The 57,671-nt window shown below is 50.6% G+C and carries 47 protein-coding genes and 1 pseudogene (1 of these 48 running past the window's edge); 10 read left to right on the top strand and 38 right to left on the bottom strand.

Annotated elements, in window-relative coordinates; genetic code table 11:
* The first annotated feature begins 229 nt into the window (after nucleotides 1-229).
* Nucleotides 230-1,627, top strand: coding sequence for an amino acid permease (locus M2277_RS21735; protein WP_231888095.1), 1,398 nt, complete (start codon nucleotides 230-232; stop codon nucleotides 1,625-1,627).
* Nucleotides 1,628-1,693: 66 nt separating this feature from the next.
* Here M2277_RS21735 and M2277_RS21740 read toward each other — a convergent pair whose 3' ends face one another.
* The 5 genes from M2277_RS21740 to xylA form a co-directional block, all read right to left on the bottom strand.
* On the bottom strand, nucleotides 1,694-2,836 hold the full coding sequence (locus tag M2277_RS21740) for a transglutaminase domain-containing protein (protein WP_280755501.1): 1,143 nt from the start codon (nucleotides 2,834-2,836) through the stop codon (nucleotides 1,694-1,696).
* Nucleotides 2,837-2,943: 107 nt separating this feature from the next.
* Nucleotides 2,944-5,298: a YcdB/YcdC domain-containing protein gene (locus M2277_RS21745; protein ID WP_280755502.1), complete on the bottom strand. Its 2,355-nt coding sequence runs from the start codon at nucleotides 5,296-5,298 to the stop codon at nucleotides 2,944-2,946.
* A 246-nt stretch (nucleotides 5,299-5,544) separates the two neighbouring features.
* Entirely contained in the window at nucleotides 5,545-6,174 is a 630-nt protein-coding gene (locus M2277_RS21750; RefSeq protein WP_481857783.1) for a bifunctional 4-hydroxy-2-oxoglutarate aldolase/2-dehydro-3-deoxy-phosphogluconate aldolase, read from the bottom strand.
* Nucleotides 6,175-6,456: 282 nt separating this feature from the next.
* A complete protein-coding gene (gene xylB, locus M2277_RS21755) occupies nucleotides 6,457-7,953 on the bottom strand; it encodes a xylulokinase (RefSeq protein ID WP_280755504.1) in 1,497 nt (498 codons plus the stop codon).
* A 138-nt stretch (nucleotides 7,954-8,091) separates the two neighbouring features.
* Nucleotides 8,092-9,408 (bottom strand): xylose isomerase, encoded by a 1,317-nt coding sequence (gene xylA, locus M2277_RS21760; protein ID WP_280755505.1) that lies wholly within the window; start codon nucleotides 9,406-9,408, stop codon nucleotides 8,092-8,094.
* 378 nt (nucleotides 9,409-9,786) lie between these two features.
* Between xylA and M2277_RS21765 the strand changes: the two genes are divergently transcribed.
* Both M2277_RS21765 and M2277_RS21770 read left to right on the top strand, forming a co-directional pair.
* Nucleotides 9,787-10,959 (top strand): ROK family protein, encoded by a 1,173-nt coding sequence (locus M2277_RS21765; RefSeq protein WP_280755506.1) that lies wholly within the window; start codon nucleotides 9,787-9,789, stop codon nucleotides 10,957-10,959.
* Nucleotides 10,960-11,112: 153 nt separating this feature from the next.
* Nucleotides 11,113-11,316, top strand: a complete 204-nt coding sequence (locus M2277_RS21770; protein WP_280755507.1) for a hypothetical protein — start codon at nucleotides 11,113-11,115, stop codon at nucleotides 11,314-11,316.
* Between the two features lie 116 nt (nucleotides 11,317-11,432).
* On the opposite strand, the gene M2277_RS21775 is transcribed toward M2277_RS21770, so the two are convergent.
* The 4 genes from M2277_RS21775 to M2277_RS21790 form a co-directional block, all read right to left on the bottom strand.
* Nucleotides 11,433-11,669, bottom strand: a complete 237-nt coding sequence (locus M2277_RS21775; RefSeq protein ID WP_006212730.1) for a glutaredoxin family protein — start codon at nucleotides 11,667-11,669, stop codon at nucleotides 11,433-11,435.
* A gap of 67 nt (nucleotides 11,670-11,736) precedes the next feature.
* Entirely contained in the window at nucleotides 11,737-12,678 is a 942-nt protein-coding gene (trxB, locus tag M2277_RS21780; RefSeq protein WP_280755508.1) for a thioredoxin-disulfide reductase, read from the bottom strand.
* A gap of 448 nt (nucleotides 12,679-13,126) precedes the next feature.
* Nucleotides 13,127-15,151 (bottom strand): heavy metal translocating P-type ATPase, encoded by a 2,025-nt coding sequence (locus M2277_RS21785; RefSeq protein ID WP_280755509.1) that lies wholly within the window; start codon nucleotides 15,149-15,151, stop codon nucleotides 13,127-13,129.
* Nucleotides 15,152-15,496: 345 nt separating this feature from the next.
* The gene (locus M2277_RS21790) at nucleotides 15,497-16,606 is read right to left on the bottom strand and encodes a hypothetical protein (RefSeq protein ID WP_063477786.1); all 1,110 of its coding nucleotides are present in this window, start codon (nucleotides 16,604-16,606) and stop codon (nucleotides 15,497-15,499) included.
* Between the two features lie 282 nt (nucleotides 16,607-16,888).
* Between M2277_RS21790 and M2277_RS21795 the strand changes: the two genes are divergently transcribed.
* Entirely contained in the window at nucleotides 16,889-17,503 is a 615-nt protein-coding gene (locus tag M2277_RS21795) for a nucleotidyltransferase domain-containing protein (RefSeq protein ID WP_006212734.1), read from the top strand.
* Nucleotides 17,504-17,619: 116 nt separating this feature from the next.
* Here M2277_RS21795 and M2277_RS21800 read toward each other — a convergent pair whose 3' ends face one another.
* From M2277_RS21800 to M2277_RS21845, 11 genes are all read right to left on the bottom strand, one after another.
* Nucleotides 17,620-18,084: a GNAT family N-acetyltransferase gene (locus M2277_RS21800; RefSeq protein ID WP_006212735.1), complete on the bottom strand. Its 465-nt coding sequence runs from the start codon at nucleotides 18,082-18,084 to the stop codon at nucleotides 17,620-17,622.
* A 7-nt stretch (nucleotides 18,085-18,091) separates the two neighbouring features.
* Nucleotides 18,092-19,339, bottom strand: a complete 1,248-nt coding sequence (locus M2277_RS21805) for a clostripain-related cysteine peptidase (RefSeq protein WP_280755510.1) — start codon at nucleotides 19,337-19,339, stop codon at nucleotides 18,092-18,094.
* Nucleotides 19,281-21,122 (bottom strand): ABC transporter ATP-binding protein, encoded by a 1,842-nt coding sequence (locus tag M2277_RS21810; protein ID WP_280755511.1) that lies wholly within the window; start codon nucleotides 21,120-21,122, stop codon nucleotides 19,281-19,283. The genes M2277_RS21805 and M2277_RS21810 overlap by 59 nt, the downstream gene beginning before the upstream one ends.
* A complete protein-coding gene (locus M2277_RS21815) occupies nucleotides 21,058-23,052 on the bottom strand; it encodes an ABC transporter ATP-binding protein (RefSeq protein ID WP_082834249.1) in 1,995 nt (664 codons plus the stop codon). Before M2277_RS21815 ends, M2277_RS21810 begins: the two co-directional genes overlap by 65 nt.
* Nucleotide 23,053: 1 nt before the next feature.
* Nucleotides 23,054-25,078: an asparagine synthase-related protein gene (locus M2277_RS21820; RefSeq protein ID WP_280755512.1), complete on the bottom strand. Its 2,025-nt coding sequence runs from the start codon at nucleotides 25,076-25,078 to the stop codon at nucleotides 23,054-23,056.
* Nucleotides 25,075-25,542 (bottom strand): lasso peptide biosynthesis B2 protein, encoded by a 468-nt coding sequence (locus tag M2277_RS21825; RefSeq protein WP_006212739.1) that lies wholly within the window; start codon nucleotides 25,540-25,542, stop codon nucleotides 25,075-25,077. Before M2277_RS21825 ends, M2277_RS21820 begins: the two co-directional genes overlap by 4 nt.
* Complete coding sequence (locus M2277_RS21830; protein WP_006212740.1) at nucleotides 25,539-25,805, bottom strand: PqqD family protein; 267 nt, start codon at nucleotides 25,803-25,805, stop codon at nucleotides 25,539-25,541. Before M2277_RS21830 ends, M2277_RS21825 begins: the two co-directional genes overlap by 4 nt.
* A 73-nt stretch (nucleotides 25,806-25,878) precedes the next feature.
* A complete protein-coding gene (locus M2277_RS31780) occupies nucleotides 25,879-25,992 on the bottom strand; it encodes a lariocidin family lasso peptide (protein WP_006212741.1) in 114 nt (37 codons plus the stop codon).
* Between the two features lie 150 nt (nucleotides 25,993-26,142).
* Entirely contained in the window at nucleotides 26,143-26,853 is a 711-nt protein-coding gene (locus M2277_RS21835) for a response regulator transcription factor (RefSeq protein ID WP_006212742.1), read from the bottom strand.
* Between the two features lie 298 nt (nucleotides 26,854-27,151).
* The gene (locus M2277_RS21840; RefSeq protein WP_063477790.1) at nucleotides 27,152-28,444 is read right to left on the bottom strand and encodes a homocysteine synthase; all 1,293 of its coding nucleotides are present in this window, start codon (nucleotides 28,442-28,444) and stop codon (nucleotides 27,152-27,154) included.
* 150 nt (nucleotides 28,445-28,594) lie between these two features.
* Nucleotides 28,595-29,422, bottom strand: coding sequence for an SDR family NAD(P)-dependent oxidoreductase (locus tag M2277_RS21845; protein WP_280755513.1), 828 nt, complete (start codon nucleotides 29,420-29,422; stop codon nucleotides 28,595-28,597).
* A gap of 256 nt (nucleotides 29,423-29,678) precedes the next feature.
* Between M2277_RS21845 and M2277_RS21850 the strand changes: the two genes are divergently transcribed.
* Entirely contained in the window at nucleotides 29,679-29,753 is a 75-nt protein-coding gene (locus tag M2277_RS21850) for a DUF3949 domain-containing protein (protein WP_231888096.1), read from the top strand.
* A 116-nt stretch (nucleotides 29,754-29,869) separates the two neighbouring features.
* Here the strand turns inward: M2277_RS21850 and M2277_RS21855 are convergent, their stop codons facing one another.
* The 7 genes and pseudogenes from M2277_RS21855 to M2277_RS21885 form a co-directional block, all read right to left on the bottom strand.
* On the bottom strand, nucleotides 29,870-30,727 hold the full coding sequence (locus M2277_RS21855) for an ABC transporter ATP-binding protein (RefSeq protein ID WP_006212745.1): 858 nt from the start codon (nucleotides 30,725-30,727) through the stop codon (nucleotides 29,870-29,872).
* Entirely contained in the window at nucleotides 30,720-31,562 is an 843-nt protein-coding gene (locus tag M2277_RS21860; protein ID WP_006212746.1) for a hypothetical protein, read from the bottom strand. The genes M2277_RS21855 and M2277_RS21860 overlap by 8 nt, the downstream gene beginning before the upstream one ends.
* The gene (locus M2277_RS21865; RefSeq protein WP_036643512.1) at nucleotides 31,543-32,232 is read right to left on the bottom strand and encodes an RNA polymerase sigma factor; all 690 of its coding nucleotides are present in this window, start codon (nucleotides 32,230-32,232) and stop codon (nucleotides 31,543-31,545) included. Before M2277_RS21865 ends, M2277_RS21860 begins: the two co-directional genes overlap by 20 nt.
* A 90-nt stretch (nucleotides 32,233-32,322) precedes the next feature.
* Entirely contained in the window at nucleotides 32,323-34,527 is a 2,205-nt protein-coding gene (locus tag M2277_RS21870; RefSeq protein WP_063477792.1) for an ABC transporter permease, read from the bottom strand.
* Entirely contained in the window at nucleotides 34,520-35,389 is an 870-nt protein-coding gene (locus M2277_RS21875; RefSeq protein WP_280755514.1) for an ABC transporter ATP-binding protein, read from the bottom strand. Before M2277_RS21875 ends, M2277_RS21870 begins: the two co-directional genes overlap by 8 nt.
* A gap of 332 nt (nucleotides 35,390-35,721) precedes the next feature.
* Nucleotides 35,722-36,582 (bottom strand): annotated as a pseudogene (locus M2277_RS21880) (aldo/keto reductase); the annotation flags it as partial.
* A 49-nt stretch (nucleotides 36,583-36,631) separates the two neighbouring features.
* Nucleotides 36,632-37,426, bottom strand: a complete 795-nt coding sequence (locus M2277_RS21885; RefSeq protein WP_006212751.1) for a sulfite exporter TauE/SafE family protein — start codon at nucleotides 37,424-37,426, stop codon at nucleotides 36,632-36,634.
* 124 nt (nucleotides 37,427-37,550) lie between these two features.
* Between M2277_RS21885 and M2277_RS21890 the strand changes: the two genes are divergently transcribed.
* Entirely contained in the window at nucleotides 37,551-37,730 is a 180-nt protein-coding gene (locus tag M2277_RS21890) for a hypothetical protein (RefSeq protein ID WP_006212752.1), read from the top strand.
* A 59-nt stretch (nucleotides 37,731-37,789) separates the two neighbouring features.
* On the opposite strand, the gene M2277_RS21895 is transcribed toward M2277_RS21890, so the two are convergent.
* Together M2277_RS21895 and M2277_RS21900 are read right to left on the bottom strand one after the other, a co-directional pair.
* Nucleotides 37,790-38,341, bottom strand: coding sequence for a hypothetical protein (locus M2277_RS21895; RefSeq protein ID WP_006212753.1), 552 nt, complete (start codon nucleotides 38,339-38,341; stop codon nucleotides 37,790-37,792).
* The gene (locus tag M2277_RS21900; protein ID WP_280755515.1) at nucleotides 38,338-39,240 is read right to left on the bottom strand and encodes a hypothetical protein; all 903 of its coding nucleotides are present in this window, start codon (nucleotides 39,238-39,240) and stop codon (nucleotides 38,338-38,340) included. The genes M2277_RS21895 and M2277_RS21900 overlap by 4 nt, the downstream gene beginning before the upstream one ends.
* A 191-nt stretch (nucleotides 39,241-39,431) precedes the next feature.
* Here M2277_RS21900 and ymzB point away from each other — a divergent pair, with 191 nt between their 5' ends.
* Complete coding sequence (gene ymzB / locus M2277_RS21905) at nucleotides 39,432-39,773, top strand: protein YmzB (protein WP_036643523.1); 342 nt, start codon at nucleotides 39,432-39,434, stop codon at nucleotides 39,771-39,773.
* A gap of 309 nt (nucleotides 39,774-40,082) precedes the next feature.
* Here the strand turns inward: ymzB and M2277_RS21910 are convergent, their stop codons facing one another.
* The 4 genes from M2277_RS21910 to M2277_RS21925 form a co-directional block, all read right to left on the bottom strand.
* Complete coding sequence (locus M2277_RS21910) at nucleotides 40,083-42,122, bottom strand: beta-galactosidase (protein ID WP_280755516.1); 2,040 nt, start codon at nucleotides 42,120-42,122, stop codon at nucleotides 40,083-40,085.
* A 155-nt stretch (nucleotides 42,123-42,277) separates the two neighbouring features.
* Nucleotides 42,278-43,564 (bottom strand): ABC transporter substrate-binding protein, encoded by a 1,287-nt coding sequence (locus M2277_RS21915; RefSeq protein WP_280755517.1) that lies wholly within the window; start codon nucleotides 43,562-43,564, stop codon nucleotides 42,278-42,280.
* 67 nt (nucleotides 43,565-43,631) lie between these two features.
* The gene (locus M2277_RS21920) at nucleotides 43,632-44,450 is read right to left on the bottom strand and encodes a carbohydrate ABC transporter permease (protein WP_036643633.1); all 819 of its coding nucleotides are present in this window, start codon (nucleotides 44,448-44,450) and stop codon (nucleotides 43,632-43,634) included.
* A gap of 21 nt (nucleotides 44,451-44,471) precedes the next feature.
* Complete coding sequence (locus M2277_RS21925; RefSeq protein ID WP_006212759.1) at nucleotides 44,472-45,353, bottom strand: carbohydrate ABC transporter permease; 882 nt, start codon at nucleotides 45,351-45,353, stop codon at nucleotides 44,472-44,474.
* Nucleotides 45,354-45,477: 124 nt separating this feature from the next.
* Between M2277_RS21925 and M2277_RS21930 the strand changes: the two genes are divergently transcribed.
* The 3 genes from M2277_RS21930 (at nucleotide 45,478) to M2277_RS21940 (ending at nucleotide 49,757) form a co-directional block, all read left to right on the top strand.
* A complete protein-coding gene (locus M2277_RS21930) occupies nucleotides 45,478-47,316 on the top strand; it encodes a cache domain-containing sensor histidine kinase (RefSeq protein ID WP_280755518.1) in 1,839 nt (612 codons plus the stop codon).
* Nucleotides 47,294-48,931 carry a response regulator transcription factor gene (locus M2277_RS21935; RefSeq protein WP_280755519.1) on the top strand — a complete coding sequence of 546 codons (1,638 nt, stop codon included), beginning with the start codon at nucleotides 47,294-47,296 and terminating at the stop codon, nucleotides 48,929-48,931. The genes M2277_RS21930 and M2277_RS21935 overlap by 23 nt, the downstream gene beginning before the upstream one ends.
* 250 nt (nucleotides 48,932-49,181) lie before the next feature.
* The gene (locus M2277_RS21940; protein ID WP_053435337.1) at nucleotides 49,182-49,757 is read left to right on the top strand and encodes a dihydrofolate reductase family protein; all 576 of its coding nucleotides are present in this window, start codon (nucleotides 49,182-49,184) and stop codon (nucleotides 49,755-49,757) included.
* Nucleotides 49,758-49,931: 174 nt separating this feature from the next.
* Here M2277_RS21940 and M2277_RS21945 read toward each other — a convergent pair whose 3' ends face one another.
* From M2277_RS21945 to M2277_RS21965, 5 genes are all read right to left on the bottom strand, one after another.
* A complete protein-coding gene (locus tag M2277_RS21945) occupies nucleotides 49,932-51,965 on the bottom strand; it encodes a beta-galactosidase (RefSeq protein WP_280755520.1) in 2,034 nt (677 codons plus the stop codon).
* An 86-nt stretch (nucleotides 51,966-52,051) separates the two neighbouring features.
* Complete coding sequence (locus M2277_RS21950) at nucleotides 52,052-54,460, bottom strand: glycoside hydrolase family 95 protein (protein ID WP_280755521.1); 2,409 nt, start codon at nucleotides 54,458-54,460, stop codon at nucleotides 52,052-52,054.
* A 172-nt stretch (nucleotides 54,461-54,632) separates the two neighbouring features.
* A complete protein-coding gene (locus tag M2277_RS21955; protein ID WP_006212765.1) occupies nucleotides 54,633-56,345 on the bottom strand; it encodes an ABC transporter substrate-binding protein in 1,713 nt (570 codons plus the stop codon).
* Between the two features lie 98 nt (nucleotides 56,346-56,443).
* Nucleotides 56,444-57,352, bottom strand: a complete 909-nt coding sequence (locus M2277_RS21960; RefSeq protein ID WP_006212766.1) for a carbohydrate ABC transporter permease — start codon at nucleotides 57,350-57,352, stop codon at nucleotides 56,444-56,446.
* A gap of 15 nt (nucleotides 57,353-57,367) precedes the next feature.
* Nucleotides 57,368-57,671, bottom strand: the final stretch of a protein-coding gene (locus M2277_RS21965; RefSeq protein ID WP_006212767.1) for an ABC transporter permease. It continues 659 nt past the right edge of the window; the window shows 304 of its 963 coding nt (coding positions 660-963); its start codon lies beyond the right edge, outside the window — the gene reads right to left on this strand; it ends in the stop codon at nucleotides 57,368-57,370.

The following is a 57,671-nucleotide window of genomic DNA, read 5'->3' on the forward strand; positions in this document are numbered from 1 at the left end:
GCAGCGGAAATTAAACAAACTGACGCCGGTAGAGTACCGACGCCAGTTTGCAGCTTAGGTGTTTTTCCAATGTCCACAAAATGGGGTCTTGACCATTGGACCTGTGGTCTTTTTTCTGGCAGAGTATAGATTTCAAATTTTATTTCTTAGTGTATAGAAGGAGTGTTCGACCTTGAATCGCAAAAAAGCCCCTGCTGCTTCGCTGAAGCCGAGCTTTAAAGCACGCCATATGACCATGATCGCGCTTGGCGGCTCGATCGGAACAGGCCTGTTCCTGGCAAGCGGAACCGCCATTTCCTCTGCCGGCCCGGGCGGAGCGCTTATCGCTTATGCTGCCGTTGGCCTTATGGTCTATTTCCTGATGACCAGCCTGGGCGAGCTGGCCACCTATCTTCCGGATTCCGGCTCATTCAGCACCTATGCCTCCCGGTTTGTCAGCCCTGCCTTCGGATTTGCCGTTGGCTGGAACTTCTGGTACAACTGGGCCGTGACCATTGCCGCCGAGCTCGCGGCCGCAACGGTGATTATTAAATTTTGGTTCCCGGACAGCCCTTCGTTTGTATGGAGTCTGTTGTTCCTCGCAATCATGTTCGGCCTGAACTTTCTGTCCGCCAAAGGGTACGGCGAATCGGAATATTGGTTTGCTATCATTAAAGTGGCAACCGTCATTATCTTCCTTATCATCGGAGTCATGATGATCTTCGGCATACTTGGCGGTGAAGCGGTTGGTTTCACCAACTTCAGCCTGGGCGACGGGCCCGTGCACGGCGGATTCTTTGCACTGGTCGGGGTCTTCATGGCTGCAGGCTTCTCCTTCCAGGGGACCGAGCTGATCGGGGTCGCCGCCGGTGAAAGTGAAAATCCGCGAAAGCATGTGCCCAAGGCCATTCGCCAGGTGTTCTGGCGCATTCTGATTTTCTACATCTTTGCTATTTTTGTCATCGGCATGCTGATCCCTTACACTCATCCAAGCTTGCTTCAATCCGGTGTGGATAATATCGGGGTCAGCCCATTCACTTTGGTGTTTGAGAAGGCCGGTCTGGCCTTTGCCGCATCGGTTATGAACGCGGTCATTCTAAGCTCCGTGCTGTCTGCCGGCAACTCGGGGATGTATGCCTCAACTCGTGTCCTGTATGCGATGGCGAAGCAGGGAATGGCTCCGAAATGGCTCAGCCGCCTGAACAGCCGCGGCGTTCCCGTAGCGGCTCTGATCGTAACCTCCGCAGTTGGCATGCTGGCCTTCCTGGCCTCCTTCTTCGGCGATGGTGTTGTGTATGTGTGGCTGCTGAATGCATCCGGCATGTGCGGGTTTATCAACTGGCTGGCTATCGCGGTAAGCCATTATCGCTTCCGCAAGGCCTACGTTGCCCAAGGAAAAGACCTGAAGGATCTGCCATTCCGTGCGCGTTGGTTCCCCTTCGGTCCCATCTTCGCTTTCCTGCTCTGCCTTGTCGCCATCATTGGCCAAGGTAATTTCAGTGGTGAGATCGACTGGTTAACAATCATTGCTACGTATGTGAGCGTTCCGCTGTTCCTCTCCATCTGGTTCGGCTACCGGTTCGTTAAGAAAAGCCGGGTTGTGCCTTTGAATGAGTGCGATTTAAGCACGAACGTCAATAATAACTAAAGCCAGATATGCACAAAAAGGCTTCCCTCCTTCAATGAGGAGGGAAGCCTTTTTTTAGTGATCGCACTACCATATGATTTGAACTCTCAGATCATCCGTATCTTCAAAAGCATTATGATAGTATTTGATGGAGCCGAGACTGCTCTTCAACTGCAATTGCTGGAGCACATTCACAAGCTCACGCTCACTGCCTTCAAACCGGAATACGAGCTTTTGGCCGCCTTTAGCCTTGGCCGCCTTAACCAGCGGCTCCAGCTGCTTATAGGAACTGACAATGGAACGGGTATCATACAGCTGATACTCCAAATCCCGCTTGATTTCTTCGTATACCCCGGCCTTCGCACGATCCTTTACGGTCAACCCGGCCAGCGTGCTGCGATAGAGCGTATCCGCCTTCGGGTAGGATTTCACCCAGGTATGATCGCGGCTCATCTGTTCATCAGTCCGGAGATAGTACGTATAAGACACCTCATTCTCCCGATCCGGCACCGGATCATTCCACGTTGTGTCCAGATGGTACCATTTGCCGTCCAGCAGAACCAGGTTCCAGGCATGAAGCTGACCCTTGGGATTGTCAGAGGCATAAGCTGTGCCTTCCAGAATTTTGTTCTGAATTCCTGCTTCCCTCAGCAGCTTATGGGTTAACAGGGAATAGCCCTGGCATACCGTGCTGCCGGTATAGAGCCCATCATAGGCCGTATATTTCGTGAGCGTTGTATCATATTTCAAGTTGCGGACGACCCAATCATGGATGGCCTTCACCTTCTCATGATCGTTCATGTCCGGCTTGATGATACGCTTCAATATGCTGTCGGTATGCTGATTAACATAGTCCGTCTGTTCCGCAGTCTCGCGGTAACTCAACCGGACCGTAACATTGGCGGAACTGGATGTTCCACGATAGTCGTAGCTATAGCTTGCGATGGTGTAGTGAATATACGGATCACTGGCCATTGCCTGATCGAGTGCATCTTTAAGCTGTGATTTCAGTGATTTGGTCTCTCCCTGATAAACAAAACGAACCGTTGACTGCCTGTCGCTCATCGCGGTTAACAGCTTCTGCTGAATGGCACTGACCGACTTCACGACCGCTTTGTTGGAAGTAGCATAGACATCACTGAGGTTAGCCGGCTCTGGTACTGCTGCAACGGTTACCGCCAAAGTCCCTATGAACAGTAATTTAACTATCGTTCCTCGGCTTCGTTTCATCGGTACACCCGCCCTTCATCTTCCTCATCCGTATGCACCACCATTGTAACACATAACATCAGGGCTTAAGGGTTCTAGTTTTGTCGACCGGGCACGAATATCAGATATCACCAATAAAATGTGGACAGGAAAGAATCGCTTCGTCCAGCCAGCTTCGACATGCGAACCAGAACCTCTGCAGCTTCCGCACGCGTTACCTCTCGCTCCGGCAGGAACTTTCCATCCACCGCCGGCAGAAGTCCAAGCTTCAAGGCAATCAGCGCTGCTCCTTTGTTAGACACGGCGTCAGCATCCGAGATCCCCTGTACGTCGGTCGGCAGAATAAAGGCTTTGGATAACTTCTCATAATTCAAAATGCGGGTCAGCGAGCTGGCCAGCTCATCTCTTGTGAGCTTGCGGTCGAGCTGCAGCGGACTTTCCGGATCGTACGGAATCCAGTTCTGTCCGAGCAATACCTGAATGGCCTGATAATATGGATGATCCGGCTGCAGACCTGCATAAGGGTCCATCGTGGATCTTCCATACAGCTGTTCGTATGAAGGGCTAACTGCCGCCGCTACCAGCTGATACCATTCGCCAAGGGTAATCTGGCGCTCCGGATATACCTTTCCGTCCTTGTCCGGAACCAATACCCGGTATTTGACCAGCTCCTTAAGGGCTGCTTCTGCCGAATGACCGGCCGCATCCGTGACTGCCGGAATATCCTTGCGGCTGATTTCCGGCGTAATATCACGCCATTCCCCGCTCTTGGCGTCAAGCGGCACCGTAATGCCGCCGTAGGCTGCCTTTTTGTGCGTTGCATAATAGATCAGTTTAATGAACGGCTTCGTGATCTCATTGCCCATCGTTGTATAACCGCCGTAATAACCATATTTCAACTTCAGGTCAATCTCTTTTAAATATTGGGATCTCGCCTGCTCCGCGCTGATTGCAGGTTTCACGTCCGTTGGCAGCTTGGATAGGACGGCGTCCGAATTCACGTTGAAGTTCTGAATCTGGCCGTTGCCATCGATAGCCAAATTCACGGAATCCCCCATCACGCGGATATCGCCGACATAGCGCTGGAATGAAAATTGATAACTCAGGCCGGTATTGTTCTTGCCCAGTTTATCAACCGACGTCAGTTTCCATTCCTGGCTGGCGTTAGGCACCAGTTTCGTTACGGTATCGAAGGCGAGCTTCTGCGCAGCCTGCTGCGAAATCGGGCTCTTCACCTCAGGGGTTCCGCTGCTGTCGTAACGATATCTGCTGTACGAGTAGATCTGACCGGTCTTGGCATCCAATTCCGCAGACACCATCTCCCCTCTCCCCATGGATGAGACGCTGCTGTCAGTCCATCTGATATTCCACGTCTTCGTCTCTTTGTTGCTCCATCGGGTTCCCAGAGTCTTGGACTCTGTTTTCAGGCCAGACGGGAGCTTGATCTGGGACTCCACCCATTGTGCAGCGGCTTCACCGCCGGATAGAGATGCCGTGACAGGCTTGAAGGCCTCCCCGGATGCCGGGATCGTACGGTTCTCTATAGAAATAAGCTCACTCTCTTCCCCTGTGAATCCAATGAACTTCCCTGTATTGGCATCCAGTGAATAACTGGATTGATCGTTAGGTATGTAACCTAAAAAATAATTGCCCTTGGAGTTGTTATATAAGTTCTCAGGCACATAAGCCAAGGAGACTTGGAATTGTTCCTCAAACAATTTGCGAATCGAGGCTTCATCCAACTTCGGTGTTGATGATGGAAACTCTTCTTTGATCTGATTGCGGGAGTAGCTCATGATATTGCCCTGTCCATCCAGCGTGATCGAAATGCTGTTCACATCCGATTCAATCCCGTTGTGTGCCGTCTGAAAATAGAATTCAAACCGGGGCGGACTAAACAATGCAGCTTGCATTCCAAGATAAGCCTCATTCTCCTTAAAGTCGCTGGTCTTCACGTCCGAGGCGTGACTGGCTATCCATTGAAGCGCCTTCGCCTTCGCCTGTTCTCTTGTTATCACCGGTTTGTCACTCTCATTATTCAGTATACGATTAGGAAGATAAATATTAATAAGTTCACCCGTTACCGCATTGACCTGGGCACTAAAGCCGGAGCTTGAGTTCCCTTTGTTTAACACCAGTTGTATGTCCCATGCGAGCGCGTTGGATCTCATGCCGTCGTCCTCCAGGAACTGCACGTTGGTTACCTTGACGTTCTTCAGTTCAGGAAAAGCCTTCTTAACGATCTCTTCCGCCTGCTTGGACGAAATCTTGGCCCCTTTCGGTATTTCGTTATCCGTTACACTCTCCGAAGCCGCACTCCCGCCGTTGTTGACGGTAGTCGTTACCGTATCGGATACAGCGACGCCGCTCCCCGGAACGGAATTATCCCCCCATACCGGCTGCGCCAAACAGAGCATGGCTGTAGCCGTGACCGCACACACGGTCTTTTTTACCCTTACCTTCTTTTTAACCGATGAATTCACTCGATTCGCTCCCTTCCATTAACTTGAACCTAACCATGCCTTACTTACACATGATGATATCCTTAACAAGTGCCTGTACACGGCAGCAATGACATAACCAAGCTACCCTAAATAATACCATAACTTGTCTATATATTCCTTATGTAGTAAGTTTCCAAAAGATAACCTGCATTGTAAAGGATGAACAAAGTGTAACTATTGAATCGACCCTCTTGGCGATGGTTCATACCTCTCAAACTATACATGCTACAGCCCCTTGGCTGCATTCACAAAAGCAGCGGCGCGACTCGTGATTTCATCCCTATTGCCGGCAGCCAGTGCATCCTTGGGAAGCAGCGAACTGCCCAGGCCGACCGCTGCCGCGCCAGCTGCAAAATAGTCCGCAAGGTTATCCAGCGTCACGCCTCCCGTCGCCAGCAGCGGAATATGATGGAGCGGTCCCTGAAGCTCCCGAATGAATTCCAGGCCCAGGCTGGCCGTAGGAAACAGCTTCACGATCTCAGCCCCGGCTGCGTAGGCCGCCACAATCTCCGTCGGCGTCATCGCTCCGGGCCACACGTCAATTCCCTGCTCTAAGGCATACTCAATGACGGATAGATCCGTATTCGGGGAGATCAGAAACTGCGCTCCTGCACAGACTGCTTCCTTCGCCATCTCCACGTCAAGGACGGTCCCCGCCCCTACATATACAGCACCATCATACCGGGTACGCCAGTCCTCCATAATATGCAGAGCACCTTCGGTATTCATGGTCACTTCCATAAACCGGATTCCCCCCTGGGACAATCCTTCTCCTACGAAGCCTGCCTGTTCTCGGGTAATTCCGCGCACAATGGCAACGATTTTCTCGCGCTTGAGTTCAGCTGTCAGTTTCAATCCCATGCCCTCCCCTTCTTTTTACACGTCCCGCTTTATCCTAAATCGATATAACCCCAAATGCTACATAATGATCACATGTTACAGAGCCTCAAGAACCTGCCATCTGCAAAAAAAGATAATAACAGCCGCGCTTCCAGGAGCCTTATCCAAGCCTCTGCCTCACAATGTCTCCGGGCGAGCCTTCAGCCTGATTCAAGTATATGCCGTCATAAGCGCTCACGCAAAAAAAAGCAGGCCAGGAATATCATCCCTGACCTGCGATTCTGTATCCTACATGAATTATCCGCGGAATGCGGACAGCGCTGCGCCGAGCTCGCGCGTTGCTCCGTATACGCTCTGATAGAGTCCGAACAGCTTGTCATATACCTGAACCGCTTCAGGATCGGGAGAATAAGCGTGAGCCGGCCGCAAGAACTCCCTTGCGCAATCCTGAAGGCTTGGAAACCAGCCGCAGCCATAAGCTGCAAGCATCGCTGCGCCCATGGCAGGGCCCTGCTCGCTTTCCAGCTTCACGATTTCGGCGTTGAACACATCCGCCTGCATCTGCAGCCAGATTTCGTTCTTGGCACCGCCACCGATGGAAATGACACGGTCAATTTGCTTGCCCGATGCGCGTAAAATATCGATGGATTCACGCAGGGAGAACGTGATTCCTTCCAGTACCGATCGTGCGAAGTGAGGCAGCTTATGTCCTGCGTCCATTCCTATGAAGCTGCCGCGAATGGCAGCGTCCGGATGCGGTGTGCGCTCACCGACAATGTATGGCGTGAACAGCAGACCACCGCTGCCAGCCGGGATAATCCCGATATCGCTTAACAGCTCATCAAAGGAAACGTCCGGTGCAAAGGTATCCTTGAACCAGGTCAAGCTGTATCCAGCCGCCAAGGTTACGCCCATAATATAGTAGGCGTCCCTCTCGCTGTGATTAAAGAAGTGGACCTTCCCTTCAAAATCCACCTCGCGCCGCTCCTCGTAGGACAGCACCACGCCCGATGTGCCAATGCTGCACATCGTCTGCCCTTCTTCCAGAATACCGGCACCGATCGCGCCGCAGGCGTTGTCCGCGCCGCCGGCAAATACCTTCGTCTCCGGCCGCAGACCGGATTGCCTGGCGATCTCCGGCAGCAGGGTTCCGCACTCGTCGAAGGATTCGACCAGCGGCGGGCAGATGCTGTGGGGCAGATGGAAGGCATCCAGTATATCCGCACTCCATGATTTTCCCGCCACATCCAGCAGCAGCGTCCCGGCAGCATCGGAATAGTCCATCGCATACTGTCCGGTCAAGCGGTATCGTACATAGTCCTTCGGCAGCAGGAACAGGGCTGCCTGATCAAGCAGTTCCGGTTCAAACTCCTGCACCCACAGAATTTTCGGCAGAGTAAAGCCTTCCAGCGCGCGGTTGCGCGCGATGCCGAGCAGCTTCTCCTGCAAGGTATCCTCAATACGGCGGCATTGCGCCGTTGTACGGGTGTCGTTCCACAGAATGGCCGGACGCAGCACGACGCCCTCTCCATCGACTAATACCAAACCGTGCATTTGCCCGGAGAAACTCAATCCCTCAACCTCGGCTGGAGAGATGTCGTTCCCCTCCATCAACAGACGTAACGACAATACCGTTTTGTCTACCCAGTCCTCCGGCCGCTGTTCGCTGTAGCCCGGCTTCGGCTGGCTCAGCGGATACGCCTCCGAATGCTCGGCGACTACCGTGCCGCTGCGGTCCACCAGCACGGTCTTCACCGCACTGGTTCCCAAATCAACTCCGATAACGTAACTCATCTAGATCCTCCTTCGTTTCATCATGAACCGAATATGAAAGGTGTATTGGTTTCCTTGTATGAAATAAGTACACCGGCTTCCCTGAAGGGAGCCGGTGAAGGTTTGAATGTCATAGAACCAACTTGAAGCCAGCATGCATTAGTTTGCAAGAATGTACTGATTCAGAATCCCTTTCAGCATTTCTTGACGACCGGATTCATTCTGACGAGGGGACTCATTGTTCAACGCATATTCTGCAAGGGAAGCCAACGTGGCTTTGCCGGATACAACACTCGCACCGATGCCTTCGTTGAAGCTGCTGTAACGATTCGCAATGAAGTCTTCGAACACACGGTCTTCAATCAGCTTCGCTGCCACCTTCAAGCCTTTGGCATAGGTATCCATGCCTGCAATGTGAGCATGGAACAGATCTTCCGGCTCGAAGGACGGACGGCGAACCTTGGCGTCAAAGTTCACGCCGCCGCGGCCGAGACCGCCATTCATCAACACTTCATAGAGCGTCAAGGTAGCATCATAGATATTAACCGGGAATTCATCGGTATCCCATCCAATCAGCATATCGCCCTGGTTCGCATCAAGTGAACCGAGCATGCCATTGATGCGCGCTACACGAAGCTCATGCTCAAAGGTATGACCAGCCAGCGTTGCATGGTTTGCTTCGAGGTTCAATTTAAAGTGCTTGTCGAGACCGTATTTCTGCAGGAATGCAATTGTGGTTGCCGCATCGAAGTCATATTGATGCTTCGTCGGCTCCTTCGGTTTAGGCTCGATCAGGAATTGGGCGTCAAAGCCGATTTCCTTCGCATAATCCACCGCCATATGGAACAGGCGCGCCAGGTTATCCAGCTCAAGACCCATATCCGTGTTCAGCAGGGTCTCGTAACCTTCACGGCCTCCCCAGAACACATAGTTCTCGGCGCCAAGGCGTTTACCAACCTCAAGGCCTTTCTTCACTTGTGCTGCTGCATGTGCGTACACATCAGCGTTGCAGGTCGTGCCTGCGCCATGCATAAAGCGCGGATTCGTGAACATGTTCGCTGTGTTCCACAGCAGTTTTTTGCCGGTGGATTTCATATTATCTTCAATCGAATCTACAATCGTATCAATGTTGCTGTAAAACTCACGCAGATTGCTGCCTTCCGGAGCAATGTCCACATCGTGGAAGCAGAAATACGGAAGGTTCAATTTCTCCATGAACTCAAAGCCTGCTTCTACGCGGGCTTTTGCAAGGTCCATACCGGAGTAGCTGCCCCAAGGGCGAACCGCTGTGTCGGCCCCAAACGGGTCAGAGCCGCCCGCAGTCAATGTATGCCAGTAAGCCATCGCGAAACGGAGATGCTCTTCCATCGTTTTGCCGGCTACAACTTCTGTCGGATTATAAAATTTAAAAGCATAAGGGTTGGTCGATTGGCTGCCTTCGTATTCCACTTTGCTGACGTTGTTAAAATAGGCCATGAATAAATCCTCCTATACCTTATTAAGGTTTGGTTAACGCTTACAAGGCTATCCTAACACAGCTTTTCTACTTTGTCTATTGGTTAAACAAAGTTATTCTTTTACAACTTTTACAAGCCCGATGGTCCCTATTATTACGGCTGCCGTTTGCCAGTGTGCCCCTATGCTCACGTTGTGCCCACGAACTAAAACAGCGGAACCATCCCGATAGATAACAGCGAACCTCGCCCGCAGAGCCCCGCTGTACAAGGGCAGTGTTTCCCCTGTACGACGTTACACCTTGTTGCAATTTCCGAACTTTGCCCCTAGACTATGAGCATATCAAATCTTTAAGACAAATAAATCATCATCAAAGCAAGACTAAAAGGATGAATGCACATGACGAATATTACCGGTGACCAGGCTTTGGTCAAGAAAATTAATACATCGATTATTCTGGATACAATACGTCAGCACGCCCCGGTCTCCCGGGCCAAGGTTTCCAAGTTGACTGGGCTGAACAAGGCCACCGTCTCCAATCTCGTACAAGAACTGAGCAGTCATCATCTGATCCAGGAGATCGGACCCGGAGAATCCAGCGGCGGCAGAAAGCCGCAGCTGCTCCTGTTCAACGGACAGGCCGGTTATGCCATCGGCGTAGAACTGCGCGTCAAACAAATGACCGCAGTTCTGACGGATCTTGATGGCCGCATCCTGGCCGAAGACGATAGGCCGCTTGAAGGGCATGACGTTGAATCGGTGACCAGACTCATGGTAAGCATGATTAACGGCCTGATGAGACAGGCCCCACCCTCCCCTTACGGCATCATCGGGATCGGCGTGGGTGTACCGGGCATGGTCGACGGCGACGGCACCGTGCTCTTCGCACCCAATCTGGGTTGGGACATGGTGCCCCTTCAGAAGCAGCTGGAGCACGAACTGGGACTTCCCGTTACCATCGATAACGAAGCGAATGCCGGCGCTCAAGGCGAGCTTCGATTCGGAGCCGGCCAGGATGCCCGCCACCTCCTGTATATTAGCGCCGGCAGCGGTATCGGCTCCGGCATCATTATCAATGGCGAGCTTTATAAAGGCGCCCGCGGGTATGCGGGCGAAAGCGGGCATATGTCCATCGAAGCCGAAGGACGGGAATGCACCTGCGGCAACCGCGGTTGCTGGGAGCTGTACGCTTCGGAGAAATCCTACGACAGCAAAGGTACGGCTCTTCCCTCCAGACGAACGTCCGAGCTTATCCATTACGCCGAGCAGGGCCATGAAGAAACGATCCGCCATTTTGAAGAGCTGGGGCGCTTTCTGGGTGTCGGCATTACCAATCTTGTCAATGGATTCAATCCGCAGTCGGTTATCATCGGTGGACCGCTCTCTGATGCCCGGCCCTGGATTGAGGAAACACTGCAGCAGGTCGTCGCCCAGCGAACGCTTCCCTACCACCGGGAGCTGATGGAGATCCGGTTTGCCGAGTTGGGCAGCCGTTCTACCCTGATTGGCGCAGCATATTCTGCCATCTCGCAATTTCTTGGGCCGGTAAGGGTATCCATGCCGATTCATTAAAAATTGACGATATTTTGTCGTAATTAACGCCCTGCATATTAAGGAAAATTTCATGATTTTCCGCTATAATTAATCTCGTCCTGACATTTAAATTATCATTTTCATTATGGGAATGCGTGTGATTGTTATACTAAAGGGAGAGGAACCGCTCAAATGACCTATGTAAGCATTGCGGATATATCGCCAGAAATGTTTGTGACTGTATTGCTGTTTCTCCTAGTTATCGCACCTTTGTTCAGTCTCTGCATTATGCGTTTTTTTCAAGGCAAGAAAAAAAACGGATTCATTCTTCTCGGCTCCGGCGTGGGTGTGTATGTTGTATTTCAGATCATCATGAGTCTGTTCTTTAGCAAATGAACACCCGTTGCAGCATCTGCTTGAAGCCAAAAAAAGCTCTTTCCCTGGCCAGGGAAAGAGCTTTTTTTCTCATATCATGAAACAAGCGGTTCGCTTGCCATAAGGTATCGATGATCTTAAGCTTCCGGATTCAACGCTTTGTTGAACTGAAGTTTGTTCATGCCAAGAATGCGGTGCTCACCAATGATGGTGAGAGGTACTGCACGAACGCCCATATCCCATACTTGTTGAGCAAACTCATCGTTTTGTTCGATGTTGCGCTCTTCAAATTCGATGCCTTGATCGGACAAGAAACCTTTCACTTGTTTACAGTGCGGGCAGTTGTTGGAGGTGTATACAATAACATTTTCCATGGTCGGTCAGTCTCCTCTACTTATGATTTGATTCTATTAGAGCCAGTTCGATCTCTATCTATACAGTTTACAACACGACCGCGCTGTGTTCCAAGCTCTCAATGTACTTCTCGGCATCCATAGCTGCCATACAGCCGCTTCCTGCTGCCGTGATCGCTTGTCTGTAACGGGTATCCTGCACGTCACCGCAAGCAAATACGCCTTGGATATTCGTCTCGGAGGTTCCTGGCGTAGTTACGATATAACCGTTAGGGTCGGTCGTAATGCTTCCGCCCAGGAAGCCTGTGTTCGGGTGATGACCGATTGCTACAAACACACCGCTTACGGCGATCGTCTCTTCTTCACCCGTTTCGTTATTGAGCACCTTAATCCCTTTAACACCGGACTCGTCTGCGATGACTTCTTGTGGTGTACGGTTCAGTGCCCATTCGATTTTCTCGTTAGCGCGGGCACGGTCCTGCATGATTTTTGAGGCACGCATCTCTTCGCGGCGGTGCACCAGCGTCACCTTGGACGCAAAGCGGGTCAGGAAGTTCGCTTCTTCCAGCGCGGAATCTCCGCCCCCAACGACAACAATCTCTTTGCCGCGGAAGAAGAATCCGTCACATGTTGCGCAGGTGCTTACACCGCGTCCCACGTTGTCCTGTTCTCCTGGAATTCCGAGATACTTTGCAGTTGCACCTGTAGAAATGATCAAGGTTTCGGTAACAACCTCACCTAAACCGTCCACATCCAGCTTGAACGGGCGCTCCCCGAACTCAACGCTGTTTACCCAGCCTGTACGAAATTCTGCACCAAAGCGTTCAGCCTGCTGACGCATATTGTCCATCAGTTCAGGACCCATGATGCCTTCGGGAAAACCCGGAAAATTCTCAACTTCAGTAGTGGTTGTGAGCTGTCCGCCAGGTTGCGGACCTTCAATGACGAGCGGGCTCAGATTCGCCCGAGCCAGATAAATTGCAGCCGTCAGACCCGCAGGGCCTGTGCCGATAATAACGGATTTGTACATATGATTTCCCTCCTATATCTGCAACGCTTAATTATAATCATTATAAATTAATATTTATTATGGTTATATCGGAGCCGTATGTCAATATGCCGCCTCACAGCCCAGAGGAAATATTATTTACCTATTCTTCATGATCGGAAAATAAACCAACATATGGAGTGAACTGCATCCTCTTACTTTAAGCGCGTTATCTGCCTTTTGCTATGGAAGCGCTTGCTTCAAGGTTGATTGTACCTGCAGAGGAGGTTATATAAATTTCAGCCTATGAACAGACTCCATTCCGCTCTTATATCGGAAGGAAGATGAATTTTTGATGAAAAAAAATGACAGCTATGGCCATTCGTATTCTTCTCGTCCCGGACAAAGTAATCCCCTTCTTCTCCACGCAGGAAAAGAGGGGGAATTTGTTACATGATCAATTGTGCCGCTTCACCTAATTATTTATCGATTAAGGTTTGGAGCGCAGCAGGCGAAGTCCGTTCAGGATGACCAGAATGGTGCTTCCCTCGTGACCGATAACCCCGAGCGGCAGCGCAACACCTTCGATGAAATTGGCTGTAATCAGCGTCAAGATGACGGTGATGGCAAATATCATATTCTGCTTCACGATGCGTTGTACCCGGCGTGCCACCTTAACTGTGCCGGCAATTTCATCGATATTGTCATTCATCAGCACCGCATCTGCTACCTCCAGCGCCGTGCCGCTACCCGAGACACCCATGCCGATCCCGACGGTTGCAGTAGCCAGTGCCGGTGCATCATTAACACCGTCTCCTACCATAACCACATGACCGTAACGGGCACGCAGTTCTTTAATGTGTGTAACTTTATCTTCAGGCAGCAGGTCGGAGAACACCATATCCACGCCGCTTTGCTTCGCAATCACTTGCGCCGTAGCCTTCCGGTCTCCTGTCAGCATCGCCACCTTGATGCCCAACTGCTGCAGCTGCTTAACCGCCATGGCCGCCTGCGGACGGACCGCATCCTGCAGAGCGATCATGCCCGCGATGCTGTCTCCCCTCAAGATAACGGATACCGTCTTGCCCTCGGATTCCAGGGTGCTGCGGATAGACAGCCAGTGCTGGCGATTCACCTCGGATTCAGACAAGCTGTCCTGTTCGATTGAACCGGTAATTTCTTGTGCATCCCCAGCGACTTCATCCAAAATATCGCTTTTCCCTATTTTCCAAGTGACGCCATCAACATCGGCCTGCATGCCCCAGCCTGTTATAGACTGACCGTTCTCAACCTGCTGCAGCAAAGCGCCCTCCTTCTCGGCCGATTGGACAATCGCCAATGCCAGCGGATGCTTCGACATTCTTTCAATAGAGGCACTGATGCCAAGCAATTCCTGGCGATCCCATCCCTCTCCTGCTATAAAATCCGTAACCTCAGGTGTACCGAGCGTCAATGTACCAGTCTTATCAAAAGCTACAACCGCCGTGCGTGCCATATTCTCAATATGGGCGCCGCCTTTGAACAGTACGCCTTTTCTGGCTCGATTGGAAATCGCCGACAGCATCGCAGGCATAATCGAGGACACCAGCGCGCATGGGGAAGCCACAACAAGGAACACCATCGCTTTATAAAAAGTAGTATCCCAATCCCACCCAAGGACGGGAGTTGCCAGAACGATCAGCGCCACGGTTGCCATGACAACGATACGTGCGTATATCGATTCAAACCGCTTGATAAACCGTTGTGATTCCGGCACTTCGTTTTCCGCTTCTTCCACAAGCCGGATGATCTTGGCGAATAACGTGGATTCTGCCGATTGCGTCACCTCGATATACAGCACCCCTTCACCATTCAGCGTTCCGGTGAACACTTCATCGCCCACGACTTTATCAACGGGTACGGATTCACCGGTAATCGACGCCTGGTTAACAGAGGAGCTGCCACGATAAATCTTGCCGTCCGCCGGAATCAGCTCGCCCGGCTTCACCAGAATCATGTCCCCAATCTCCAGCTTGCCGATCGATACCGACACCATCTCTCCCTTCTCAATTCGAAGCGCCGTCTCCGGCTGCAGCTCCATCAAGGAAGAGATATCCTTACGGCTTCGTTCCATCGTATAACTCTCAAGCGCTCCGCTAAGTGCAAAGATAAAGATCAGCATCGCCCCTTCATTCCAGTATCCGATGGCCGCTGCCCCCATAGCGGCAGCAATCATCAGCAGGTTTACATCGAGATCGCGTTCCTTCAGAAGGGTCTCGACTCCCTCCTTCGCTTTCACCCATCCGCCTACGGCATAGGATATTACATATAACACAACCGAGAGCGGCTCTGACCATTGGCTCGTAAGCCAAGCCACCAGCATCAGCATACCGCTGCCCAGCGCAGCTACCACCTCCGAATTGCTCAGCAGGCTGCGTAAATCCCACTTGCCCGGCTGCCGCGGCTCACGCGGATCGGCCCCGTTTTCTATGGATGATATGCGTCCAGTCGACGTTTGATTTTGTATCCATTGCATTACAATCACCTTCCTAATTGAGAATGAGATCCATTATTACTACCCTTAAAATGACACATGCTGCCCCGGCTTCGCCGGAGCAGCATGCTAAATGAGAATGAGAATCATTTTTGAACTTATACAATTTATTTTCCCTAATACAACTTTATAAGTATCATACTCACATCCCCATCATTTGTAAACCCATTTTTTAACCATTTTCTAAAAATATAAAAAACACCGACACGGTGCTCCGTTTTTTACCCCGATGACTCTTATCTGCTAAACAAAAAGAGGCCCTGCGGTCTCGCCGCAGGGCCTCCTCTATGTGTAACTTCCATTTAAAGCGCTCTCATAATGATACAATTAATCCATGATGGGTGAACATCTGCGACGCATTTCCAATCTCGCGCCTGTTATTCGAATGGCTGCAAGCTCAGAAGGCTGACAGCATACCTCGTGTATGCCTTGCCGGTAAACCATCCGCAAATCCGTGGCTCCTACCCCATTGATCCGAAGCGTTAACTGCGGTTTCGTGCGTTTTATTCGATTGATCATATCCGAGAACACCGAGACCTTATCCCTCGACTCCACTGATGGCCCCGAATCCTCCAGCCTCTCCGAATCCAATACAATCACATCAGCCAAGCGGGCAATCTCAGCCGCTGCCGATGGGTTCATCCCTTCTCCAAGCAGTGCCCCATAGCGAATACGAACAAATCGCTTCTGGTCCATAAGGGTCTGCTCTGCCACCTCTTCCATAAAATTATGGATCGATATAAACTCATCCGCATGAGCTGGACGTACAGCCAGCAGCTCCAATTGACAGTCCACGCCTTCCTCACTGCACTGCTCCATGGATCGGAAGAGGGACTCCAGCTGTGCATCCTGCGCCTCGCGTAATTCCAGCATACTGGACAGCCTGGAGTCAAGAAGCAGGCTGACTGCACATCGGGCTCCATTCGCGGCTTGGAATATGGACACCCAATATGACGTCCATAACATAATCAGTCTCCGCCTTAACAGCGCGCTTTTCTCCGCACTGCGTGAATTCAACCAGGCCGAGTATACCTCCTGCAGCAGACCTTGCTTCAGGGCATCTTCACCGCGTATTAATCCGATCCCCTGAGCCCCTTGCCTGAGATCACGCGTAATGGATTCAGGATCTGTGGATCGGCTCATGACTTTCAGTCTTCGGTTCCGGTCACTCCACCCCAGCAGACGGCTCAAGGAAGGTCTGTCCGTGCCGTTATGCCGAATACCCGAAACCCTGAGAGCTTCTTCAATATCGTCAGGCGATGCCAACAGCAGTAACACCTCCTCGTGAGTGACTCCTCCTGCCATTGCAAAATGCTTCAGCAGATCCGTCTCGGGAGAATTTTCACTTGCCGTGCTGTCCCCTGCTTCGATGAACGCTTCATCTTCCCATAGACGCTCTCCCAATTCACTGCCAGCTCCCCATTGCCTTTCCGTCATGGTTATCCTTCTACTCCCTTTCACGTTGAATTGGATAAACGCCTCCTTACAGACTATTATGAAACAATTGGAAATATACAGTGCACCGCATGAACGATGGATAAAAAATATCGAGATGAAGGGAAACGGTACCTCTGTTCCTTTTTCAGACTGTCAGGCCGATGGGATGGATAGGGGATACGTAACGCGGATTTATCTTCGGTTTACGGATACGATGAAATCATTATAATGGAGGAATGGATCGAAACCGGTATGATTACGTAAAGGAGAGATGAGATGCATATGAGAACCGACTATGATTATTGGGTGCCGATTAGCGTACCGGAAGCCGTAAAGATTTTTGCCGCCATTCCTGCTCGTTGGCACATCGCCGGCGGTTGGGCTTTAGATTTATATGTAGGAGAGCAGACCAGGGAGCACAGCGATATTGATATCTTCATCCTTCGTGAAGAGCAAACCGTTATTTACACCGAATTAACCCAAGAATGGACGCTATACAAAGCTGATCAAGGAACCTTATCTCTATGGGAGAAAGGCGAATATCTGCATGCCGTTGGGGATGTATGGGTAAGCAAGAATCATGAAGCCCCTTTTTCATTCCAGATGATGCTGGTTGAGGCCGAGCAGGACAACTGGATATATGGAAGAGAACCTTCGATCCGAAGACCGCTCCCGGACATATTCTTAAAGACGGACCACGGAATCCCTTACCTGAGGCCAGAGATACAGCTCCTATACAAAGGGGGAAGCAAGAAGATTCGTGAAAAAGATGAAAGGGATCTTATCAGGGTTCTGCCCTTACTTGACCCACAGGCTAAAGAATGGCTTATCTATGCGCTCCGTACACAGTTTCCAGAGGGACATCCCTGGATCGATTACATTCAATCATCGTTCTAGCCGCCGCCAAGCATTCCCCCTGGTCTCATAAAAAAAGACTGCCCCGCGGTATCGTCGAAATCCCCGCAGAACAGCCACTATCATATAAATGCCTGATCAGGCTATCGGATTCATGTTCAGTCCCTTTCGCGTTCACGCTCATACACAAGATCCAAAAATCCGTCCTCATCCGGCTCCTCTTCCTCCTGCACATAACCCAGAGCTGAGAAACAAGCCAAACACGGCTTATTATCTTCCTCGATGCTGGCCACCCATTTTGCCACGGCTTGCAGTTCGGGGCGTTTCATTACTTCGCTGATCAATGCCTTGCCGTATCCTTGATAGCGGAGTGTTGGATTGGTAATGATCCCGATATAAGCGGATTCGTTGTCCCGTTCTATAATGACCGTTCCAATCGGTTGTTCGCCTATATAAGCCAGCCATGTAAAGTACATATCGTTTTGCGACGTATTCTCATACCACTCTCCCAGAGGGAGCATGCCGTCCATTCTCTTCAGCACTTCCGCATCCTCGAGCCATAGCTCCAAGAGCGGCAAATCATCCTTTTGCAGACGTTCCCAACGCTCGAATTCGATCAACATAACAACCTCATTTCATATGATGATAGATTCCATTATAATCCTTTTTGATCATGATAAGGGAATACAGGTCAATTAATTTTTTGTAGGAGACGGAGAAGTCATGATGCTGATAGATCATTGACTTTTCAATGAAACGTCCCTGATCCTGCTTGGGAAAATAGATGGAAATCCCTTTGGCCTTCGGATGCTCGGGTGTCTTCATATGATAGATAACGGCATCCTCTATCGCTTCCTGAATGGTATGGGTTTCTTGCATACAACCAAAGCTGCGGCCGAAATGACCGGATAAATCGACCAGATCCACCATATCTGTTTCCTCCGCATAATCTTCGCAACGGGTTCTGTCATGTCTCATGAGATCAAACGAATCCTCACTGGCAATACGCTCCAACAATACTTGGCTCCACGCCTCCAGGGCGTGAACAATCCGCTCTGCCTTATCCAGCCGGATGACCCCTTGCTGCAAATCCTGCAGCTCGCCATGTTCCCTGGAATGGAGCCGATAGCTGTTCACGATAATCTCCCCCAGTTTGGGAGCGGTCAACGCAGGCATTTGGCGCAGCGATTCAATAATCGTCTTGTAATCCCAGCCGTTATGATTCGTATAATCAACGGAAGCCACCAAATACTCCGCATAATGCCTGAGCGCATATACAATTTCCAGCCCGGCCATATTGCAGGCATCAAAGCCTATGATTCGGAATGTCGTCTGCGTAACTTGATAGGCTCGCTGCAAAGCATTTTGCAGAGTGACAAGTTTCATTTTATGATTCCCGTGAAGCTCATCACCGCCAAATCCGTCAATGGGGCCAAGTCCGTGTCCCCATAAAATCAGAACATAGTTCTCTGCCGGATACTGCTGAATGCCCCAGGTTATAAAATCGCCGAGGGTTTCTGCCATATCCATGTTCGCATTCCCCGTTTCCTGCAGCAGCTGCAAATGACCGCATTGTACCAGCCAACGGCACTTGCGATCCGAGGGAATGAAATCCAGTCCCCATTTCTTGGCTCCTCCGGTTTCCAGCACGATATGTATACCCCAGGAAGAGCCAACCTCCATCATCTCCCTGATATCACCGCTTGCCATCTCATAGTTGGTTTCCAGATCGGAGCCCACCATATAGATCAGCACGGTGAAACGGGCCTTTAATTTGGGAAACAACCTTGTATGCATGGCAGAGAGCATAGCCGAAGGGTTACTGATTATGCCCCGCTTCTTGATACTTGGATGCTTGCATGTCGTATAACTCTGCATATACGCCTCCACGTTTCATCAGAGTAAGATGATCTCCGGTTTCCAGCACGTTTCCTTCTTGAAGAAGAACGATATGATCCGCTAATCTTGCCGTGCTCAAACGGTGCGAAATAATAACGACCGTCTTGTTCTGCCCTAATTGCTTCAGTCGTCTCATGACTTCGTGCTCCATATACGGGTCCAGAGCCGAGGTGGGCTCGTCAAATACTAAGACTTGCGCGGATTGATCTCTCATATAAGCGCGCGCCATCGCAACGCGCTGCCATTGGCCGCCGGACAGCGGAGTACCGCCAAAAAAGCGTCCGAGCTCCGTCTCGTAGCCTTGCGGCAGCTTGGCAGCAATTCCGTCAGCTCCCCCAAGCACGGCTGACCTCATCACAGCGTCCATATCCTTGTAATGCTCCATATCTCCTACTGCAATGTTGGTATTCATCGTTGCTTCATAGCGGACAAAGTCTTGAAATACGGCTGTTGCGTTGGAACGGAATGCGTCCATATCATAAGCTTCCAGGGGCATGCCATTGTAATAGATCGAACCGCTGTCTGCGTGCAGCATCCGAAGCAGCAATTTAACCAGTGTGCTTTTCCCGGCCCCATTGTCGCCGACAAGCACAGTAACCTTGCCGTGGGGTAACGTTAAATGATCGATGTTTAGAATTTCCCGCTGACCTTTATACGAGAACTTTACCTGTTCCAGTACAAAGCCCTGATGAATGCGTGCCGGGACCGGCAAGCTCCCGGATGTTTTCGGACTCTGGAATGACAAGAACTCCGCCATATTGCGGAGATTGACCATCTCGCGCGCCCCGATAGCAAATACAGCGAATAACTCGTTAATCCCTTCCCTGAGCTGGTACAGTGCTCCGATGAATAATAACAGTGCTCCAACAGCAATTCCTCCGGATGATGCCTGGCTTACAATAAATAGAAGCACCATGCCGCTGACGGCAGCTTCAGCGACTCCCCAGCCCATATTGTGGAGCGTCCATTTTCTTTGATCACCGGACAGCATCTTTATCAGTTCATGGGAAGCATCCTTGTATTTCTTCTTGAAGAATGAAGTGAGACCATACATTTTCACCTCGTTTGCCAATTCGTGACTGAGAGGAATGCTCATGTAATATTCGGATCGGCGCCTCAATTCCTGAACCTCGGCCCTGCCCTCAAACGTAACGTTGTTCAGCTTGGCCTCTGCAAAAACTCTGGGAAGTGCCATAATTACAAACAAGACAGGGGCTAATGGAAAGACCGTCCATATCAGGATGGTTCCACCAATGATTTGAACAAGACCGCCAAATGTATTGGAGGTCATATCCAGCCATAACTCCGTAACATAATCGTTGTGGCGTATCACTTTGATTTTGTTATAGAAGTTTTGATCATCAAACGGAGCGATATCCTCGAACTCATTTGCCTTTTCCATCAGGAGTTCATCGATGTGCTTCTGAATCTGAACGGTGAGTAATTTCTTGTTCATCTCCACGATCGGCTCCAGCACTTCAACCAGAATGGTAAGAATCACAAACAGCACGACCATCCAGAAGAACAGACCCCGTTCGGAAAAGGCGCTGTAATCCCGTATCAAACCATCGATGACCATGGCGCTTAACCACACAAGAAGCGGACCCAGCGTAGACTCCATTAATCTGACCGACAGCACAAAGATAGCCCGCCGCGGATTAGCGCGGTACATCAGCTTAATTCCCCACCAAGCGTAGCTAGCTGTCTTTTTCAGCTCCGGCATGTTCAAATGCTTCAGCCTGAATTTTGTACATTTTTGCATACTCGCCACCCAGTTCCATTAACTGATTATGAGTTCCTTCTTCTATGATTCTCCCATCCTGCAACACAAGAATTCGAGAAGCCATCCTCACCGTACTGAAGCGATGGGAGATGAGCAGCACGGATTTGCCCTCCGCCAGCTTGCGGAAGCTGTTAAATAGCTCGTATTCGGCCCTTACATCAAGGGAAGCTGTGGGTTCATCCAGGATGATGAAGTCCGCATCGCGATACATCGATCTGGCAATGGCAAGCCGCTGCCATTGACCGCCCGACAAATCCTCGCCTCCCCATTCAGGTCCTAATAACGTATCATAGGCATTCGGCAAATCCTGAATGAATGATTGGGCTTGTGCGAGTGTCACAGCTTCATCCATCTTCTTCAAGTCCTGCTGATCCACATTCGCAATCGCTACATTCTCTCTAACCGTCAACCCGTATTTGCCGTAATCCTGGAATACAACCGAAATGCGTTTGCGTAATTCCCCGATATCCAGCGTTCGGATATCACGCCCATTCATCCGGATAAAACCGCCCGTTAACTCATAGAATCTGCACAATAGCTTAACGATGGTTGTTTTCCCAGAACCATTGGCCCCCACTAACGCCACGCATTCACCTGGAGCGATGGTGAAGCTGATTCCATTCAATATGTATTCCCTGTCCGGACGTTCCTGTTCAGTGTCTTCAGACTCTTCTCCGGCCCCATCCTCCATATAGACGTCATACGAGTTATCGTCCATGTCTTCATCGAAGTCAGGCTCATCTTCGTCCGTGTCATCTTCGTCCTCGTCTTCATTTGCTTCCGCATCCTGTTCATATTTAAAAACGACGTTGTTAAACTCAATGGTCATCGGACTACCATACACATCTTTCACCGGATTCGGATCTTGATGGATATCGGGTTCCGCCTCGATAAACAGACGGAAATCATGCCCCATACGCCAAAGCTCAAGCGCATTTACGCCATCGTTGCTGGTCTCCCGCAGTTCCTTCGATAGTTGGAAGATGGCTAGCAGGTAAAGCGCGATATCCCCCATCGAAACCGAGCCGCTGCTGATTTGATTCACGATCCAAAAATACCCGAGTCCGGCCACTCCCCCGGATAACAATCCTGTCAGGACCGAGCCGCGGACAAACCTTTTTTGCAGGTGCTCAAAACGAAGGAACAATCGTTCAAACTTCTTACGATAAAGCTGCAAAAAAAACGGACCCAGCCCAAACAGCCGAATCTCCTTGGCGGCGCGGCGCCCGAGCAGCTGTTCGCGAGCGTAATTCATACGGCGGCGATCTTCAGTGGACGATTTATCATATTCCCAATCCATCTCGGCATACCGATTCTGCTTGAGGGCGTGGGGAATTGTGCTGAGCAGAAGCACGATCGCTAACATCAAGGACAAATTCCCAACCAGCACAACAATGCTGATAAGGGACACAAGACCCGTCATGAAGCTTGCGCTTAATGCAATGATCTGGGCAGGCAGCCAGTTGGCCGAATCCTGCAGCGCCTCCAGACGGTTGCGGTACTTCTTCTGATCGTACAGTTTCATACCCGGGACCTTCTCCCAAGCGTCCAGAAGAAGCAGATTGATGGCGAGCATGGAGCGTTCGGCCAGGATTTTGGATATCCATTTCTGCACAGACAACAATAACACCATGAATACCATGGAAATGGCATACGCCCATGCCCAGATCATGCTGATTCGCCCGTTTCCAACCGTAACATGATCAATGATTTGCTTGGAAGCAAGCAGTTGAAGTGCAGGGATTAGTCCTTGCACAAACATGGCTGCAAAAAGAAGCACGACCAATAACGGTCCTGATCTCCATATCATGCTCCCTATCAGTCGAATCGTCCTCATCTGGGAGATGGCCTCTTGCCACCTGCTCTGCCACCCATGTTGCCCCTTGGCTTGCTCTTGCCACATTTTCATATCAGACACCTGTCATGAAGCTATGATTCTTAATTTCTTTAAACTGTTGAAGCTCGCCAACGATTTCAATATCGGCCAGCCATCTTGGACTGCGCGGCTTTGCCCTTTCCAGGACGGCTGCCTTGCCCTTGCTCATTTCCCTGAGCCAAATTTCCATGGAGATGACCATACGTAAATATTGATAGGACATTCCCAGATCATTATTCGTGTCCGACACCCGAATCAATGTTCCAAGCAGGTGCTCCCAAAATTTATGCTTGTTAATCACCTCAAGCTGATGAAGCAGGACCTCCTCCGAGCGGTCAAATAGCTGCAGCAGATTACTGCGTTCATTGAGCAAGCTCTTTCTTGCCATATGCGCATAGGACGTTTTGGTGACCCGATTATGCAAATAGGTCGGCAAAATATCTGTAAATGCCTTTCTTATCAGCATTTTGGTTCCATAATAATTATCCACTTCGCCTCTAAGCACATCATAATGCTGCTCTGTCGGCACCGAGAAGGAGAGTTCCATCATTCTGCGATCAAAAAAAGGATGCATGCTCTGCATGGATACCCCAACCGCGTCCAAATAACTGGCCCTGGGCCAGGTGTAGTCATAGTGGTACCTTTTCCCCCAATATTTGAAGGGCTTACTCTGTTTATATCGCATATAATCATCGCGTTGAGCGCTGCGTTCCCTGGCCATATGGGCTTGCGTAAAATACTCCGGCATTTCATATTCGGAGTCTGACCAAGCCAATTTGTAATACATCCTGTCGTTAACAACCGGAATAAACGGGGCTAATCCGTAAGCGGCTCCCAGTTGAATTGCCTTTCCCAGCTTCTGATCAGACCAGGCCCACAGCGTATGGAGCATCTCCTTCCATTTCCGCTGCCTGATCAACGAATCGAGCACATACTCTTCGCCGGTAAATAAAAAATCCCCGCCTTCACCCGTCAACCCGGCGTCCGTTCCGAATTCGTTGGCAATGGCGGTGTACATTTCATTAATTAACACGTTAGCCCGCGGATCAGGCCCGTCCAGAAACCACAGAGGATCCCGTCCTAGTTCGGCATTCGGCATCTTCAACGTGTTATCTCCAAGAATGATGATGGAGGGCATCTGTAAATCCTGAAACAATCTCCGCACAAGATCCATGTCATTGCTCTGTACCATATCCTCACCGGAAAAGGAAATATTCACGCCTAAAACCCGCTCCTTATGCCCACCCGCAATGGCTGCGGCAAGCACAGCTGCAGAGTCCAATCCACCGCTAACCTCCACAATCGATGTTGAATGATGCAAACGATCGCCCACAGCCTCTATCATGGCATTCCGGAACATGGGAGCTGCGTCCTGTTGAATATTTTCCAAGTTGAGCAGGTTGTGCATTCCCCAATATGTATTCAAAGTCCATCTTCCGTTGTTCCATCTTGCAATCGTTGCCGCGGGTATCTTGCAGATTCCCTTAAAGAACGTATTCGCTTCGAAATTATTCTCGCCGACAGCATATTGGGAGCTTAAGTACAGCAGGCAACGTTCGTAGTCTATATCAAACGGGATATGGTGAACATGGAGCAGTGCTCTGAGGTCGCTTGAGACAAACAATTCCTGCTCAGGACTAATCCAGTAATAGATAGGCCTTGATCCATAAACATCACTGCCGATGCATAACGTCTCTCGTTCCCGGTCCCATACGGATAATGTAAAATCCCCCGAGCTGGATTGCATCATTCCTTCCGGATGCTGGTTAAAGGTCTGCAGCAGCTGATGTCTTGTGCCCATAGGCATATGGTCTCCCCATATCTGACCGCACTGTGCATGCTTCAGCCATCCATCGAGCACACAGGCAGCCCCCAAACCCTCTTCATGAGTCTTTCTTCCATGCCTCTCATACCGATACTGAAACTCCGCCATCCTCACCGGTCCGTCACAGCCTGATGCATAGGTGGTCATCGTGTGTTTGAGCCATTCGGCTAAATTGCTCGTCCACTGACTCCATGCCGCATCGTTTCCAGAACACATCGCTATCCATATTTTCATATAACGGAAGCGGCCCACCTTTCTGCTTCATCTTTCAATTTCAGCACTCGAATGATTTGCAGATCCCCATATTTGTTTTGCGGGTCTATCATGCTGCCGTCAGGCAGCTTCACCCAGGCATGGGCAAACAATTTCTCATCTATTTTCTTCACCCCGATGTGCAGCTCAGCCTGAATACCCGAACAGAACAATATCGCTTGCGCCGTGGCAGCCACGGACACGCAAGTCGCTACGACTTGGTCCTCTTCATCCAGGGTAATCAAATACCGCCCCAGCTCATCAAGCCTCTTCGAGGAGACGGACACTTCCTTGCGGCGAATGGCATTCTCAAAAAAAGGAAACAACTGCACAGCAAGCTGTCGATAGGATTGCAAGAAATCGCCGTCTTTGAGAGCACTGCGGATCAGGGAGTGAATGACCAAGGCGTATAATTTATCGTCTGATTTTCTTCGGAAGTTCATCATGTGTCTACCACAACCAAACGTTTTGCCGTCAGCTCCTCCAAGGATTGGGTTAATAGAGAATTCAGCTCGTCTTCCGCTTGATCATAAATCGTCTTCCATTTTTCCAGAATGGCGGAAGTCGTGACCGGACCTTGCGACAGCTCATTCCATAGCGCCATTGCCGCTCCCTCCAATCCGAAGTATTTCCCTTGATTCATATCCAAAAGAACAACCTCTTGGTCATGTACCGTCGTATAAACCTCTTCTTTTTGACTTATCATCATAAGGAACTCACCTCAACAAGCTTTAAATTAGACAATGAGAGAGTGAACGTCACTCTCTCATTGTTTTCAAACCTTATCCTTTTTTCACGCCAAGGCCGTTCTTTCCATCACCTGGCTTGTTCTTCTTGGCAAGCGTCAGATTCATAAAAGTGCCGTATTCTTTGATTTGACCAGCTTGAAGTTTCATGAGTCTTTCCTCCTTTCCTAATCTATTCATAAAGTGAAGTTTACAATTATTAGAATAACAAACCATTCTATTATTTCTAATCCGTGAGTTTTAATCGTGGAATCCAACCGGATTGACCAGGTCGAGCATGGACATTATGCTAAAAACCCCCTAAATAAAATTCAGGGGGATAAGACCTAATATATTGAAAGCGGAATAGAATTGGGATCGGATTTCGTCAAACAACAGCAGTCCTTTTTTGTTGGCAACTTGCGCAGCTTCCCTGCGATTTTTGACCTGAAGCTTGCGGTTGATGCTTGTCACATGGTTATCAATCGTTTTTTCTTCAATATTCAGAATACGATGAATTTCAGACGTTGTCTTTCCTTGATAGACGTAACACAGAATTTTTCTTTCTTGCGGGGTAAGAAGTTTGCTCCATAGTTCTTTTCTCTGTCGTTGGAATTCCCTTCGGATCGCTTGTGCCGATGTATGGTGAATGCCCAATGTATTCGCATGCGCTTCTCTGATGAGTTTCGTTATTGCACGACTGCAAACAGCCGATTTGACAACATAATTCACAGCTCCGTGCAGATAGGCATCCCAGATAACGCGATCTTCCTCCACCGAGGACAGCACAATTATTTTAATGTTATCATTAATATCGATAATGCTATCGATTGCTTTGAGCACTTCCATATCATTATCAGCATTCATGTTTATAACAATGACTTCCACTTCCAAGCACTTGATCATCTGCAGTTCGATCTCATTCCCGGAAAGAACGCCGATCAGTACAATATCCCTCGATTGTTCAATTGTAAGTTTTATGCCATCGATCCACTCGGGATCATCTTCGATAAGCAGGGTTCGTATCTTCATGATGGTTCACCTCTTCTAATTTATATGATTTTGAAATTCGATAGCGACACTCTCAATATATAAAATAATTTCCATGTAAGTATATATTTGTAATTCTCATTTCATCATAACATCAATATGACATGTCATCAATCCATTCCGGACAATCGGCGCTCTGACCGTCTCCCCCATCGGCATTGACTCTCCTGACTTTTCTCCCTATCCGGCAGGTCATTCTAGAGATAAAAACAACAAAAAGGCACCTTCCTTCAAAAAGGAAAGTGCCTTTGATTCTATTATAAGGTGGTATTAACAACCTCTACTTCTGGCTTGCCGCAATGGCTTGCTCCAGATCATAAAGAATATCGTCAATGGATTCGGTTCCGATGGACAGACGCAGCAGTTCCGGATTCACGCCCGCTGTCAGCTGCTCGTCTTCGGTCAGCTGTTGGTGCGTGGTGCTGGCCGGATGAATAATAAGAGACTTGGAGTCGCCAACGTTGGCAAGGTGGGAGAACAGCTTCACATTCTCGATCACCTTCTGCCCTGCTTCAGCTCCACCCTTGATACCGAAGGTCAGAATGGCGCCTTGGCCCTTTGGCAGGTACTTCTGCGCCAGCTCGTATGACGGATGACTCGGCAGCCCTGCATAGCTCACCCATTCCACCGCCTCGTGACTCTCCAAATACTTGGCAACCTTCAGCGCATTCTCGCTATGCCGCTCAACGCGAAGATGCAGTGTTTCCAAACCTTGCAGCAGCAGCCAGGAATTAAATGGGGAGAGGGATGCGCCGATATCCCGCAGCAGCTGGACACGCGCTTTAATAATATAAGCGATCGGGCCTACGGCCTCCGTATACACAACGCCATGATAGCTTGGGTCCGGCTCCGTAAGCCCAGGGAACTTGTCGTTTGCCGTCCAATCGAATTTACCGCTATCAACAATAACCCCGCCGATGGAAGTACCGTGACCGCCAATAAATTTGGTGGCCGAATGAACAACGATATCCGCTCCAAATTCAATCGGACGCAGCAAGTACGGGCTTGGGAAGGTATTATCCACAATCAGCGGAATACCGTTCTCGTGCGCAATGGCAGCCACGGCTTCCACGTCCAGCACGTTTCCTTGCGGATTGCCAATCGTTTCTGCAAACAATGCCTTGGTCTTGCCATTGATGGCCTTACGGAAATTCTCCGGATCCGTGGAATCCACAAAGTGCACCTTGATGCCCAGCTTCGCCAGCGTATTGGAAAATAAATTATATGTGCCGCCATACAAACTGGAGGAGGAAACAATTTCATCACCGGCACCCGCTATGTTCAGAACGGAGAACGTAATCGCTGCCTGCCCGGAAGATGTCGCCAGTGCACCGGCACCGCCTTCAAGCGCCGCAATCCGCTTCTCAAACACGTCCGTGGTCGGGTTCATAATACGTGTGTAAATATTGCCGAATTCTTTTAGTGCGAACAGATTAGCCGCATGCTCACTGTCTTTAAACCCGTAGGAAGTCGTCTGATACAGAGGCACAGCACGTGATAAGGTGGTCGGATCAAGCTCCTGACCGGCATGAACCGCTAAGGTTTCAATGGAAAATTGGCGTTCTTCTGACATGGGTGTTTCCTCCCTTTTCTTCATATGGAAAGTATTATGAATTCATAATTGCTCCCATTCTCTCATACTTTCCATCGTTTGAAAAGAGTTATAACCAACTAATTTCATCGGAATATAATAAATTATTTCAATCACCTATGTGGGCTTCCATCATTCCTTCTCTTTCTTATAGACCTTGCCCCATCCGTATCCTGCCTCGGGAGACGTATCTTCCGGCATGCCGGGCAGAATCAGACCGCCGTCGATACGGAGATTAATCCCGGTAATATAGGATGCCGCATCCGAACACAGCCAAGCGATTGCTTCACCGATATCCGATGGCGTACCTAACCGTCCCAGAGGGATTTTGTTACCCAGCGGCTCATCCTCTGCCGACTGTCCCGGCTTATGGACAGTCGCGCCCGGAGCGACGCAGTTGACGCGGATGCCGTGCGGCGCCCACTCCAACGCCAGCGATTGCGCCGCACGTATGAGCGCTGCCTTCATGCCGCCGTAGATGCTGTCCTTGGGGTAGGCCCTCTCCCCGCGGGAAGAGGTAATGAAAATAACATTCCCCGGGATCTCCTGTGCCATCATTTCCCTGACAGCATATTTGCTGAGCAGCATCGGCGCTCTAAAATCAAGATGAACGGTCATGTCCAGCGCATCCTCCTCAAGCTCCGTCAGCTCGTCATAAATGCCGATCCCCGCATTGTTCACCAGCAGATCAATCCGGCCAAACTCTTCAACCGTCTTGCGGATCGTGTTCTCCGCTTCACTGCGGACGGTGAGGTCGCTTTGAATAATGAGCGGCTCCTTGCCATAGATGTGGCCGATATCCTCTGCTACGTCCAAGATGCCGTCTTTGCTTGAATTGTATGTCGTCGCCAGCCGGTAACCTTTCTCAGCCAGTACCTTGGCAATCCCTCTTCCGATTCCTGCACCTGCTCCTGTAACTAACGCCACCTTCTCCAAGCCTTGATTACCTACGGTTCCCATCACGTTCTCTCCCTTCAGATTTCATCCTCTCATGCCACGGTGGCTTGCCGTGGATTAAACAATGATGCTCATCCTGCCTAACCTTCCTTACCCTGTTCTGCGAGGGATGATTGCTTTTCCGAGATAAAATCCGAATGAAGAGCCATTCCATTCCCTGAATAGTTGATCATGATTCCCGTACAGTAGTGCTATTTGCACGCATTGAAGAGTTGCTCCCCGAAGTCAAGGGGTCGATCAAGAAGCGTATAACACCAACATGTCCTTTCAGGAAGAACAGCTGCATTACATTACGCAAGGATGGCTTTGGCCTTCCTCCATGGTTGCCTCATGACACTATACTGAAGGCACCGGGACCATAAAGCGTCCAAATGAATTGTCGCTGATGGATGAAACGCAAAAAAATCATCGCCCTTTTTGGGCGATGATTCTCCAAGATCCGAGCTGCAGTCAGCCGCGTCTGGCTAAAGCGTTCATATGTAGGAAAAAAGTGTCCTCCAGCGTCGGTGCCTTCTCCATAAACTCAGCACCCGGCTGCTTTTTCCCCATCAGCCTGACTCTCATGTTAGTTTCCGTCATTTGAAAGTGAATTAACAGTTCCTGCGGGATCCGTTCGAAGGCCTCAAGATCAACCTCTCCCTCCCAGACGCTGGAGGCAACATTCAGCTTCCATTGGCTCGGGGAACCAATATATCGAATGCGCCCGCGATGAACCCAAATCACCGTATCTGCTGCCTCTTCCCATTCATTCAACTCGTGGGCAGCAACGATGACCATTCGGCCGCGCGCATATTTAGTAAGATAGGTGATAAGGAATTTGCGCTCCTCTGCATCCATGCCGTTCAGGGGTTCATCCAGGAACAGAAAGGACGGCGAAGCAATAAGCGCCTGTACGACGGCAATCCGCCGCTGTACTCCTTGCGATAGATTCTTGACCTTACTCTTGCGAACAGGCTCCAGCCTAAAGTCCAGCATCAGCCGGTCGATGGCTTCCGGGTTATAGATGCCTTTCAATTCCGCCATATAGGTCAGCAGCTTGCCGACCTTCATATCCCCGTATAGCTCGATATCAGCCGGAACATAACCAATTTGGCTCCGGATGAGCGGAAGATGGTCTCCTGCCTTGCGCCCACTATACAGAATTTCACCTGCGTCGGGAGCTTGCAGCGTGGCCAACAGCTCGATCAGCGTTGTTTTTCCCGCGCCGTTCGCTCCGACAATCAGGTTCAAGCCGGAATGAATCTCCGCTTTCTCGATTTCAAGCCGATACGTTCCGGCCTGACGTTCCAGTCCTTCTACCCTAATCATTAGCGGTTCTCCAGGCTCCGTTCAATTTCAGACTGCGGCCGTAGGAGGAGACAAGCAGGATCAATCCGATAACAAGCAGGGTCATATCCGTCAGCATTTTACCGCCCATCGATACCCCGTGATCGATAATCTGGCCCTGGATGACAATCCACATGCCGTAGACCAATACGGCAGAGATCAGCGATACCACCATCCCTTTGCGAAAGAGCATATACATCGCAGCACCACCCGTCACCAATAGAATCCCCATCCACTCCAGAATAAAGGGTCCGAATAAAAAGTGAGAGGTCTCCGCCTGGATGGATCGAAGCCCGAGGGCAAGCGTGCTCAGCAGCGCCATTCCGATGACAATGCCGGTCACAAGCAGCAGCCGGGTATACAGAACAAGTGCCGGCGGGTATGGGGTTAGCGTCTCTACAGCTCTCATCCCTTTATCCCAGGTTCGGCTGCTGAACAGCATGGATACGATCAACAGCAGGGGCGTGATTAATGGAAAAATGCCGCCAGGCAATCCGGCAAACTGATCCAACGGGTATTCCGGGTCAATCAGCAGGACGAGCATGCAGAATACCGCCCCGGCTGTGAGCAGGATGGATCTTTGATTCAAACGAATCTGGCTCCGTAGGATCTGTTTCAATGAGGGCGGGTCCACCTGTGGATTAAAATCCAGCTTGGGGGACTCGGGCTCAATCTTGAGCTGATTGAACTCTCCCTGAAGGGACGCAATGAGTTGGGCCGTCTCATCCGGTGACGGCGATGGAAGGGCAGCTCGTCTAAGGGGACCCCGCAGCTCGTCTTCAAGTCTTCTCAATTCGTTATCGAATGGATGATCCATGGAGATACACCTCACTTTCTTTTACTTTGCACTGCGAATCTGACTCTTCCGATTTGGAGCGGCTCCTGACCTGTTCTTGAGGACTTTTCTCCCGTGTCCGCTGGCGCGGATTCACGGGTACCAAATCGGAATGCTCCATGGACAACGTTTTCTTTAACTTTCTTAAACCGTTATATAGATGTGTTTTTACCGTACTTAAGGGGAGGTCAACCAGGTCTGCGATTTCCTGCAGCTTCAGATCATGAAAGAATCGAAGGGATATGACTTCCTGTTGTATATCGGGCAGGCTCTCCAGCGATGCGGCTATCTCCAGTGATGTCTCCTGCCTCTCCACAAGCTCCTCGGCACCGGGTGCAGGATCGTATGCATCAGGCATCTCCTCGCCTGCAAGCCCCTCAGACCTGTACGATGCGCTCTTCCAGTAATCCTTGCACATATTCAGGGCGACGCGGTATAACCAGGAGCGAACATGTTCCAGTGTCCCGTGCTGGTTCAGATGCCGTATGAGCCGGATAAAGGTTTCCTGAACGATATCTTGAGCCTTCTGCCTGTCAACAAGCCGCTGGGTTGTATAACTGAGCAGAGGTCCATGGTACCTGGTCACCAACATTTCGAATGCTTCCTGGTCGCCGGCCGCCATGCGTTCGGTCAGCTGCTGATCAGAAATCATGCCTTCCCCCCCTTTCTATATGCATTTCTAATCTTCCCATTTTATCTATTTCTCAATTATAACCGACCGTGTGCATGTGCATAGTCGTCATTATTTGACATTCATCATGGCATCCCACTTTTGCTGCCACTCCTGGTATGTGATCGGTTTCTCCGGGTCCAGGAATTTGTTCCGCTCGGTATCGGGCAGCCTCACCCCTTGTTGGTAAAAATGCACCAGCAGTTCTTTGACCTGGTGCCCTCTGCCCTCTTCCAATGCCCTTCTGACTTGCTTGGCCATGCTGATGCCGATTTTGTTCTGAGGGTCGCTGCCGTCCCCGTTTTTGAATAGCAGCTGCTGTACCGAACGCAAATTGAGATACGCCGATCTTAATTCCTTATCGCTGAGCCCTTTCTCTTCAATGTAATACACGTACCAGAACAGACTGCTGATCTTTCCGCGCACATCTCTCTCTGGATGTTCATAATAATTATAAATGGCACCCTGGTTGCCAAACAGAATGGAATTCATCCACTCGCCTGACAGATTGCTGATGTTATACGTGTATTGGTGAGAGGAAAGAATCAACGAATGGTCTACCCGAGGATATCTAAATCCTTGGCCCAGATACAAAATCTTGTCCACGCTGCCTTTAAACTCGGGTACCCATTTGGCAAAATAGTCGTATTTTTTCTTCAGATCACGCAGCATCAATTTTGATGTTTTCTCCAGATACGGGGTTGTCACAACCATGATCGGAAATTGATTCAAGCGAATCTCCCTCCAGAACTTGCCTCCGTACAGGGAAACATTCTGTTCGGTCCCCTGGACCTCAAACCGCTGATAGCCCGGCCTTCGTTCCAGCTCCTTCATCCCCGTATACAAGGGAACCGGGTAACCTTCCACCTCCAGCCGCATATCGCCGAAAGAATAACGCATGACGCCGTATTCCCCGCCAAGATACATTTCGGTTGGCCGATTGTTTTCCTCCGGATTCTTCAAGTACACATTCTGATGCCCGGGCAGCGGGTACCAGGCCATATGTCCCTCCAGCTTAACTTCGGGTCCCACACTATAGGCGGCAAATTCTTCGCTGGAGTATCCGGGCATAAAATCCATAACATGACCTCTGTATGTCAGCTCTGCTTGAATGTCGTTTCCATTCGCAACGCCCGCCATACTTACCGAAATCCGCTCTCCTTGTCTGCGATATGGAGCGTCCACTCCCTGGAGCTGGACACGGTCCAGCTTGAACATCCGGTTCAGGGTCAGCGGAAGCTGCTTCTTACCCGATACTTCATCAGAGAGTGGTATATTCAGCCTCGCCGTAACCAGAAGTTCATCATTCGGCAGTCGTTTCAGTTTGATATCGTAGGAGGAAACCCTGTAAATCGATCCGATTTCCGTATCATTAACATAGGAAACCGAAGGGTCCTCCAGCCTGTTATCAATTTGGGCATATCGTTCCGACCAGATCGTACTGTAAGGTACCGCGGCAATCGCTGTTAACACAAAAGCGCCGAGCACGGCAACCCAACCTGCCCTCAAGAGCATCGTTGGACGCCTGCGGTTTAACAAGAACAAACACACGGTAAGCAGCATGAGGGTGAAAGCCAGCACGAACCACCGGGCCAGCTGTATATCCTCGGTTAACAAGCCGTATCCCCAATTCTCATACTCATACCGGTTGGACTGCAGAAAAAATTGATTGAGATGGAACACTTGAGCCGGAAGCCATTTCAGTTCGCTGATGATATAAATCTCCATGAAAAAAGTTCCAAACATCCATGCACAGAAACCGATCAAATAAACAATCCGATTCGGAATGCTCGCTCCGAGAAGCATCGCGAGCGCCAGAGTTACCATATAGGAAACTTCATACTGCACGGCAATTTGCATCGTGTGCATGATCGCAATTTCACTGGCAATGCCTTTGCTAACCGACAGGATGTAGAATATAACCGACGTGGACAGCGTGAACAGGGAAAAGTACAGCAGGCTCACCACGTATTTCGATGACAACAATGTAAAGAAGGGTACTGGCAAGCTGTGATTCCATTCGAAGGATCGGCGGCTGATGTCTCTGCGGATGGACAAAATGCCGATCAGCATAGCCGGGCCCAGCGTCATCGTATGGCCCAGCATATGGAAGGAATACGCAGCCGTGTACAGATTATGGTCTGCCCCGTTGCCGCTGGCCGCTTGCAGCATCATGACGATAAACAAAACGGCATAGATGATTGGCATTGAGGCAAACAGAGGATTGCCAAACAGGAGCCGAAGTTCCAGGAGGCTGTGCCTCCACCATTTATGCATGGCGATCCCTCCGCAGCAAGGCCAGATAACCGTCTTCTAAAGAAGGATCAGCCGCAAACGCCCCTTCAACCGGCGCAGTTGGACTGATAAAGCGGCACAAGATGCCTTCCGGAACCGTTCGGGTGGACACAACGGACATGGGATCAATCAAGGCAAATTCGTCCGGGCTCATCACGGCTTCCCATACTTGCCCTTGACCGCAGGCCTGTAGTTCAGCCAGGCTCCCTGTCATGACCAGCCTCCCCTTGTTCATAACGGCGATACGCCGGCAGTTGCTCTCGATGTCGGCTACGATATGGGTTGACAGCAGCACGGTCCGGTTGATGCTAAACCGAGTCAGCACGTTACGAAACCGGACACGCTCCTGAGGATCAAGCCCGGATGTCGGCTCGTCAACGATCAGAACGTCCGGGGATCCTAATAGCGCTTGGGCAATGCCCAGCCGCTGCTTCATTCCTCCGGAGTATGTGCGCACTTTCTTGTCGGCCTTCTCTTGGAGATTCACCATCTCAAGCAGCCTGGAGATTTCCTTCAGCCTTGCGTTTCGATCGGTAATCCCCTTCATAGCGGCAACATAATCCAGATAATCCCTGCCAGTCAACTGCGGGTAAATATGAAAGTGCTGCGGCAAATAACCGATCATCTGCCGAATATCCTCAGGCCGTCCAAGCGATATCCCGTTCATTCTTACCTGCCCGGAGGTTGGAGACAATAAGGTCGACAGGATACGCATCAGCGTTGTTTTGCCAGCGCCATTGGGTCCCAGCAGACCGGTCATGCCTTTATCAAATTGTAGAGAAACATCCAAGAGCGCCCATGCGCCCTTGCGATAGGTTTTGGATAGATGTTCAATGGTAATCATTCTAGAATCCTTTCACCATTTACGATTATGGGATAAGCCCGCGCGGTTTACGTTAATTGGAACGAACCGCCTTCTCAAAAAGTTTGAATTTTTACCGTTCTAAAGCCAATTTATTTATAAGGTGCAAAAAAGCCCGTGATCCTAAAAACGGATTGCGGGCATAATCTAATGGGTTCTGATCTTATTAGTATAACATGCAGCGGCAATGTTCATCCGCATTCCTTCAAGGCGTAAATATTTCACGTCCCAAATGATTAACGGGATCGATCATTCATGTGCTGTTTGCGTTACCGGTGCGCTTCATACTGGTTCGCGCGGGTTATAGCCTGAATCGTCTGGATATCTTGCGGCGACAGCTTCTCCACAGTACCTGCAGCAATATTATGCAGCAGCTGTTCAAGCGAGCTTGCGCCGGGAATCGTGCAGGCAACGGCGGCATGGCTTAACGCATAGCGAATGGCCGTATGAGTCAGATCCGCGCCATTTCCATACTCTTCAAGTCTCTTCAGAATGTCCAGCAGCTCATTTTTGCTGTAGTCCAGGTAACCCTTCTCTGCCTTGGATTGGCCCCGATCCGACAAGATCCCCCGGGCAACGGGACCCCGCGCAATGGCGGAAATCCCATTCTCCGCCAGCAGATCGAGCACCTCCTCCTCCGGTCTCCGGTCCAGGATGCTGTATTGGCTCATGACACTGACGATATTGGATTTACTCACATATTCACGGATGACATTCGGACGGATGGACGAAATCCCGTAATAGCGAATCCATCCTTCCCGCTTCAGCTCTTCAAAAGCTTCGATCGTCTCTTCCACCGGATCATCCAGCGTTCCTCCATGGAGCTGATACAGATCGATATAATCCGTACCCAGCCTGCGAAGACTGTCCTTGACGGCGGATTTTATGTAATCTTTGGAGGGGTCCCATACCCAGCCATCCTGACCTTCAACACGCCGGTTGCCTACTTTGGTAGCGATAATGACATCCTCTCTCCGGCCTTGAACGGCTTTGCCGACCAGTTCTTCATTACGACCCTTATCGTACAAATCCGCCGTGTCCAAGAAATTCACGCCCTGATCAAGCGCTTCATGAATCAGCTTCACCGCTTGTCCTTCATCCGTTCCCAATGACATGCAGCCCAGCCCAATTTCGCTTACATACAATTCTGAAGATCCCAGCTGATTGGTTCTCATGTTCGATATCCTCCTCTTATTTATGATGAATAAGGTTCTACCCCTTTACTTACCCTAAAATATCGATCCAGATCTTGAACGCCGTTACCGCAATGAGAATCGCCAAGGCATATCGCAGCAGACGAACATTCAGCCTGCGGCTGATCATGGCGCCGATAGGCGCACCCAGCAGGCTCCCCACAACGGCAAACAGGGAAGGCCAGAACGGAATGCCGCCTGAAACGATTTTGCCAATAACACCGCCGACCGCAGACAGAAATACGATAGCAAGTGAGGATGCAATGGTGATCCGAGTCGGTATTTTTAGAACCGTGAGCATAATGGGGATGAGGATAAAGGCGCCTCCGGCACCAACGATCCCGGCAATGCCTCCGACTATGAACGCGGCTCCCATTGCAATCCCTGAATGATAGGTAACCTCGCTCACCGACCTCTGTTCCATGGACGCCCGTGTCGGCACAATCATTAATAACACAGCGATAACCGCCAGGAAACCGTAAACGACGTTGATCGTTCCGCTGGTCATCAGCATCGATGACAGGCTCCCGATCAGACTGCCTACCAGCGTGCTGGCCCCCATCTGAATAACCAATGGCTTGTGAACGTATGACTCACTTCCGCGCGAACTCATCCGGTTGGTTATCATGCCTGACAATGAGGCGAAAAATACCTGAAGCATGCTAATGGATGCCACTTCCTTGGAAGTGAAAGCCTCCAATCCAAACCAGGAGGGAACATACAGCAGCAATGGGAAATTAATGATAGCCCCGCCAATACCCAGCAGCCCAGAGAAAAAGGAACCAATGATACCTATAAAGATCATGACTACAAGCTGCACTATCAAGGTGATCGATCTCCGTTTCATTTGATATCGTTTTACGGGCACATTGCTATTGAATGTACCTCGTTGTTGATTTATAATAAAACCCAAGTATTTATATCGGAAATCAGGGAGGTGTGTGGCGATCATGTTAAACAAGCTGAAATTTCTCTTCCAGGACCGATGTCCTGACTGCGAGCAGAAGCTGATCTCCAAGCAGGAAGACATGGCTACGATCAAGCATTGCCCGGATCACCACTACACCGAGGAAATATATAATCAGTTGGGCGTTACAATTGTTTATCATCCCAGTAAAGACAACAGTTAAATCAGCCTAAACCCGGCATAAACCATCCCAATCGCTCATACCGTCTCTAATCCATTTACTTACTCAATCCATTCCCCTCCCGCTGATCTAACGAGAAACAGAACTGTAATTTCAGCAACCATCACCAGAAGTGAGCAGATGAAAATAACAGACATCATATCCCCCGAATCCAGATTCAGCATGAAGGGGTACAGGATAAGCAATAACAGCTGCCCAGCCATAAACAGGTGCAGCCGGAAGCGGGCTTTCCTATCCAATTCGGATTCCGTGCCTGTATAATGAGCTTGAATCCCTCTGCAAATACTGTAAATCAATGCCGTATGCAGGAGCACGGCAGGCAGTAGAATGAACAGGTTCTTAACCGATTGCATGTGCACGCTGTCCATTGCGACCTCGGGGAACCAAAATAATGAAGCCGCCGACCACACCAGCAGCAGCCAAGCCGACAGATGTCCCAGCCTAAAATATCCGTTCAATCGCTGCAGCCGCCATAACCCTGAGGCAATCAGCAGATACCCCAGCATATCGGGCAGTATATCCACCATTTCAACCTTCAGATCGATGAGTACAAAGAGCAGCCCCCAGAGTATACGATACCAAGCGCTTCTCATAATCCCTTCCTTCTTTCGCGGACATATGCCGTCATTTCTTTATCGGTCGGACTTGGATGATAAGGTATGATCGTATCTTCCTGCCAGGTGCCCTGACCTTCCTCCGTAAACGTTGTTCTCAGCATTAACTGATACACTTGCATACTCTTCTCACGAGACGGCATGTTAAATTGATGGCTGATCCTAAAAGAGTCCCCTTGATTCATCTTCGCTGGAAGCTGTATCTCCTGAATAGGCATACCGCTCTGTTCCATCTGTGACTCCGGAGGTAGCGGGCGGTAACTTGTACCCGGCCCTTGACCCGAGATATCGGCATAGATTTGCAAAGCTCCTTCTTCTGCGATATCCAGAAACTTCGAGGAGAACGCTGTTAACTGAAGCGGCCGCTTGATGACCGCGGAGTTGTTTCCCGAGTGATCCGACGAGGATCCACCGGAGGTCCACTCCACGGGTTTGACTTCGTTATATGTGCCAGGCCAAATGTAAATTTCTCCTACATCCACCTGTTCCGAGGTTCCATCGGAGTAAAGCGCGGTGATCTCGCGGACAAGCACTGGCTCCTTAAGCAGCTCTTCCGCCACGCCCTGCCCTCGAGCAGGGTTATTTAAATTCACCATCATTTTCCCTAGATACTGCCTTTGGTACTCTGCATATTTGGGGTAAGGTGTCACGATCTGTTCAGGGTAACCCTCGATCTGAATGGTGCTCAGGGTCTTATCGGCTCGTTTGTCCTCTATATAATACAAGTCAAACACGTGCCCTTCCCTATCCGATGTCTCAACATGATGCGCAAGGAATACCGTTCTTCCCAGTTGGTTGGCTTCATAATACCAGACATTTCCGATCCAGCTGCAGGCAACCAGCAGGATGGCGAGCCCATAATACCACTTCTTGCTCATGGCCCCTCCTTATGTATCAAGCGTTTGTTCTTATTCTTTAACTATATTAACACGTAAATATAATAAGGGGGTTTGCACAGCGTTAATTTTTCGGTGCGTTTCTCCGGAGGGGCTCTCGAATTGAAATTTGAAATAAGGAGGCCGATTCATGGACAGACTATTTGAAGCAATCGAAATCAAGGAAGGTGTCCATGATGAATCCATCCATCGAAGAAATTACGAATTGGCTTGAATCCAAGAGCAGCCACACCCTTCACATATCCAAGGAAGAAGACAAAGATCAGGACCAGATTGAATTACAGCTGGAACGATTGGAGCATCATCAGCATCAGGAGCCGTCCATTGACGGTTATGGGGATCGCAGCGCTTTGCTGCTGCACGGTTCCGGTGTTGTCATGACTGCGGGCCACACAGCACCGCTGCCAACCAACGCCTATGTCATCGGGCTGGATGGGCTTAAAGCTGCGGAGATCCACGACAATCATGTCGTGCTCACAACGGAGCGTGGTACTTACACCATCAAGGCAACCTGACGCAGCCGAATTGAAAAACGCCAAGAACCGCCAGCATGATTCATCTGGCGGTTCTTTTAGGCTGTTTGCACGCTGGTGCTCAAACGAACGAAAAGGTACATAAAAAGGCTACACAACATCCCTATTCTCGCTTGAATCTCCACATATGTTTCTGGACATCTCCTTGCATCGCAGGGATGGCCAATCCCGCGTCTGAACGGCCCTCGGTCCCAGCATAAAGCGATGGGCCGTTACGCGCTGGCACTCAGCCGGCAGTGCAGGCTTCTGCCACCTAACCAGAGTCCCATTTTTTTATCTTCCTGGACCTGTTTAAGACTGGGCAGCGGACCGTTTCAGGATCATAACGTCCCTTCCCGGAATCGTAACATGACCTGAAACCTGCCGGTTGCTCAGAAGATCGAATAGCTTGGCAGAACCTGCATCAAACGTCATCTCTTCGGCGTTGTGGTTCAATACGAACAGGTAGGAGCTCCCATCCTTCACCCGTTCCGCAACCTCTACCCCGGTTGGTGTATTCAGCAGCGGCTTCTCCCCCTGCTCTTCGCACAGATTAGCAAGAAAGCCCTGCAGGAACTTCGAATCCGGGCTGCTGGCTACATAATAGGCCAGTCCCTCTCCAAACCTATTCCTGGTTACAACAGGAGTTCCTTTATAGAAATCAGAACCGTACCCAGCCAGAACCTCCGCTGTCTCCGCATGGATGACATCGCACAGCAATCCACATGGATAACTTCCACGCAGTGATCCCCATTCCTGATTCCATTCGATCTGATTGTGCTGCCCAGGAAGCAGGGCATCGATCTCTTCAGCCCAGATTCCCATCACGTGGCGCAGCTCGCCGGGATGACCTCCAAGGGTCACAAGATCGTTCTCGTTGACGATGCCGCTGAAGAAAGTGGTCACAAAGGTTCCTCCCCGGGATACGAATTGCTCCACGCGCCGGGCTACACCCGGTTTCACCATATACATTACGGGCGCAATCACCACATCATACTTGCCCAGATCCTCTTCAACACCGATGATATCAGTCTGAATATTCAACTGGTACAGCGCATCGTAGTATTTATGAACCTCGTCCACATAGTTCAGGGCTTTGGAAGGTCCGCTTGAAAGCTCCAGCGCCCAGCGGTTCTCCCAATCATATATAATCGCCACCTTGGCGTTCGAGCGGGAGCCGAGCAGCTGGTCTCCGAGCTGCTGCAGCTCTGCGCCCAGCTCCGAGCATTCCCGAAAGACGCGGGTATGCTCATGCCCCACGTGCTCAATCAAGGCGCCGTGGAACTTCTCGCAGGCCCCCACGGAACGGCGTAGCTGGAAGAACATCACCGTATCCGCGCCATGGGCTACAGCCTGGTAGCTCCACAATCTCATCACGCCGGGGCGCTTCGCGGAATTGTAAGGCGACCAGTTCTGAACGCTCGGGGTCTGCTCCATCAGCATGAATGGCTGACCGCTTTTCAAGCCCCGCATCAGGTTATGGGACATCGCCGTAAAGCTTACCGGCGTATCGATTGCGGGATAGTTGTCCCAGGACACAACATCCATATGCTTCGCCCACTCGAAGTAATCCAGCTCCGGATAAAAGCCCATCAGATTCGTGGTCACCGGCATGTCCGGGGTAATCTTCTTCAGTTCATCCCGTTCGAGGCGATAGCAAGCAAGCAGGCTGTCCGACTGGAAGCGACGGTAGTCCAGCGATATCCCCTGGAAGAACGTCCGATTCCCTCCAAACTCTTCGCTGAGTGCATTCGGCACCACAATTTCGTCCCACTCGTAAAGGGTATGGCCCCAGAATCCGGTATTCCAGGCGGCATTCAGTTTATCGAGCGTCCCGTAACGCTCTTTCAGCCAAATACGGAACTGCGATTCGCAGTTATCACAATAACAATAGCCGCCGTACTCATTGGAGACATGCCAGATCACGAGTGCCGGATGGTCCTTGTACCGCTCAGCCAGCTTGCGCGCCATCAGCGCAGAATATTTGCGATACGTCGGGCTGTTTGGACATGAGTTGTGGCGCCCTCCGAATTTGCGCTTGCGTCCATCGTAATCCACTCGGAGAATGTCCGGATATTTCTTGGCCATCCAGGCCGGATGCGCCCCCGTGCTTGTTGCCAGGCAGACATGGACCCCTTCCTCTGCCAGACGATCCATAATTTCATCCAGCCATGTGAAATCGTAGCTATGCTCATCGCGCTGTGTTTTTGCCCAGGAGAATACGTTGAGAGTTGCCACATCGACCCCTGCCAGCTCAAACATCCGCAGATCTTCTTCCATCGTGGCCTTATCCCATTGTTCGGGGTTATAGTCTCCGCCATACCATATCTTCGGAACACGCTGATTTATCATAGAATTGCCTCCTTTATGAGTGTCCAATAAGAAAAACCTCAATCGATGTTGATAATCTGTCTAAAAGAAAAGAGGCACCATCCCTTGTAATCTAAGAACAAGGGATCATACCTCTATGAAAGATCTACTTACACATTACGAGCACTACCTGCCGCTTACTTGCTCAGGCTGTCCCAAGATGTCTGCATGTCTTCAAGCATCTTGTTTGCGTCGGACTTGCCTGCAAAGAACGCCTGCATGGAGCCTGAGAATTCCTGCGCTACCCCGTCAGGGAACTTGGCAGATTGTCTTGGCAGCACTTTTCCGGCTTGGACGTATTCCCACACAGCCGAGCCCAGGTCGCCCATATCTTCCGGCGTCGCTTCGATGGTCGTTAATGCCGGAATGAATTTGAATTTCTTCACGATGTACTCTTTACCGATATCGGATGTGACAAACCAGTTGAGGAAGATCTTTGCTTCTTCCTTCGATGCGGAATCCTTGTTGATAACAAGGTTCGCAGGAACGCCCACGTTCAGCTTATCATTTTGCTCCGCATTGTCGCCAAGCGGCATCGGCAGATAGCCGAGATTCAGATCAGGGTTGATGGCATCGATCTCGGTTTGGGACCAGTTGCCATTCTGCATCATGGCTGTTTTTTCAGTGGCCAGCAGGGAAATCGCCGTGTTGTAGTCCGTAGTCAGCGGGTTCTTGTTGCCATGATCCAAGGTCAACTGCATCAGCTTGGCCCACTCTTCGAACTTCGCATTGCCTGCAAATTTTTGCGTTCCGTCATTCAAGCCCTGAATAAATGCATTCGGATCATCCTGCTGGGCAAATGCCGGGTTAATGCCCTGGTTGCCGATCAACCACCACTCCTGGTAAGCGTTCGCAAAAGGAGTTATGCCAGCAGCTTCCAGTTTCTTCGCAGCTTCCTCCAGCTGGGCATAGGTTTTCGGGAGCTCGGTAATGCCTGCTTGCTCAAACAAATCTTTATTGTAGATATAACCCCATCCTTCAAGGTTCATCGGCATGCCGTATACTTTACCGTCTTTGGTCATCGGCTCCTTCGCCATCTCAACCAGATCGTTCACCCAAGGCTGGTCGGACAAGTCCTCCAGACGGTCGATCCACATCTCCATCTCGGCATCGCCGCCATTGGAGAAAATATCAGGCGCATCGTTGGACGCAAATTTGGTCTTCAGTGCAGCGCCATAGTCCGCACCGCCGCCTACCGTTTGAATATCCAGCTTGATGTTCGGGTATTCCTTCTCAAATTCCACCTTGAGCTCATTCAAGCCATCCACGATTTCGGTTTTGAATTGGAAAATCTTAACCGTCTTGACTTCACCAGAGGCCCCGTCCGAGCTCCCGCCTTGACTTCCCTCCGACTTGCCGCCGCACGCTGCCAGCAGCATGGAGAAAGCCAGCAGCATCACAAGTGATAATTTCATTTTGTTCATCTTACTACCCCCTAGTAATGTTTATATATAAATGATGGAAAACCAATGTAGGAAGCGCCCGGCTGCCCTACCCCTTAACGGAGCCGGCAGCGACGCCTTCAACGATATACTTCTGCAATGACAGGAAGAAGATGATAATCGGCGTAATGCCCAGCACCAGAGCCGGCAGCGCCATGTCCCATTGCTTCGAGTACTGCCCGAAGAATGCAAAGGTTGCGAGCGGAATGGTACGCAGCTCCGGACTTTGCAGGATCAAGGATGGCAGCAGGTAGTCATTCCAGACCCAGAGACAGTTCAGGATGATGACCGTCACCATCATAGGTTTCAGCATAGGCAAAACGATCCGGGCAAATACCTTGAACGGGGAAGCTCCGTCCACCGTAGCAGCCTCTTCGATTTCAAGTGGTATCCCCTTCACAAAACCATGGAACAGAAAGACCGACAGCGGTATGCCGAGGCCCAGATAGCTGAGAATCAAGCCTACGATGCTGTTGTTAACGCCCAGGAAGTTAATGACCTGAAGAAGTGGAATCATAATGGATTGGAACGGAATGACCATAGCCGATACAAACAGCATGAACACGATGCGATTGAATCTTGTATTGGACCGAACCATCCGGTAAGCGGCCATCGCGCTCAGCAGGGCGATGATCAGGTTGCTGATGACCGTAATGATGATGGAATTCGTGAATGCTTCCGGGAAGCGGGTCATTTCCCATGCCTTGCTGTAATTGTCAAAGTGAAACGCAGTCGGCCAATTGGCCGCATCCACCATAATATCCCCCAGCGATTTGACCGAGTTCACCAGCAGGAAATAAAAAGGTGCCAGAAAGATCAGAGCCACAACCACCATAACAATCTGCAATACGATATGGGAAGCCGACATCGGAGGTTTCTTCGTTCTCACTTAAGCTTCAACCTCCTTCTGTTTCGTTAATCGGACTTGAATGAGTGTGATGACCGCAACAACGAGGAAGAAAATCAAAGATTTGGCTGTCCCGAGTCCATACCGGTTATTCAGGAACGCCTCGTTGTACACATTCATGGCCAGTGACTCCGTGGAGCGATACGGTCCGCCTTTTGTGAGGGACAGGTTCAAATCGAACATTTTGAATGACCATGAGATCGCCAGGAACAAACAGACGGTGACCGCTGGCATAATGAGCGGAACGATGATGCTCTTCAGCACCTGGAAGCGGTTCGCTCCATCAATTTCAGCGGCTTCCATCACTTCCTTGGATACATTCGTAATGGACGCAATGTAGATGACCATCAGATAGCCTGACGACTGCCATACGAATACCATCACAATCCCCCAAAAGCCGGTCACTTCGTCTCCCAGCCATGGAAGATTAAAGAACGGAATTCCCGTAACCTCGCCAACGGTTGCAAAGCCCTTCACGAAGATAAACTGCCAGATGAAACCGAGCAGCAATCCGCCGATCACATTCGGCATAAAGAAGATCGTTCGCAGCCAGTTGCGCGCCCGGATGTTTTTTGTCAAGAAGTAGGCCAGGAAAAAACCGACCACATTCGTTAGAAGCACACCGACGATCGTAAACCTGGTGGTGAACCAGAACGACTGTGCGAATGCGCTGTCATTTGTGAAAATCTGTTTGAAATTGTCCAGCCCCACCCATTCGACATTCCCCGATACACCATTCCAGTTGGTGAACGAGTAATACATCCCCATCACAAATGGGATAATGATCGTAATACCGAAAAACAGCAGCGCGGGTCCGATATAAACCAACTGCTGCGTCAAGGCAGCCGTTCTCTTGCTGTTCATGTAAATCCCCCTCCGCTTGTCCTATCGTTTCTCTATCCATTTCTCTATGATTTAATTATGCTAAGATGAAGACCCTGGCACTACCATAGGATGTGAACTAATTGGTATAGAAAATTGATCGGCGGTGAAAATATTGAACTGGAACAGCATACGCACTAAATTAATTACCTTCATGATCATGGCTACCATCATTCCGACCACCATCTCCATGATCATCAGTTATGTCATGACAACCAACTCGCTCAAGGAACGGGCGGTTGTTGAGAATATGAACCTTCTCTATCAGGGACGGTTGAATTTGGAGAGCTATCTGGAAGACATGAACCGTAATTCCCTTACGGTTTATTCGGATCCGGATTTTTTCCGCAGCCTCTATTACAGCCACGAGAATATCAATGCCAGCGGCAGGCAATCCGCTACGCTGCAATCGATCAATAAAGCTATAAGCGGCGCAAGGCAGGTCTATCTCTATGTTGACGGCAAAAGAGAAGCTACGTTGTTCGCGCAGGATATCGCCAGAAAGACAAGCGATGTCGCGCTTTATCCCGAAATACCCGATCTAAAGAACCATACGGTGTCCATTCAGCCTCCCCATCCCCTTCACACATACGGCTTTCAATTAGCCTATCCTTATGAAGCCGATCAACAAGTATTCACGATGTACCGAGTCATTGAACGAGTCCCTTCTTCGGAACGATTGGGTATTCTCGCCATTGATCTGAATATGAATTTCCTCAGCCGAATTAGCGGTCAGCTGTTTCAGCCCGAGCATGAGCAGCTCTATATTGTGAATGAAGACGGTCATGTCATGTATTCCGGTAACGAAGCCACGCTGGGTCGGCAGATCCAGGAAGACTGGTATAGCAAAATAAAGGAATCCGGCCACAAGGAAGGTCATTTCGAATATAACAACAAAATCTATTTATATAACAATATCAAGACGTCTGTCAGCGACTGGACAATGATCAAGGAAATTCCGTCCTCCTATATTCTGAGCAGCGCGGAAAAAGCGGCATTTGTCAACATTTCACTGTTAGGCGTGTCCTTGATCCTCATCATCATCGCCATGATCTGGATCTCGGTGTACATCACAGCACCGATTCGACAATTGGTAGGACTCATGAGCCAAGTGAAAAGCGGACGAATGACCGTTGATATCTCCTCCGACCGCAAGGACGAAATCGGAACCCTGCATCGCAGATTCGGCAGCATGATGGATACGATCAACAACCTTATTTTGCAGGAATACAAGCTGAAACTCGCGAACCGGACCAATCAGCTCCGGGCGCTGCAGGCCCAGGTAAACCCGCATTTTATGAACAATGCACTGCAAACGATCGGAACGCTTGCACTGGAGCATGGGATGAAGAGGATTTACTCCCTGATCTCGGCCTTGGCCCGAATGATGAGATACAGCATGTACAACACCGACAAACCGGTCACACTGAGCACAGAGCTTGATCATATCCACGATTATGTCGAGCTGCAAAAAGAGAGATTTGAGAATCAGTTCGACTTCCGTTACGATGTGGATGAGTCGACTTTGCAGGTGTTGATACCGAAGATGCTGGTTCAGCCGCTGATCGAGAACTTTTTCAAGCATGGGATGAACCCTCTGACACAAGACAATTACATCGCATTAAAAAGCCGCCGCCTCTCGGCCTCCATCGTTCAGATCACGGTCGAGGATAACGGAAACGGAATGCAGGATGAGAAATTCCAAGCACTCCAGGAACACTTATTATTGATGGAAGAGATGGATTTGGAACAGCTGCAGGTTCATTCCGAGATAGAAGCGGAAGACAGCAGCGGAATTGGGCTCATCAACATCATGACAAGGCTCAGGCTGTATTATCGCGGAAAATCCAAATTCAACATCGAAAACAACCAGCCTCACGGCTTTCGGGTTGTGCTGACTATAAATGTGGAAGGTGAAACGGATGAAGGCATTAATCGTGGATGACGAGTCTCGTGTGCGAAGAGCCATCCGGCTGCTGGTCCAGTGGGAAGAGCACGGGATAACCGATATTGAAGAAGCAGCCAACGGGCTGGAGGCCATGGAGCTGATTCCGAAGTTCCGGCCAAACCTCGTGCTGATGGACATGCTGATGCCGCTCAAGAACGGTGTCGACCTGATGGAATGGATTCACAAAAATTACCCGGATATCAAATTCATCGTTATCAGCGGGCATGACGATTTTGAATTCGTGCGCAACACGATCTGGTACAGCGGCACGGACTATATCCTGAAGCCTATCGAGGAGACCGTCATTAACCAAGCAGTCCGCAAAGCAACCACGGCCTGGAGGGCCGAGGAGCAGGAGCGCCTTGCGGCGCGGCAGCAGCATGTTCAGGTGAACGAGTACCGGCCGGTCTATTCGGAGAAGCTGCTGTCGAGCCTCATCGATGACAGGAGTGCCCACTCCCAGGTGGTCAACCGTCTCAGGGACGAAGGCATCGTACCGGAGGACACGAAGACCATACGCTTGGCCGTCATGCAGATGGACAAGACCGATCATGCGCTTTTTAACCGCTTCGGCCGCCATCTGGACCTGCTCATGTTTGCCCTGCTGAATATATGCAATGAATTTCTGCAAAAGGACCGGACCGGGATCGCCTTCCGTCACTTCGGTTCTCCGCACCAGCTCGTTATTCTGTTGTGGGATCAGCTTGCCACGCTGCCTACGAGGCTTCAAGAGATCAATCAGGGGATGCACCGCACCTTGTCGCGCCACATGCATTTTGGCATCAGTTCTGACGGCCGGTACCCCCAAGACATTCCCGAATTGTATGCCCGCAGCTCGGCTGCCTTTCATTCGCGTGATTTAACGGTGCTGAACCATTTCATCCATGATGGAGAGAAACAGCATCTCGCCGCTGCCGATCATCATAATGGCGTGCAGTTCAGCGGATTTGAAGATTCATGGAGGCTTGCTATCCTTAGCGGGCAACCCGGACCCATCGCCGAAGCAGTAGAAACCTGGATAGCGGCCATCCGCAAAAGCGGCATCCTCACGCCGGAGCTTCTGGAGCGCTGGGACCGGGAAATTGAAAGATTCGCCAACCATGTCATTCATGAAGCTGCAAACCCTTCGTCTGAAACACTATTGAAATTATACAAAGAAGAAAGCGCCAATATGGAGCGGCCAAGCCCGGACAAGTATATATGCTCCCTGGCGGAGTGGCAGCAGCATTGGGGAGCGCTGATGAGCCTGCTGGCCTCGCTTGTGCAGTCCCAGAAGCAAACAGGCCAAGACCTGATCCATGACATTACGGCGTTTATCGAGCAGAATTATCAGAACGATGTATCCCTGTATGATATTGCAAACCGTTTTCACGTAAGCCGGGAGTACATCTCCCGCAAATTCAAGCAAAAACACGGGATTAACATCCCGGAGCATCTAAACCGGATCCGCATCTCCAAAGCCAAAATCCTGCTGCAAAACCCGGCCCTGAAGATGGCAGCGATCTCCGAGATGGTAGGCTTCAAGAACGAGAAATACTTCAGTCTTGTATTTAAGAAGCAAGAGGGCATTTCCCCCAAGGAGTTCCGCAAGCTAACGGGCAGTTATACGTAGCCCCGTCTAATTCACCTGCACCTTAAATTGGAACTTTTACTTGTTGTAAAACCCGAGCATACCCAAGTGGATCGTCAGATTACGGCGCTTCAACAATTGAAAAAATTATTGCAACGTCAAATCTCTCAGACGTTGTCGAAAAGGGCAGGTTTGAGATTAGCAATCCATAAGAAACAACCCGAGTTGAATTCTGCTAAGATGTAGTTAATTTATAATATATATATCCCTTATAAACTAAGGAGAACTGAAAATGAGAAAACTCGTTCTATTTCTGCACGCATCGCTTGACGGTTTTGTAGAAGGGCCGAATGGTGAAATGGACATTGGCTGGGTTTCCTACGATGCTGATTTGGAGAAACATGCGAAAGAAATTCTGAGTACTGCCGACACTGTCATTTGGGGACGTGGGACTTATCAGATGATGCACAGTTACTGGCCATCTGTGCCTTCAAACCCATCCGCTTCGCAGCATGAACGAAATCATGCCGAGTGGATCGAAAAGACAGCCAAAATCGTTTTCTCCACAACGCTGGAGAAAGTCGAATGGAATAATTCCAGACTCGTGAAAGAAGATGTCGAGGAAGAGATCAATAACCTCAAACAGCAGCCAGGCAAGGATATGGTCATCCTCGGCAGTCCTAGGTTCGCACACCACCTTATGCAGCTTGATTTAATTGATGAGTATAAAATTACGGTTTCTCCCGTCCTGATCGGTAAGGGATTGCCGTTATTCCAAGGTCTCAAGGAGAAGATCAATCTTAAGCTAATCGAAAACAAGACCTTTGATTCTGGAGCCATAGGTCTCGTTTACCAGACGGTAAGATGACCTTGTCACTTAAGGTGATTACGCTAACGGGAGACGATAGCTCAATGAACCGCCTTTTCACAAAGGCGGTTTTCTTATGGTCACAAATCAGCATTAGAATTAGAATTTAACATAGACTTTTCCAAAAACGGCCCCTATCCTATTTGCTTTCATCAAAAAGTCCTCATGCTCTCTCTACCCCCTCCGTTGCTCTAATATCATCACGCCTCGTGCCGGAACTTCGCAGGTATCCCGATGCTCCTCCCCTGTCAGCAGGTCCACATAGGTATCCCCGTCCAGGGGAACGTATTTGCTCTCTGACATGTGATTAAGCACGAAGGTGAATGCTTTATCTTCCTTGATGCGTCTTGTTACCTCGACGCCTTGAGGAGCCTTCAGGACCGGTTCAATGCCATGATCGTTGCAGATGGTCTGCATCAGATCCTTCAGGAATTTGGGTTCCGGGCTTGTCGCCACATACCATGCTTTCCCTTGCCCGAAGGCGTTGACGGTTAACGACGGCATGCCCTGATAATAATCTGAGCCATATTCGGCAACAACCTCCGCTCCCTCTGCATGAATCACGTCGCACAGAATTCCGCAGTCATAGGTGCCTTCCAGACGGCCCTGCCGTCCTCGCATCACGATCTGATTGTGCTGGCCAGGTAGCAGCGCGTCGATTTCCTCGGCCCAGATTCCCATGACCTTGCGCAGCTCTCCGGGATAACCGCCCAGCGCCACCAGATCGTTCTCGTTCACGATACCGCTGAAAAAGGTTGTCACAAACGTTCCGCCTTGCGCTACAAAAGCCTCAACGCGCTCTGCGAATCCCAGCTTCGACATGTACATTACAGGTGCGATGACTACCTCATACTTCCTGAAGTCCTCTTCAACGCTGATCATATCGGTCTGGATATGCAGCTGATGCAAGGCATCATAATATTTATGGACCTCATCCACGTAATGGAGGGCCACGGTCGGACCGCTCGACAGCTCAATGCCCCATCGGTTCTCCCAGTCATAGATGATTGCGACTTTAGCGTCGGAACGGGCATCCAGAATGCGGTCCCCCAACTGCTGCAGCTCCTTGCCCAACTCCGCGCACTCGCGGAACACGCGTGTATGCTCATGGCCCACATGCTCAATGACGGCTCCATGATATTTCTCGCAGGCACCGATCGAGCGGCGAAGTTGGAAGAACATCACCGTATCCGCACCGTGGGCGACCGCCTGGTAGCTCCATAATCGCATAACGCCCGGACGCTTGGCGGAGTTATACGGCTGCCAGTTCTGCACGCTTGGCGTTTGTTCCATCAGCATAAAGGGCTGTCCGCCCTTAAGCCCACGCATCAAGGCATGCGTCATGGCAGTATAACTGAACGGAGTATCCAGCGACGGGTAGTTGTCCCAGGATACAACATCCATCTCTTTGGCCCATTTGAAATAATCCAGCTCCGGATAGAAGCCCATCAGATTGGTGGTCACCGGAATATCCGGCGTGATCCGCTTCAATTCATCCCGCTCCAGCTTATAGCATTCCAGCAGGCTGTCCGACTGAAAACGGCGGTAATCCAGGGATATGCCCTGGAAATTGGTCCGGCTGCCGGACCACTCCTCGCTTAGAGCGTTAGGCACAACAATATCCTCCCAGTCATAGAAGGTGTGGCCCCAGAAACGGGTATTCCATGCCTTGTCTACGGCATCCAGCGTCCCGTGATGCTGCTGAAGCCAGGTACGGAATGCCGCTGCACAGTTGTCGCAGTAACAGTAACCTCCATACTCGTTCGATACGTGCCAGATCAGGACGGCCGGATGTTCCTTATAACGCCTCGCCAGCTTCCCGGCCATAATCGTTGCGTATTTACGGTAGGTGGGGCTGTTCGGACAGGAATTATGGCGGCCGCCGAATTTGCGTTTCCGCCCTTCATAATCGACACGCAGCACATCCGGGTATTTACGTGCCATCCAGGCCGGATGTGCGCCTGTGCTGGTTGCCAGACAGACGTACACTCCATTGCTGTACAGCCGGTCTATCGTCTCATCCAACCAGCCAAAATCATAGGTTTCCTCATCCGGCTGACTTAAAGCCCAGGCGAATACATTGATGGTAGCTACATCGATGCCCGCCAGTTTAAACATGCGGTCATCTTCCTTCCAGACATCCGCATCCCACTGCTCCGGATTATAATCGCCGCCATACCACATTTTGGGTAACTTCTCGTTAATCATATTGGACTCAGCTCCTTTAAGATTTTAGATCCGGTATACATTCAACTCGAACGGTCCATTCATGAGCAGCCCTTGCCCTTGTTCGATCAGGCCTTGTTGGTAACCGGCGTAATATAATAAGTGCTCCCGATCACCGTTTCAAACGCACCGTCCTCCTGCGTCTTCACAACACTTCCGTCTTCCCTTGTAACGATAAGAGACTCAGGGTAATTCAGCCTGCAATGCTGACCATGGGTTGAGGTGAGGCTTGCCGAAATGAGAAGCCCCTGGCTCCATTCCATATTGATGATAAATCCGCCGCGCGCCTTCAAGCCCTTTACGGAGCCTTCCCTCCATGCATAGGGCAGCGCAGGGAGCAGCTGAAGCTCCCCCAGATGACTCTGGAGCAGCATTTCCACAAGTCCTGCAGTCCCTCCAAAATTCGCATCAATCTGGAACGGAGGATGATCTCCAAGCAGATTAGGGTGCATCGAGCGGGAAATCAGCATCCGGATATAACCATAGGCCTTGTCCGCCTGCCGGAGCCGGGCAAACAAATTAATGAGCCACACACAGCTCCAGCCCGTGTGTCCGCCTCCATTGCTGATGCGGGACGATAGCGTACGATATGCGGCCTCCGCTAGCTGCGGCGTGCCTTGAAGGGTAATATCGGAACCCGGATAGAGTCCATATAAATGGGACACATGCCGATGACCAGGCTCTGCTTCCCGATAAGGCTCGCTCCACTCCATGAGTTTGCCCTCCCCGTCCATTCCGTAAGGGAGCAGCCGTGCGGCCGCCGACTCCCACTCCTCCCGCAGATCAGCATCCTGCCCCAAGAGCTGCGACGCTTCTATGCAGTTATGGAACAAATCGCGAATAATGGCCATATCCATGGTGGAGCCTGCAGACACGCTGCAAGGCACGCCTTCCGCGGTGAGGAACTGATTCTCCGGTGATGTTGACGGACTGGTCACCAGATGGCCTTTTCCGTCCTCAATGAGCCAATCCAGGCAAAACAGCGCCGCTTCCCTCATCAACGGATATGCCGTTCCCCGCAAATATTCAAGGTCTGGCTGAAATTGATAACGCTCCCATAAATGCCGGCACAGCCACGCGCCACCCATGGGCCAGAAAGCCCACATCGCTCTCCCATCGCTCGGGCTTGCCATGCGCCATAGATCCACATTATGGTGGGCAACCCATCCGCGGGCTCCGTAATGAATCTTCGCGGTCCGGCGCCCGCTCACGCTAAGCTCCCGAATCATCTGTATCAACGGCTCGTGACACTCGCTCAGATGAGTTGTCTCTGCCGGCCAATAGTTCATCTCGGTATTGATATTCGTTGTATAATCGCTATTCCATGGCGGCTGTACATGCGGATTCCATATTCCCTGCAGATGTGCAGGCTGTGTTCCCGGCCTGGAGCTCGCCATGAGCAAATATCTTCCGAACTGGAACATCAGTGCCTCCAGTGCCGGATCCTCCTGCCCTTCCCTGTACGCTTTCATGCGCTCGTCGGTCGCCGCACTCTCTGTGGACCGCTCACAATCCAGGCTTTCAAGCCGAAGATCCACACGCCGGAACAATGCTTGATGATCCTTCACATGCCTCGCGCGCAGTTCCTCATATCCATGCTGTACCGCGTCCTGAAGCCTCTTCCTGCATATAACGGACGGATCGATTCCTCCAGAGCCCGGAGAACGGTCGAAGCCTGCAAAATTCGTTGCCGCCGCAATCAGCAGGGTGACCGTACCGCTCCCGTTGATGTGCATGCCACGGTCATCCACCGTCACCTGACCGCTGTCCGGCAAGGCCAGCAGCCTCATCTCATACCGTATGCCGAGCCCCTCTTCATAGAGTACCGACCCGGGATGATCGCCCTTGTAATTGTCAGCAATATGGGTTGGAGCATGTCCATATAACACCAGGGACCCGTCTTCCGCACAGCGGCGTGTACCATGCCGCAGCGGAGAGTCCAGCCTAATATCCAGCCGGATGTCTTCGTTATTCGGGCTCGCACAGCGTATAACCGCTACCTGGTCAACGGCACTGATGAACATGTCCCTGGCATAGGTAGCCGAACCGCCGGACTGAAAGCGAACGGACGCGATCCCCGTATCCAAATCCAGTTCGCGCCGATATTCCGTCCGGTGGCCGTGAATTCCCGACTGTCTGATCAACAGATCTCCTAGCGGCAGGAAGGACTCCGTGCCCCTTCCCACCATCTTGTCCTCAATCAGCTCCTCCGCTTCCTTGTACTGCCCGGATGTGATGAGCTTCCTTGCGGCTGCCAAATGCCGTCGTGCCTCGTAATTATTCGTGTCCCTTGGAAATCCGGACCAGAGTGTATCCTCATTCCATTGAATACGCTCTTCCTCTACTCCCCCGAACACCATTGCACCCAGCCGGCCATTCCCGAGCGGGAGCGCTTCTTCCCACTTGGCTGCCGGTTCCCGGTACCATAGCTTTGAGGTCCATTGCTTCGCTGGATTCACTGTAAACGCTGGTTTCACTGTAATCCCTCCTTATTCCTGTTGATAAGTGTCTTCTCGAAGAGTTCTTCAAATCCTTCAACCCCCAACCGTATTTCTGCGATGAGCAAAAGGACGCAGCTATACAATCCCGGCCTTCAGATAGCGGCAAAAGGGGCCGCATGCAGCCGGCCCCTTCTATTCCCCTATTCCTTTAATCGTTCCAAAGTTTGACGCGGTCACGTACCAGCTGGGTATATTCCTGTTCCATTTTTTCTGCACCTGCACTGTTCAGCTCTTTAATGAACTGATCATACAGCCCATCGAATTTGGCCGGATCGGCCAGAATAATTTCAGGAATGCGTTTGCGGGTAATCTCCTCCACTTTTTTGTAGGTAATATTGATATTGGAGTCGCTTGGTACCGGAATGTTGTAAGCCACGCCCCATGGCTTCACTTCGAATTCTTCTTGTTTCGGCCACAGGTCCTTCCACATTTCCACGCCGTAGGCCTTCAGCGTTTCCTTGGCGGATGGCGTATAGTTCTCGATGATGGTCTCCGGGAAGTTCGTTGTATAGTAGTTGTCTGTCGAATCCTTCACACCGTCGCCGTAACGAGGGAACATGGCATTGTACAAGCCGATTCCCGTTTCTTTGGTGAAGTTGGCATTATCGTAGGTTTTGCGCTCCTGCACGTCTTCCGGAATGACGCGTTTGCCGTCCACGACGTCGTAATGCTCGCCTTCAATTCCCCAGTTCATCAAAACTTGCCCTTCCTCGGAGGCCAAATAATCCAGGAACTTGATAATCCGAACAGGATCCTTCGCGGATGTCGTAATTCCCACTCCCCATCCTGCGACGTAGCCCGCGTTCTGGAACGTTGCATCCTTACTGGACTCGTCCAGCTGGATCGGGAATCTTGCATACGTGCGATTTTCCTTGCCGGCGGATCTCAGCGCATTCGTTGCATTGCCGAAGCCCCACTCCTGGTCAATGACACCAAGGACGCGGCCGGAGGAGATTTTAGCTTCGTATTGGTCCGTTTTCTGTACGAAGGTTTCTTTATCCAGAAGTCCTGTAGCGTTCATATGATTCAACCAGCGGAAATACTCTTTCTCCTCCGGGCGCTTGTAGTGCAGCTTCGCCTCCACCGTTTCCTGGTCGATATAATATTCACCGTCATCGGATGCGCCGGTCGCGATGAAGGCCGGATTGGTGACGGAGATCATAATTCTCCATCCGTCCGCATTCAGCGTGAGCGGAATCGTTGGCTGTCCGTCAATGGTCGGATGTTTATCGGAATAATCCTTCAACGCTTTCTCGTAATCCTCCACGGTTTTGAGTTCCGGGTATCCGAGTTCCTTCAGCACTTCATGCTGGATCTGGAACGTGCCGCCCGCATCAAGCATCTGATGGTCCACCGCTGCAAGTGTCGGAAGCACATAGATAGCCTCGTCCTCGTTGCTCCACTTCAGACGGCTCATGTAGTCACCGTATACCTTCTTGATGTTCGGCGCATGCTCTTCAATTAAATCCGTCAAATCAATAAACGCGCCGGAATCCACGAACAGATTGGCATCGCCCTTGGCAAATACCAGGTCCGGATATTCGCCGCTCGCCACCATCAGCGGAAGCTTCTGATTGGAGCCATCCACCGCGTATTCGGCCTGAATCGTAATGCCGGTCTTCTCGGTCAGCTTCTTGCCGACCGCATCCTGCATGTTAGCCCAATTCGCATTGGAATCGGCGCTGTAATACGTCATGGTCATCGGCTCAAGCTTCTCTTCCTGCTGCGTATCGCTTCCGCCACTGCCATCTTTGCCGCCGTTGGCGCTATTGCTGCTGTCGCCGTTGCCGCACGCCGCAAGAACGAACGTAGCCAGCATCATCATAGCGAGCAGCAGTGACAATCTCTGCTTGTGTTTCATTGCTTTACCCCCTAATCGATTTTTTAAATGTTCTGATATTTTTCAAAAAAATCTATCGTATAACAGGACGCAAGCCCTGCTGATACCGTACATGAATGCTAGCTTTTCACAGCGCCGAGTGTCATGCCCTTCACGAAATACCGCTGCAGAAACGGATAGACGAGCAATATCGGAACCGTGACCACAATCGTGATTGCCATTTTGATCGATTCCGGCGAGACCTGCTTCACGATTTCCGCCATATTCTGCCCGGACATCATGCCGCTGGTTTGCCCCTGCGTGCTCTGCAGCACCTTCATCAGCTCGAATTGAAGCGTCGTGAGATGGGGAGCGTTACCGTTGTAGAGATACGTATCTAGCCATGAATTCCACTGCCCGACTGCCAGGAACAACGCAATGGTAGCCAGCACGGGCTTGCAAAGCGGCAGAATGATTCTGTAATAGATCGTAAAATCGCTGGCCCCGTCAAGCTTCGCCGATTCCTGCAGCGAGTAAGGCAAGCTGTCGATGAAGGAGCGGATAACAAATACGTTAAACGCACTGACCATTCCCGGAATGATGTAGACCAGAAACGAATTCATCATGTTCAAGTCGCGGATCAGAATGAACACCGGAATCATGCCGCCCGAGAAGTACATCGTCAGCGCAAGAAAGGTCGACATGAACTTCCTTCCCTGAAAATCCATTCGGCTGAGGACATACCCCAGCATCGTTCCGCTAAGCAGACCAAGGAAGGTTCCTGCCAGCGTTCGAAGAATGGTGATTTTTGAACCGGTAATCAAGCCTTCGTATTTAAAGATCTGCACGTAGTTCTCCAGCGTAAACTCCCGTGGCCAGATGTAGATTCCCCCGCGCACCGTATCAACGGAATCGTTCAGCGATATCGCAAGAACGTTCAGGAACGGATACAGGGTGACAATCATGACCAGCATCATAAATGTAAAATTGAAAATATCAAACACGCGGTCGGAGAGCGTGGGCTTGAATGCTGTTTTGGTTCGTGCCATGCTGCTTCCCTCCCCTTACATAATGGATTGCTTGGTGAATTTTTTGAACACCCCGTTGGCGAGCAGCAACAAGATGATACTTACGATGGAGTTAAACATCCCGATTGCCGTACCGAATGAGAAACGTCCCATGCCAAGCCCATAGTTCAGTGCATACAGATCCAATACTTCCGAGTAATCAACCACCAGCGGGTTGCCCAGCAAAAACTGCTTCTCGAAACCGATACTGATCAGATGCCCGATCGACATGATCATCAGAATAGCAATCGTAGGAGCGATGCTGGGCAGCGTGATATGCCATATCTGGCGAATCCGGCTC

It is taken from the genome of Paenibacillus sp. LBL (assembly GCF_029893715.1).
Lineage (GTDB): Bacteria > Bacillota > Bacilli > Paenibacillales > Paenibacillaceae > Paenibacillus_AQ > Paenibacillus_AQ glucanolyticus.

Coding starts and splice junctions, on each gene's coding strand:
- M2277_RS21735 (WP_231888095.1), top strand. CDS start 230: ATGACCATGATCGCGCTTGGCGGCTCGATCGGAACAGGCCTGTTCCTG.
- M2277_RS21855 (WP_006212745.1), bottom strand. CDS start 30,727: ATGATTAGGGTAGAAGGACTGGAACGTCAGGCCGGAACGTATCGGCTT.
- M2277_RS21870 (WP_063477792.1), bottom strand. CDS start 34,527: ATGCATAAATGGTGGAGGCACAGCCTCCTGGAACTTCGGCTCCTGTTT.
- M2277_RS21895 (WP_006212753.1), bottom strand. CDS start 38,341: ATGAGAAGCGCTTGGTATCGTATACTCTGGGGGCTGCTCTTTGTACTC.
- xylB (WP_280755504.1), bottom strand. CDS start 7,953: ATGAGTTACGTTATCGGAGTTGATTTGGGAACCAGTGCGGTGAAGACC.
- ymzB (WP_036643523.1), top strand. CDS start 39,432: ATGATGAATCCATCCATCGAAGAAATTACGAATTGGCTTGAATCCAAG.
- M2277_RS21960 (WP_006212766.1), bottom strand. CDS start 57,352: ATGGCACGAACCAAAACAGCATTCAAGCCCACGCTCTCCGACCGCGTG.
- M2277_RS21790 (WP_063477786.1), bottom strand. CDS start 16,606: ATGACGGAAAGGCAATGGGGAGCTGGCAGTGAATTGGGAGAGCGTCTA.
- M2277_RS21940 (WP_053435337.1), top strand. CDS start 49,182: ATGAGAAAACTCGTTCTATTTCTGCACGCATCGCTTGACGGTTTTGTA.
- M2277_RS21915 (WP_280755517.1), bottom strand. CDS start 43,564: ATGAACAAAATGAAATTATCACTTGTGATGCTGCTGGCTTTCTCCATG.
- M2277_RS21860 (WP_006212746.1), bottom strand. CDS start 31,562: ATGGATCATCCATTCGATAACGAATTGAGAAGACTTGAAGACGAGCTG.
- M2277_RS21900 (WP_280755515.1), bottom strand. CDS start 39,240: ATGAGCAAGAAGTGGTATTATGGGCTCGCCATCCTGCTGGTTGCCTGC.
- M2277_RS21775 (WP_006212730.1), bottom strand. CDS start 11,669: ATGGAAAATGTTATTGTATACACCTCCAACAACTGCCCGCACTGTAAA.
- M2277_RS21820 (WP_280755512.1), bottom strand. CDS start 25,078: ATGAAAATATGGATAGCGATGTGTTCTGGAAACGATGCGGCATGGAGT.
- M2277_RS21795 (WP_006212734.1), top strand. CDS start 16,889: ATGAGAACCGACTATGATTATTGGGTGCCGATTAGCGTACCGGAAGCC.
- M2277_RS21890 (WP_006212752.1), top strand. CDS start 37,551: ATGTTAAACAAGCTGAAATTTCTCTTCCAGGACCGATGTCCTGACTGC.
- M2277_RS21955 (WP_006212765.1), bottom strand. CDS start 56,345: ATGAAACACAAGCAGAGATTGTCACTGCTGCTCGCTATGATGATGCTG.
- M2277_RS21910 (WP_280755516.1), bottom strand. CDS start 42,122: ATGATAAATCAGCGTGTTCCGAAGATATGGTATGGCGGAGACTATAAC.
- M2277_RS21920 (WP_036643633.1), bottom strand. CDS start 44,450: ATGTCGGCTTCCCATATCGTATTGCAGATTGTTATGGTGGTTGTGGCT.
- trxB (WP_280755508.1), bottom strand. CDS start 12,678: ATGTACAAATCCGTTATTATCGGCACAGGCCCTGCGGGTCTGACGGCT.
- M2277_RS21865 (WP_036643512.1), bottom strand. CDS start 32,232: ATGATTTCTGATCAGCAGCTGACCGAACGCATGGCGGCCGGCGACCAG.
- M2277_RS21815 (WP_082834249.1), bottom strand. CDS start 23,052: ATGAAAATGTGGCAAGAGCAAGCCAAGGGGCAACATGGGTGGCAGAGC.
- M2277_RS21830 (WP_006212740.1), bottom strand. CDS start 25,805: ATGATGATAAGTCAAAAAGAAGAGGTTTATACGACGGTACATGACCAA.
- M2277_RS21925 (WP_006212759.1), bottom strand. CDS start 45,353: ATGAACAGCAAGAGAACGGCTGCCTTGACGCAGCAGTTGGTTTATATC.
- M2277_RS21840 (WP_063477790.1), bottom strand. CDS start 28,444: ATGTCAGAAGAACGCCAATTTTCCATTGAAACCTTAGCGGTTCATGCC.
- M2277_RS21810 (WP_280755511.1), bottom strand. CDS start 21,122: ATGCAAAAATGTACAAAATTCAGGCTGAAGCATTTGAACATGCCGGAG.
- M2277_RS21785 (WP_280755509.1), bottom strand. CDS start 15,151: ATGCAATGGATACAAAATCAAACGTCGACTGGACGCATATCATCCATA.
- M2277_RS21765 (WP_280755506.1), top strand. CDS start 9,787: ATGACGAATATTACCGGTGACCAGGCTTTGGTCAAGAAAATTAATACA.
- M2277_RS21875 (WP_280755514.1), bottom strand. CDS start 35,389: ATGATTACCATTGAACATCTATCCAAAACCTATCGCAAGGGCGCATGG.
- M2277_RS21740 (WP_280755501.1), bottom strand. CDS start 2,836: ATGAAACGAAGCCGAGGAACGATAGTTAAATTACTGTTCATAGGGACT.
- M2277_RS21935 (WP_280755519.1), top strand. CDS start 47,294: ATGAAGGCATTAATCGTGGATGACGAGTCTCGTGTGCGAAGAGCCATC.
- M2277_RS31780 (WP_006212741.1), bottom strand. CDS start 25,992: ATGAAACTTCAAGCTGGTCAAATCAAAGAATACGGCACTTTTATGAAT.
- M2277_RS21945 (WP_280755520.1), bottom strand. CDS start 51,965: ATGATTAACGAGAAGTTACCCAAAATGTGGTATGGCGGCGATTATAAT.
- M2277_RS21825 (WP_006212739.1), bottom strand. CDS start 25,542: ATGATGAACTTCCGAAGAAAATCAGACGATAAATTATACGCCTTGGTC.
- M2277_RS21800 (WP_006212735.1), bottom strand. CDS start 18,084: ATGTTGATCGAATTCGAGCGTTGGGAACGTCTGCAAAAGGATGATTTG.
- M2277_RS21835 (WP_006212742.1), bottom strand. CDS start 26,853: ATGAAGATACGAACCCTGCTTATCGAAGATGATCCCGAGTGGATCGAT.
- xylA (WP_280755505.1), bottom strand. CDS start 9,408: ATGGCCTATTTTAACAACGTCAGCAAAGTGGAATACGAAGGCAGCCAA.
- M2277_RS21845 (WP_280755513.1), bottom strand. CDS start 29,422: ATGGGAACCGTAGGTAATCAAGGCTTGGAGAAGGTGGCGTTAGTTACA.
- M2277_RS21770 (WP_280755507.1), top strand. CDS start 11,113: ATGACCTATGTAAGCATTGCGGATATATCGCCAGAAATGTTTGTGACT.
- M2277_RS21805 (WP_280755510.1), bottom strand. CDS start 19,339: ATGCAGAGTTATACGACATGCAAGCATCCAAGTATCAAGAAGCGGGGC.